This window comes from Legionella waltersii (genome assembly GCF_001468085.1).
GTDB classification, from domain to species: Bacteria; Pseudomonadota; Gammaproteobacteria; order Legionellales; family Legionellaceae; genus Legionella; species Legionella waltersii.
This window is the reverse complement of the sequence record NZ_LNZB01000048.1, coordinates 1-50,605: the sequence shown is the minus strand read 5'-3', so window position 1 is coordinate 50,605 and position 50,605 is coordinate 1. Positions and strand designations below refer to the sequence as shown.

Genomic DNA, 50,605 nt, shown 5'->3' with positions numbered 1-50,605 from the left:
CTAGGATTTGATTCAGACAGCAAAGAAGAAACCGAGCCGCGCGCGTCAGCAAGCGGAGCGATGCGGGGCGTATAGAAGAACCTAATGAAACCGCTTGAGGCAGCACCATTAGGCGAAGAACCCGACTTTGGGTATAAATACCCCATTTAAAAAATGAGTCGATCCCTCAGCCCTGACGGTCGCAGCTCAGTTGGTACGGTGCAAAACCGAACCATGACCGTTAAGGTGCGGAGCTTTTGATAAGCATTGAGTATAGGTGTACACCTCAAATCCTCCACTCCCTTACGGTCGCGGCTCAGTTGGTACGGTGCAAAACCGAACCATGACCGTTAGAGAGCGGAGCTTTTGATAAGCATTGGGTATAGGTGTACACCTCAAATCCTCCACTCCCTTACGGTCGCGGCTCAGTTGGTACGGTACAAAACCGAGCCGCGACCGTTAGGGAGCGGATAATTAGTATAGCTCTCCAAGGAATTGTGCTGGCTTCACTCGCGCTAGAACCAACTGCACTAGATCATTAATTTCATCGACACCTAGTTTATCCGCCAATTCCTGATTGTATTGTTTTATAAATCCTTCAATTGCTTCACCTAAGCGTCCTTGCGCCAATGCGGACATATCATATTCAGTGAGCAGATCTGATTGTGTCTCTAGTGTTCTAATCAAGTTGTTAACAGCAGTTAATTTTTCTTGCTTAGTAAATTGTGGAAATAGTGCAAAATGATACATGTTTCTAGCATCGTTTGAGCGTTGCTCTTTGTATTTATTTAATGCTGTAATCAATGCCTTAATTGGATCCCTTTGGTTTAGGAAATCGATGACTTGGTCTATTGATTCAAAATCTTCTGAGGAATTTAATTCTTGTTTTAAGTCCTGCCCATGATCTTTAATATAAGTTTCGATGCGGCTTCCAAGACTTCCATTTTTTAAAGTTTTTCTTACTTCTGTGCTGATCATAACATTCGAGGATTTTAAAGCATCGATGAATAGAGTTGCTGCATCAATTTTGTCTTTCTTAGTGTATTGAAATAGCGACAGCATATGATACGTCCAATCCTTTGTGTTTCGTTCAACAATGTAGTCTTTAAGTAAGCGTTCAAAACCATTGGGCTTTAATTCAACCACCTTTGTTAATTGTCCCTGCTCTTCGGAAGAGCTTAGACTTTGTTGTAATGGTTGCATTTCAACTTCAGATTTAGGTACCTTAGGTCTCTGAGCTTGAATTTCATCTGTATTTTCCTCAAGCGTAGAAGTCGTTTTACTCGCAAGTTCTTGTTTTACGTTAAGTTCACGCTCACGCGCTTCACTCTCCTTACGCAGACGCTCTTCATGCTCTTTGCGCTGACGCTCTTCATGCTCCTTGCGCTGATGCTCTTCATTCTCCTTGCGCTGACGCTCTTCATGCTCCTTGCGCTGACGCTCTTCATGCTCTTTGCGCTGACGCTCTTCATGCTCTTTGCGCTGACGCTCTTCATGCTCTTTGCGCTGACGCTCTTCATGTTCCTTGCGCTGACGCTCTTCAGTCTCTTTGCGCTGACGCTCCTGCTCCAGTTTCTGATGATCCATTTGATATTTTTGAAATTCATCAAATAAAGCAGTTAATTTCCATCTCTCATCAAAATAAGAGACAGGAAGCTGACGCTTACTTAAAAAACCATGAATTTCACCCAATTCATTCCTGAAAATCTCATTTTGAATCACTTCTGCGGGCTGCAAATGAGCAATTTTACTTAAAAACCCTTCGACTTTCGGCTCTATCTCTTCAAACGCCTTGTGTTCTCTAATCAGTTGATCACGCAGATCAAACCGATAGAAATGCTGTTTAAGATCAATTTTGGCCCTTTCCATTTTATCTTGCAGGTCCATGATCGCATCTTCGATGTCTTTCTTTTTTTCTTTTAAAATCTGTGCAAGGGCAAGAGGACAATTTTCTGACACCAGCTGATTGAGATAATGTCGTGGATCTTCTCGAAATCTTTGCTGAGCATCCACAATTAACGCCTGTAAAAGAGAAGTCTGAGCGGATTTTAAGTGTTCAAGTGTTTCCTCTCGGATTTCAGTGCCACGTCTCTCTTTTAACAAGCCAATAATCAGTTTCCAATTTTTATCAATGAGAGCCTCTTCCAACACATCGCTTATTGAATAGTGTTCAAACAGAACATTGATCATTAAGGCGTTGTCTAAATTGTCAGAAAATACTTTTAAACTAGATTTATCCAGCTTTGGCTTTTCGACCAATTGCAGCATAAATTGATTCACTTTCTCAGGGTCTTTATCATCCAAGGCTCTACGTAAGAGATTATTTCTCAATAATCCTTTCCTTTTAAGATTCTCATCGTCCAGAACCTCTTTGATGGACTGATGCAAAGAAGCAAAAGGACGATATCTTTGATCCCTCATAAACTCATAGAGTCTATGAAGCGTTTTTTTATACACGATGTCGTAGATATCGTTGGCGCCAACACTGGATTCATTAGAGATTCCAAATAAGGAATCCAACATTTTGTCCATGTCTCGTCGATCATCAAATCGAATTGGCGTTTTCAAAATCTCATTCGCAATTCTTTGTGACTGATGCTGACAAGCTGTTTTGAATAGTTGCATTGCACTCAATGATTTATAGCTCGGTTCACTTTGCAATTCTCTAAACAAATTTAAATCATCGTGCTCAAACGCATACTTCATGAACTCTTCAAAATACAGTTCATGAGTTACTGTTTTAAAGAGATAAGTAACACTAGCTGAACTCCCATCGATAAATGCTTCATGAATATTATCGACAATATGCTCATTAAAATAGGGAATAAAGTCAGGATGAACCATAATAACTTCCAATAACTGGGTATTTCCCTGCTTTATGGCCAATCTAAATAATAAATTTGGTAAAGGATAACTGTTGAGGCGAGCGCCATGTTTTATCAATAACAATATTCCTTCAACATTCCCCTCTTCTAGTGCTTGATACAAAGCTGAGCCTTGTATCTTATAGGCAGAATTTGCGTATTCGCTGAGAGTACTGATCAGATCTTCATTTCTCTTTGCTACTGCCCTTTTTAGCAACTGGATATACACATCGGGAGATAAGGACCTCCCAGTCATTAAAATCTTATTTAAAACTTTATAGTGTCCTGCTTCCTCTAGGCGAAATAAAATGTCCTTGTTTTGAAGTATGTATGGGTAAATTGAAATTAAAAACTCAACAACCTTCATATCCCCCTTTTGATTTGCTTCTACAAACAACTCAAATTGTTCGTCTGCGGTTAGAGTCACTTGAGAAGCCAATTTTGCAGCAAAATCATGTAGATTGTGGTTGCGGATGGTGTATTGAAGAAAGTGAATGAGATGTCCAATCTCAGTTCTGATTTCCTCTTTATATGCTCTATCCTCTCTGGGATTGTCTCTAGTTGTTCGAAATAGGAGCTTTTGCTCATACTCTTGTGTTAATTCAACCAATAATCTTGAAAGCGTTGGCGGTGAAAGGGCTTCGGCTAGTCGAACACAGTAAGGATAATAGGATTCTTTATCTGCTTTTATTAGTGTCATTAGGTACTGATAAACGAGAGCTTCACCACTGACCTTCTCACGAGAAATAAATTGCAGCAAATCGTTATTTTTTTCACTCAATGCATCCGTCATAGCAGAAGATTTTTGCTCCCAACTTAATGAGCCCCATGCTTTTTTTACAAACTCATACTCGCCAGAGGCAATCAGTTGCTTTATCAGATCTTTATTGTTAAAAAACTCAGTAAAATCAATGTTACTTGCCAATACAGCACGAACAACCTCTGTATTTTTGCTGTCTAAGGCTTGCTTGAGTAAATTAATCTGATAGCTCATTTCTAAACGAAACCCTTTTTTCGATAAGGAAATGACCAAATCCCTATTTCCTGTTTCGCAAGCTATTTTCAAACCCAGCTCAATTTGATCAATTTCTGCGTTTTCTGGAAAATTATCTTTGATGAGCTTATTGAGTTTAAATCGACTTAAAACATGCAATAGAGAAATTCCTTGTTCATTATGAAACAAGTCAATGTTTTCTGGTACATAAGTATTGCTATCGATTTGTTCGATGATTTCCTTCCACGGAGTTGATTTAGCCCAGGTTCTAAAGAGCTGAATGTTTCTTCGATTTAAAAGATCAGCCGTTACAGAGGAATGAATGGTGAACCCCGCTTGAAGCAACAGCTCGAAATTCATTGGAGTTACTACTTCAACAAGTTGCTTACTCAGAAGTTCTGGGGTTGTTTGCCCAAGCATTTTCCATTGCCCTAGCCAAAACTGTAAAGCACTTCGTTTATCAATTGTTGCGGCTGATAAAATCGCTTGTCTAAGTTGCTCTTTGGGTAATTTGATGTAAGTTGCAAACACTTCCATGCATTTTGAATCACCGTGCTTGGTTAGTTTTCCTAGGATTTTACCCACTTGCGTAGTCTTAAATTGTGATGAATCCACACCGTATTTTTTATACAGATTTATCACTTGTTGCAAACAATCAGAGGAACCAGAACCAGCTGCCAAGCTTAGAAAATAAGCATTGTTTCCAATGTATTTTTTAAAGGTCTCTTTTTCGTTAGGGGAGTTTTGCAGATAAGTCTTTTCATAGTCCAACAAAAAGCTTGCAAATAAAGCTGCATTGCCTGCCCAAAGAGCCCAAGCCATCATGCTCAATTTATCATTCTGAGCTTTACAATCCTTGAAATAGCTCTTTGCAAAAGGATCATTGCTTGGCATTAACATCAGATGAGCCATGTCTTTCGTAGAGATTACCTCTTTTTTAAAAAGATGTTCGATCGTATCTACGTCATTGATACAAGTAGCAAAAAATAAACTATTGTAGGTCCAATCTTTACTGACGACCCCGAGTTTATTTTCTAGTTTCTTAGGGGTATCTAACTCGTTTGCCAACAGCTGTTTTTTGTTAGGATAAGTGACCACTTGCTTATCCTCTGGATCCGCATAAACATGAATTCCAAGCCCAGTTAATTCATCCTGGGGATAGTGAAACTGCCGGTTAAGTTCATCAATCACTTCCTTTGCAGTCGCAAACGATTTTGTGTTTGCTTGTTTTGGCGATTCTGACTCAGGATCATCCTCATTGTAGTTCGGATCAAAGATTTCAAACTGATTGTTGTTGAATTCAACAGCAATGGCATGGTTATGAGAGCGAAAATAGCAAGCCCTGCCATTGTGACGAATGCCTTCAAGAATTTTTGCCCAAGAGTTCTTGGTGGTGACAAGACCAAGAGTAAACTCCTTTTTGATGGGCTTGCCTTTAATTAAAACGGAATCTTCCAAGTCCCCTTGATAAGACATCCCTCTGGAGTATTTTCTTCGATTAAACTCTATTTCTATATCGCGAATAAAATAATCTAATTCATGACCACTTCCATAATGATAGTCTTTGGGGGGATTGACCAAGAGTCTTGAAAGCATGAAAAAGTCTGATTTTCTCCCTTCCAAACAATAGCGGATGTAAACACTTGCCAAACCACCACAAACGCCTCCTTCGTTAAGTTTTAACGAAGAATCTTTTTGACTTAATAACTTGTTAACGGAGTTGATGATTTTAGTTTGTGCTGGCATAGGCAGATTCCGATACTGAATAAAAAATGAATTAAATATTAACACATCAGTCACAATATGAACAGTCGTTGATTTTTATTTTGGAGTGCGTGGAAAAGTAATATACAATCCGTGACTTTTAACTTAATCAAGACTTACGAAAAATGCCCAATCTCTTCGTTAACAATAACTGTCAATTCAGTCTTTTAGTCCATCTAAACTCCTTCATTGACATTGATTGTTGCCTAGACCTTGGGGTTTTTCGTAGATCCTATTAACTCTAGATATAGAATGAAAATTTATTTAGCAAACATTAGTTTCAAAGACTTCCCCATCGTATGGACCTATGATCCCAGCACAGATGTAGCAACTTGCGATTTAGAAATACTGGATTCTTTGGCATTGATTGAAAAAGATTACTTACAAGAAGACATTCTGGACTATCTTAAATCCAAAGAGTACCCCTTTATCACGATAACTAATAATGTGGTGAGCATTCCTAAATTAAGTCACATCCTTAATGAAAATCCCTTGCATCCCATACCTTATTTAAATAAAGAGATGCCCCAAGCACAAGAACCATCAAAACAACACTCAAGCCCAAAATCAAGCCCAGAACGCTCAAGAAAAGCCATTAAGAGATCCACAAGTACACTGTCAAGCATGAAAAATGGAGTAAAGGGAGTTTTTGGCAAAGACAGGTCCATTTCTACATCTCGGATCAAGTCCCCGACAAGCTCTCCCGTTGTGCAACGTTCCCATGACAATAACACCGAAGACGATACTGTAAAAAAACCAAAAAAAATCAAAAAGAAAAGAACCAGCACTATTCTTAGAGCCATCGCTGAAATCGAAGCAGAGCAACACAAAGAACGATACAACTACACTTCGATTGCACTTGATAAGCTCATTCTATTTGAAACGGACAATGTCCTTTGGCGAACTACACTTGCTATGCAAGGGGATTTTCTAGAAAAAGTTGAGCAAGAACAAAGAGCCTCTTCCTTTGTGTTTTTAACTGCAAATTTATTTCAAAAACAATTGCTGCTTAAAAAGAATTTAGTACTTTATCCTGCTCGAAAAGTAGTACTTGACCAACTGGGCGAAATGCTCGAGCACTTAAACGAAGTATTTCAATCCATTGCAGAGGTGCTCTCACCCTATCACAGGGCAGGATTGTATTATTATTTTCAAGAAGCGGTTGAAAGTGCTATGTCAGTTAGCCCCATTATCTCTCAAAAAACTGAATTTGAATCCCTGCCTGCAGAAGAGTTTGAATCTATTTTTAAAGGAAATGCGTTTTGGCAGCAAGCAAATCACCTAAAAGCGCTGCAGCTCAGATACCAAATTAAAACGGCAAAATTGACATGCATTGTTAAAAACTCATGGAGAGTAGACGTGGGTGTTGAATTTCCTAAAGATCATCCAATTGATTCCATGCTAAGACTGTTTCTAAGCACTAAAATTTTTGAAAAATTACTCTATAAACAACAAAGAGTGCCCAAAGAACATCAAACAATCTGTTCCCAAATCATGAGTTTCAATAATAAAGTCATAGCCTTCTGTGAAGTCAATTCAGAATACAAAACGTTATTAAAAACGCTGAAGTCTGAAAATCAAAGAGAAAAACTAACCTTTGAAGACTTTTTTCATCCTGACATGGTCATGAAAGTCAGTAGGGGCACTGAAACGATTAATCAACTCTTAAAATACCAAGCTCTAACTATTTTCAAAAATAGACTAAACGAGGAGCCAGAACTTCAAAAACAACTTCAAGCTTGCCTAAAACAAATTAACCATTCTGTTTTTTCAGTCACTCAACTTGAAGTTGAGAGTAAGCAAACCAGTGAAGTAGTCGGTCGTATGATTGCCGATGAGAGACCTTTGATCGAAGGTTACTATTCGTTAAAAAGCCTCATCGCCAATATACTCACTAACACCTTACAACAAACGACTCGTTTAGAGGCCTATCAGGTCCATTTAGAGACTGCAAGAAAAGCAACTCGTATGATCATTATTGCATTGTCTCTTTCGCCTCCGGCAATGCGTTTAAATGATAAAGTGATGTCTCAGCTTAATAAAGAGGAACTAAAAATAGCCACCTGGGTTAAAGAAATACTTGGAGAGTCCTCAAATGTTGAGTTAACCCAAGACACCATTAAAGTTCCTACAGTAGCAAGAGAGCGAGATAGTACTATTTATCTGTCTCCCCCTTGGGTTGAAAAAATCTCATCCTTGGTCAAAGAGGTCATTGAACAGAGCGACATGAAAAGAGGTCCTCAAAAAAAGAAAAATACAGACCATTTTTGCGAATATCTTGTGAAACAGGTTATCCACCTCTATCTCAGTGAGTTGAATTTACTGAAAGAACCTGAGCGCCAATATCAATTGCAATAATGATTAGGCTCTGATGCTTTAAGTTCGGAAGAAGGTTTAACAAGATTTAAAAATCTTGTAGACTCAAGGATTATAGTATTGGCAGGATAATGTGATTAAAGCCTCACGTAAAATAATAGTGTTGCTATTAGGCAACCTAATTCTACTGGTCCTAAATCCTCTTGCCCGAGCTTACCCAATTCCCGATGTTTGGGATGTGTTGCGCAGTGAATTTAAGATAAACCATGAGACCTTTCGCCCCGAAGTTCAAGAGCAAATCCGTTGGATACAAGAGCATCCAGGGTTTGTTATCAAAGTATGTGAAAGGTCTGAGCCATACATCTATCACATTGTTCGGGAACTCCAAAAACGAAAACTTCCAGGTGAGTTGGCTTTACTCCCTATGATTGAAAGTGCTTATGACCCCTTTGCTTATTCCAAGGTTGGAGCAGCTGGGCTATGGCAAATCATGCCACTGACTGGAAGTACTCTGGGTCTGAAACAAGATTGGTGGTTTGATGGAAGAAGAAGCATTAACTACTCCACGGAAGCCGCGATGGCGCACCTCACTCATTTAAATCAAGTCTTTAATGGAAATTGGGTGCTCTCTATAGCGGCATACGACGCCGGAGAAGGGGCGATTGGCAGAGCAATAAAAGCCAGTTCTGGTAGAGGAGCTAATTTTTGGAATCTAACAGTCCCTAGAGAAACACAAGCGTATGTACCCCGATTTTTAGCCTTAGCTGAAGTCATGAGTAACCCTAAAGCGTACAACATTACTCTACCTCGACAACCTTTTCGCCCTTATTTTGAGGTGGTCAATGTGGGTAGCCAAATTGACCTAAGCCATGCAGCCCGCTTAGCTGGCATCACCTACAAAGAGTTGATTCAATTAAATCCTGGTTTTAATCGCTGGGCCACTACTCCCTATGCCCCATTTCACTTGCTCATTCCCACGGCCAAAGCAGCTCGATTTTACTTCAATCTTTCTCACCTTCCTGTGGATAAACGAGTGAGTTGGATTAAACATACCGTTTTAGCCGGTGATAGTTTGAAAAGCATTGCTACTCGTTACCACACAACCACTCATTTGATCAAAGAACTCAACCAATTGTCGCAAAACTACATTCGCCCAAACCAAGTTTTATTAATTCCAGGTGCTAAAAATGCACCGGTATTACCCTTGCACGAGTTTTCAAAGGCTGAGTTTTTACAACTCACTATCATAAAGCCCAAAGAATATCGCGTTATACACATTGTTCAACCGAATGATAATTATCAGCGTATTGAAACCCTATATGGAGTAAGTAGAGACGATATCTTCTTATGGAATAAGCTCCCCAAAGGCATGCCTTTGCGAAATGGTCAACAACTAGTCATTTGGAAAAAGGCTAAGTCAGCTACAGCTTAGGATTGGTTGAGCGAGTTTGATTATCCGCTCCCTTACGGTCGCGACTGGGATTCGTGTTGTAACGGAGAAGCTTTGCCTCTGCAATGAGCGGGGACAACAATGAGCGGGGACGGACCCCACTGGGGTCCGTCCCCATTTTTTGATTTTTCGGTTTGTACAGAGCTAATCCGAGCCGCGACCGTAAGGAAGCGGATAATGAACTGGCTTAAGCCTTTAACCCATAATAATAATTCATAAACAAAGGCTGAAACCCAATCCTCTTATAGATATTCAACCCATCATCCGATGCTTCTAAGAAACAGGTTTTTACATTGAGCTCGATGGCTTTACGCAAGGCATAAACAATCATCGCTGAAGCAAAACCTCTTCTTTGGAAAGCAGGCAGGGTAGCAACATCGTCTATTCTTGCATAGGCCCCTTGCACGGTTAAGGTCATGGAAACAACCACTTCACCGTCAAGAAATCCAGAAAAATGATAAATGCCAGCGCATTTTACCATGGCCTCATGATGTCTCTGGGTATAAACAGCTGTTACCTCTGGAGTTGATTCAAAGCCGTAAATTAACGGCACACTCCAGGCCTGCAAATCATCACTCATTTCTTTGAAATGAAGCGGTGTTTCAGGAACGATTAACTCAGAAGGAATTGACTTCATACCCATACCTACTCCAATTCCACTGAGCTCATATTCCTGCTCTAGTACCTTATCTTGCTTGGAATAGCGTTGGGCATGTTCAGGTATAACCAAGGACCATGGCAATTTCCTCTGGCCAAAATAATCCTTGCATTGATTAAGTTTTATTGAGAAATCATCCTCGATTTGGTTAACAAACACAACATTAAGACCAGAGGTTAATACACCCGTTTCATAAAGCTTCATGGTGCCATAATCTATGGTATTTGAACTAACCAGAGAGAAAAAATAGTTCTCCAACTCATGAAAAAAATGAATTTGCTCTTTGATCACAATAATTGTTTGATAGTCTGTGTTTGAAATCATTATATCCTAACAAGCAAAGTAGATAATAGGGTTATTTAATTCTCATTCAAGTACTTCATCATATGTACGAATCGAACGCAAATTTGATTGGGTAACTCAATGAGTTGTTCCAATTGTTTACTATAACCTGATTTTTCATATAATTTCACCCCCGGAAGAGTCGCCATCATTTCAAATTTTGAAAATCCTTGAGTCAAAGCATGCTGTTCACAATGTTTTAACAAAGTAGATCCATGTCCTTTTCTAGCATGTTCCGGATGAACAAAAAACGCTCTAATTTTGGCCGCATCAACGTGTGGGTCCAATACACTATCCTCCTCTCTTTCTTTAAATTGATTGCCACCAAATAATGTCTCACGCTTACTCCATCCACCACAAGCAACGATAATCCTATTCTCCTCAACCACAAAATAGGTGCCATCAACAATCAACTGCGTATCTACTCCAAAGACAAACTGTACAGCACCTTGTATTTCTTCTTTGGTGTAAAAACCTTGACTCAAGTCATTTGCTGAATGGATTATTAATTGGTTTAAAGTATCCACCTCTTTCAAATTGGCCAATCTAATTTCAATCATGATGTACTCCAAGGACTATAGATGACCAATAAATTAACATGAAATCTCTATTATTAAATTTCTATTTTTTATTATTTATGTTACCTTTTTTCCAATTTTTTAACGTTTAAAAGTAATTTATGAAAAATAAATCAATAAAAACGCAACAAAATCATCCTGAATTAACAGAGGCACATTTAGACAGGACTGATCGAAAAATTCTTAATATTTTGCAACAAGACAACCAAATCACTAATCTCGCTCTAGCGAATAGGGTTGGAATCTCAGCACCTCCCTGCTTTAGGCGAGTCAAGCGACTTCGTGAGGAGGGGTACATCAGTAAAGACGTAGCCTTAGTTGATCCCTTTAAAGTAGGTCGTCCTTTGATTGTGTTTGTAAATATTACTCTTGAAAAGCAACGTGAAGATTTATTAGCCCATTTTGAACGGAAAATGGCAGATGAGCCTGAGATCATGCAGTGTTACTTTGTCTCAGGAGACACTGATTATTTACTGATAATTCATGTTGCCGACATGAATCATTACAATGAGCTTGCAAGACGCGTGTTTGCTAATGAACCGAACATCAAACAATTCCGCAGTAGCTTTTGCTTAAGTCGCACCAAATACAATACTCAGGTTGTTTTGACAGAAGAGTAGAGGCAAATGAACCCAATAAAACCACTCAATTGGAATATATTTTATACATATTGACACTTTATACTTAACCAAGTACAATGTCAGCCCATTTACTTCGCAATGTATTGGAGTTAACCATGCCATCATTTTTTAAAAAACCTAGTTCTGATAAGAATTTTTTCCAAAATTACTCGGATCATATCGATGCTCTTGAAATTAAGTTTATAAAAAAATTCAATGAGTTAAAAAAACCCAAAAATAGAGGGAAAATCTTTGATATTCTTGCTGATGAAGCTCTAGGCCGTATCAATATTTTTGAACCACTCAGAGATGGGCATGATTATTGTGATGAGTTTGTAGGAGCAACAGCACTCCCAGCTCTTGGACTAATTGCGTCACTTGCCTTTGCAGGAAAAGCACTCTTCGAAGCCGGTGAAGCGTTATTTATCAAAGTTGGGTTTAGCCAAAAAGATGGTGAAGATCACTTATCCAAAGCAGGATTCGCATTAGCCCTTTCTGCTATATCATTTGCCCTCAGCATTGCTAGCTTCATAAAATCTGCAATCAGTTTGGTGACTCGTCCAATCGCTACCCTCTTTAGTGGGTATGCACCACAGAAAGAAGATCGATTCTATAGAAATGACGGAGTAGATAGATTGATTAGTTTTGGTGAAGAAACTCTAGATGAAGCTGAGCGTGGATTGAGCAATCTTTTTAGCTTTTAATAGTTTAAGTTAAAATGCCAATATACTCTCCCTAAGGAAGCTTTTGGGCTCCCTACGGGAGAGTTTTATAAGTCAATCTTAATACTATAAAAGCTATTCGTCTAATAAATCCTCTATCTGTTTTACCAATCTCTTAGAATCAGGCGCTGTTGTTGAATAAAAATAATTAACTACATCTCCATTGCGATTGATTAAATACTTATGAAAATTCCATTTAGGTGCTGAACCGAAGCCTAATTGCTCTCTTGCCCAAAGAAAAAAGGGATGTGCATTTTTCCCAGAAACAACCTCTTTGGAGGTCATAGGAAAAGAAACCCCATAGTTCAGCTGGCAAAATTGCGCGATTTCGCTTTCCGTTCCAGGTTCTTGGCTACCAAAATCATTGGCGGGTACGCCCAAAATCACTAAACCCTTGTCTTTGTATTTGACATAAAGCTCTTCTAGTCCTTTGTATTGGGGGGTAAACCCACATTTAGAGGCAGTATTCACAACCATAAGTACCTTCCCTTTATAGGTGGATAATGGCAGTGGCTTATGGCCTACTAGAGTATGAAATGAAAATTGGTACGCACCCTTTTCAGTGTTTGATGAAGTTTGCTCTTCTGCAGCCATTGAGTTAGTCATTAGTATGCATCCTGTTAGAAACATGAGTAAACGCATTAGTTATCCTATTCCTTTGTTTTTGAAAAATGAAGGGGTTGGAGACATTTAGCTGATTTAGATTTCCGCTCCCTTACGGTCTCGGATTCACTTCTTGCAGGCTCGGGGACGGACCCCGGTGGGGTCCGTCCCCATACCTCTTTTACCTCTCCAACCAATACTTCGCAACATCAACCCGCCTAGCAATCCACACATCCTTATACTCACTCAAATAATCCAAAAATTGCTTGATAACCATGGCTTTAGCAGGCTTCCCACTCAACCTGGGATGCAAACCAATACTCATCAGAGCTAATCGTTGCTCTGCATGTAAGAATTTGAAGGTGTTAACCAATTGCTCATAAAAATCACTAGGACCAGTAAATCCAGGTGAGGTGGTGTAGCGAAAGTCATTATTATCCAAGGAGTAAGGAATAATCAAATGCTTCTTTTCTTTGTAAGGTAACTCATCGGCATAACTGTCAGAATCATAGAGAAATCCTCCAGCCTGTTCTAACAGTGATCGAGTATGCTCACTGCGACGTCCTGTATACCATCCCTGAATCTTCTTGCCTGTTAGTTTTTCGAGCGTTTCCACACAAAGATGAATGTGCTCTTTTTCAGTTTTAGCGGGAATTGTACTGTAATCCAACCAACGCCAGCCATGGCCAGCTACTTCATGATCCGATGACGCTAAATAGTCTGCCAATGCTGGATTTAAAATCAACGCTTGTCCACAAACAAAAAAAGTTAATGGAATGGAATACTGATCAAACAAACGAATTAAGCGCCAAATTCCAACCCTACTTCCGTATTCAAAAGAAGATTCGACACTAAGACTGCGTTTACCTTTTGGTTTTTTACTAAAGGGAAAATCAGTTCCATACACTTCAGCATACTCATCGCCGTTCACAGGACTTTGTTCACTACCCTCTTCGTAATTGATTACAAAATTAATGGCAATTTTGGCCTTATTCGGCCAAGAAAAAGGAGGCGTTTCTTTGCCATAACCCACCATATCGCGCATGGCTCACCCCAGTTCAAATGTAGTTATGCCATAAATCTGTTCTGTTGCTAACTTTGGCTCTCCACGCATGTACATACGTGCTGTGGCAAATACCTTTTGCATGCCCTGTTTTTTCACAAACTCTAAAGCAAACGGATTGTTTTCGGGAATATCCAGAAACACCGTGGTTCCTTCTGCTTTAATGACTAGATGCTGCCATAATTGTTCGGCAATGGTTGGGGAGTTGGCAAACAAAGGACCGACTTTAAACCCTTGATAACATTTTCGAATAACCCCATATCCTTTGAGAATGCCATTCTCCATATAAGCCAATGCCTTTGACTCTGGCTGCTTAATCCATAAGGATAGAAATTGAGATCTTGGAGCAGGAAAATGTTGGCAGTCGTAATCCAACAAATTCGTGAACGGAATTGATTGCAGTTCATGGATGCTTGAATTCTCATTAACCTTAGCTTGCGTAATGTCAATGGAATAACGGGCATTGTTGTGTGCAAACCGATAACCAATTTTTGCATAAGCATCAACCATGTTTAACACCCCATCGATACCTACATTGCGATTTCCAACATAGGCCAAACGAGCATTCGTTAATGCAATACCATAACCCTGATCTCTGTATTGGCTATCGACAATATAAAATCCACAAAAGGCAAAATGTTTGTCATATAGAACTGCTGAGCCCACGGCAATAATTTTTCCATTGAGTTTTCCAGCAAAGAAACCTTTGGGGTCCGTATTATAAAAACACTCTGCATCATAAAGCCCAGGATTCCACCCTTCATTCTTAGCCCAAAGCACGGCCAGATTGACTTCCTCTCGGGTCATGTGTTCGATGTGATATTGATCATCCATCATTAATCACCGTGATCACTCTGTCTAAATTACAGTAGAAAAGAGGTAAGCTGTCAACTTCAAGATTGGTTATTCCCTATTTTTTATGCCAAACTCAAAAGTAAGCAACTCATTCAACAAAAATAATCATGAAAAAAATAATCACTTACGCTCTTATTGCCATAGGTATTTACACGCTGGTGATGTTCGTTTTCAGCATGCTGTTTAGTCGTTCCGGACAGACCATGTATGGCGGGGCTACGCCTATTGCCGAATATAAAATGATGGATAATGCTACTGCCGTTCCAGCTGCAATGAGTGCTGAAAAGCCAGCACCAACCCAATCTGAACAAGTCATGCGTCGCATGATAATCCGCAATGCTCAGCTGAGTCTGCAAGTGAATGATATTCCCAAAGTCATGGATGCCATTATCCAACTTGCCGATAATTCTGGTGGCTATGTAGTGAGTTCAACATTCAATCAAGATACCGTGTATGGAGGTGGAAGCTCCGCTGAAGTAAAGATAAGAGTACCCGCAAAAGGATTGAACAGTGCTCTACAACGCTTAAAAGGCCTTGCAACCAAAGTGATTCAGGAGTCTATTTCGGGAGAGGACATTACCCAACAATACGTCAATCTAGAAAGTGAATTGAAAAATCTCAAAGACACAAAACTACAATTAGGAAAGATCATGCAAGGAGCGACAAAGACTCCAGATGTTCTATCCGTTTTTGAAGAATTAAGTGAAACCCAGCGAAAAATAGACGTCACTGAAGGGCAAATTAAATATTTCAAAGAATCCGTTGCGTTTTCTCTAATCACTATTGATATCAGCATGAATCCTGACATCAAAATCAACCAAGACTCACAATGGAAAATAGCCCAAGTATTTTCTGAATCCTACAAGCAGCTCATCAATTACTTAAGAGAGTTCACCTATGGCGTCATCGAATTTTCTGTGTATTTGCTCCCATTAATTCTCTTATGGGGAATCATTCTCTGCGTTGTTATTTGGATAGCAAAATCCATTTATTTCAGATTTAAATAACCCATTTCAAAGGATGCCCGTTTATCGGGCATCGCCTTGCTTGATCTGTTGCGTAACATTTAATATAGTGAAGTGACAATTTGTCGGTAAATTTCTCAATGGAATGAGGCTTTAATTTAAAAAGGAATTTAATATGACCCGATTAGAAGAATTACTCTATAACCTGACCGCAGTCATTATTCGCTACCATGACAAGCAATCAAGTAAGCCTTTGGTTGTTGAAAGCGATAAAGGTGAACTGAGAAAAAAAGTTCATGCAAGCGCAGTAGATATTATTAAAAGCACAAAAACGGACTTTAAATCACGACTTGATGACCTAATTAAAGCATCCACTGATGAATCCTCATCAACTCGTAGGCATTTTTTAAAGTACATTTTGCATGAGATTATTTTTTTAAAAGCCCAACTCGATCGGAAATCCTCTTATGAACCTGAACAATTAGATGAACTAAAAAAACAACTATCGCAACTTTTTACCGACTTTAAGAAACTGATGACAACACCAAAGTCCACTACTTGCACCGTACATCACAGTGAGCTTGCTCCTAAAGAATCTCCTGCTATAGCATTATCAGGACTTATAAATACTGGGTATACAGGAGGCGAAATTTGTAATTCAGGACTCTATTTAAATGAGGAAGTTCTTATTCCATTTAGTATTTACACCAACTCGTCACAAAAAGAAATTAATGCGGTTGCTGAACAAATCAGTACTGAACTCCAAAATGCATTGTTAGTTTCAGAGCTGACACATAAAACTCAACAGTTATGCACTACCAATAGCGAGCAGCAACAATCCCTTAAATTACTGTCGACTCAAAATCACGAGTTAGACACCAAACTCAAAGAGGCCCAAGCGAAACAAAAGGTGCTCTTGGGGACTATATTAATCGAGAAATCCAGAGCTCAAAAAAGAGAAGAAGAACTTTCTACAATTAATTTTGATCAAAAACAGGTTATTTCTGAGCTCAAACAGAAAATAGTTGACTTGTCGGAGCAAGCCTCATTAGAAGAGTTATCCGACTCGGAGAATGAAGGTTCAAAACGTACTTATGGATTTTTTGGCTCTATGATATAAGGTATTAGCAATCTGTTCAGAACTTACGAAAAATCCTAAGGTCGAGGCAATGTAAGAGTAGCAATTCGCGTAAGTTCTGATTGTATTTGTACGATGTAAAGGATGACTCTATGTTTAACTTGTTTCCAGCCTCAAAACCTAAGTACGCGACTTACGTTAAGATGTACAGCACCTTCACCCACGTGAACACTGAAAAATGCTTTGCATTTGTTTTGTTACCTTATTCCATCGACCGAAGTTTAATCCACATCGAGTCGATCCAATTCGATTTTAATCGTAGCGGAGAAATCCTTGGATTGAGTATTCATTTCTTAGGGGAAGAAGAAACCATTCATCAAAAAGCGAAAGAAACTCAGGCTAGTTTTGTCAAGCTCAAAGAAATTCATACGAAAGGGAATGATCTGTGCGTATTTGATCCGTCAACAAGTAGGCTTTCACTCTTATTTGCCCCTAGCAAAAATTCACCTCTTTATTTATTAGATATTATCAACCACATCGCGGAACAATTCTCTATGAACCCTGCTTTCGTAAAAGAAATCAAGGATCAGCTGTTAAGTCCGTTTTATTTGGCTTCTGAGCATGAACGCTTGTCAGGTAGGTCTCAAGAAAAACCATCGGAATGTGCCATCGTTTAACAGGGTTCACTTTATCTTGCTGTGGATTTCTTAATGAGCTTGTTTATTTCTTTTCGAATCCCTGGACTAGCAAATAATGGGATAAACTGGTGAAGACCGCTGATGTTTAAATAGTCTGGGGTGTAAAACAACTCAATTGGAAGGGGTGCAAAAAAATTAATTTGATCTAAATTATCAATCCCTTTGATTAGAATAATTTCAGCGATGCGGCAACAAGCATAGGTTAATACTGTATTGGGTAAGGAATTCCTATTGATGACGCATTGATAGGGAACCACGCCCAATGGGATATTGCTGTTGCTAATTGCTGTTGCAATTTCTTGAGGCAATTGCCATTCTATAGCCAATTGCCCCCCAACAATGGCCGAATGAGTCATTAAATCTTCCTGCTCTTGGTAAACACGTTCAAACAATAAGGCTCCCGCACTGAAGCTGTGTGATAATTTAGGTTGAAAGGTGATCATCGCAAGATTACCGATGTAAGAAAGCAGCGCTTGTGTTGCTAACTCCGAAGAATTTCCAAACCCTAAACTTTTTGACAACGTAAAGGCCAATGAGCTGGCTAAGAACCCACATGACCATATCTTTCCTAATGCTTCTTTAAGTTTCTTATTTCTATTGGGGATATTGGTCGTAATTGCGCATTGAAACGCGATACTTTTAATGCGATTAGCGCCTAAAAATAAAATGGCTTGATTTAATCGAGTGATTTTTTGAGTTAAATAAAATCCGCCTGAATTCACTGCTTGCAACACTTTAGCAGCAATCACAGGGTCACTTTGCACCATTTCATACAGCTCATCGGTATTATCTCCTCCAGCTAACAGCACATTTAATATTGGGTGAGGACGCGGTATTGATTTGGTTATTTTTACTATTTGATCCAAAGTCTGTTTATCAGACTCTTTTAAGGTCAAAAGACGAAATTTAGATAACTCAGGATAAATCTGCTGCTCTACGGGTTGATTGGCCGGTTCAGTTAAATGAGCAGGGGGAAGCATTTCTTTTAATGCCTCTTTTTTAACGTCAGCAATCGGCTTAATTAATCTCTTTTGAGCTGACTTTTTGGAAGAGGAAAATGTTCCCCAATAAATTATCCCTGACAATAGTAAAAAAATAATTACAGCAAAGACCATAGCTCCTCCTTGAACCCAAGGATCTTCATTCAATTGTTTTCGCTCTTTCTAAGGTCAAAAGACCCTATTTATTTCTTCAGCTTCTTTTCCATGACTTGATCAAATAGCACTTTTTTCTCATCGGGCAATTCAGCTCTTCTCAAAACCATCATCTCTTGAGGAGTCCCCTGAATACAATCGGGGGTTAACCTATCTATTATGAGTATACCATTGATATGATCAATTTCATGCTGCAATACCCTTGCATAAAATCCATCTGCTGAACTGCTGTGGTATACCCCTTCTACATCGTAATAATGGTAATCTATCTCGTTGTACCTCGGTACTTTACCCGATTTACTGTTCACTGAGTAACAGCTTTCAAAATCGTAGACCGTCTTAGCGTTAGCCTTCGGGGTATAGCTAGGATTGATGAGTACATGCATGGGATAGGAGGTCACGTTATCTCTTAATAAGCCAGCCTCTTCAGGGATATAAATTGCGATAATTTGTTTAGCCACATTGATCTGTGGTGCGGCTAAACCTACGCCGCCTAAATGCTGTAATTTAGTTTCCATGGACTGAATCAAGGCTTTATCCTCAACCGACAATGGAAATGAAACAGGCCTGGCTTTGTTTTTCAAAACACTCTGATAGTCAGTTTGCTCAATGGCAACAATTTGCAAAGTATTTGCATCAGCTGAATTCATGACTAATCCTATAAAAATAAAAGAAGGATATAGCAAATACTTCACAAAACCTAGATTGATGCTCATTTATTCACATCGCTTTATTGGAAGGAAAATTGTTCTACTTCCACTTTTTGACCTGAGACAGAATGACCAACAGTAACCTGTTTAAAGAGACTGTATTTTCTTCGACCTTCTGTAGCACTTTTATTGCCAGAGCGTACGTTGTCTAAATCGTCTAATACAGGCCCAATCTCAAAATCGAGCTTCTCATTATTCTCACTATTTTCTAAAAGCAGAGTAGCATGCCTCTTGCTAGGTTCAACGAATTCATAATAAGAAGGTAGAACATCCTTATTCCATTGCTCAAGTGCGTGTTCTTCTTTTCTTCCTCTGTGCAAAATATCTCGTGCAACTCTACGATCACGGCATTTTTCTATATCAGTATCCACAAAAACAGACACATCCATTAAAGCTCGAAGTTTCTCTGGATGAAGAACTAAAATCCCCTCTATGATAATCACCGACTTAGGATGCACGGTTATTGTCTTTTCTTTCCTCTTAGAAACGGTGAAATCGTAATCAGGCATTTCAATGCTTTTGCCCAGTTTTAATTGTTGGACATGACTTATCAGGAGCTCAAAGTCCAGAGCATCTGGGTGGTCGAAGGAGCTTACCTTCATTTTGTCCTTCCCAAGATAATAATTATCCGCAGAAAGAACAACACAATCCTGCTGATAATGCTTCTCCACTAAAGCACTGACAGTGCTTTTACCAGATCCCGAACAACCTGCAACCCCTACAACAAATGGCATTTTTTTATCCTATAAATTCACAAAAGACGCCATTTTATCAAATATTGATCTTTTGTAAATTTTTTTTATCATCAAGGCAGTACTTTCAACAATTTCTAGATGATCGAATGGGATTGGTGACAAGACTTCTAAATAACTCCCTTCAATGTCCCCGTCGCCCCAGGAATGGAAAAAAGGTGCCAGAAAGGCGGATGAGGGTTTATTGTTCGAAGTGATCTAGTTTATATGGAGCACTTGGTGCTTGAAATGCTTACGCAAAATCCCGATCTCTTGAATTGCGTCTTCTTGACTTTCATTGAGTGATATGTCAATTTTTATCCCAATTATATAAAAGATGATAAAATGTCTGAAAAAGAAGACAAACCTTCATACCTAAAAAAAGCTGGCCAATTATTCTTTGATTATTTTTTCCAATCTGACGAAAAGCTCAAAGCCTGGTTATTGCTGATAGGAACCCTCCTCTCTATTGTTGGGATGGTAGCCCTTTTCGCATTGATGCCTTGGTGCTTTTTAGGTTTTTGGGCCGCTCTTGAAACGAAGGCCCTGACCACTTTTCTTTTTTATATCAGTGCCTGTGCTTTAAATTTCGCTGCAATCGTTGGCATTAACTCTTTAAAAGACTATCTCAGCCAAACCTTAGCCCTAAAATGGCGCACATGGCTCACTATAAAATTTATTGATAAATACCTCTTTGGGGATAAAAATTATTTAGAACTGGCTCGTTTAAACCCAGAAATAGATAATCCAGCTCAAAGAATTCAAGAAAATATTAAAACCTTTGTTGATAACTTTATCTCGTTAAGTACTGATTTCATTCGCTCAACACTTAGCTTTGTCGTGTTTGTGAGCACTTTATGGATCGTAGGAGGTACTCTTTCTTTCGTCCTACTGGGTTTAAACATTGTCATACCCGGTTACCTCGTTTGGGCATCTCTTCTTTTTGCTCTAGGGGCAAGCCTCATCACGAAACTGTTAGGCACCTCTCTCAATTCATTAAATCAGAAAGAAGAATCATTAGAAGCACAATTTAGAAAAGACATTGAAATAATAAGTGCTGAATCGGAAAACATCGCTCTCGAAAAAGGCGAACCCTACCATAAAACGGTGTTAGAAAAGGACATCAATACTATTTCTGAAAACAGCCTGCAAAAAATAGGGGTTTCCCTAAAAGTAAATGGGTTTCAAAGCCTATACACTAATCTTGTCCAAATAGCGCCGTATATTTTGACCGCCCCACTCTATTTTATGGAACTCATACAGCTACCGCAAATTATGCAAATTGGCAATGCTTTTAACGAAGTTAGCAGTGCTTTAAACTGGTTTATCAATTCCTACGAATACATAAAAAAATTCCAAGCAAGCACTCTGCGCATTATGGAGCTTGAGAATGCACTTAATCCAGATAACTCTGTTCAAAAAGAGAAAGAAATTAGGGTACAAGCGAGCAATAGCAATTCAATCAAAGTAAAGGAATTGCATGTTACTTATCCTCAAAAATCAGAAAGCACCGCTTACATGGTTCGGGCCTTAAACATAGAATTTAAACCTCAAGAAAATACCTTGCTCAAAGCGCCGTCTGGCTTTGGAAAAAGCACTTTATTTAAAACGATACGAAAAACCTGGACGTATGGAAATGGACAAATTGAAATACCAGAAGGACAAAGTACTTATTTCTTACCTCAAAAGCCTTTAATTCTTCAAGACTCTTTAAAAGCAGTTCTTGCCTACCCTAACCCTGTAGATACCTATGCTGATAACGAATACAAAGAAGTCTTAGCAGCAATCGGGGGCAATATGGAGGGTTTTATCCCTGAATTAGATCATTTGGATAATTGGAGCAAACGTCTTTCCTTAGGCCAACAGCAACGTATTTCCTTTGCCAGAGCGCTATTGAAAAAACCGGATTGGTTATTTCTGGATGAAGCAACAGCCTCTTTGGATGAAGAGAGTGAATGCTATTTGTATCAACTCTTAAAAGAGAAATTACCGAATACAACGATCATCAGTATTGCTCACAGGAGTACTGTCAATAAATTCCATCAACGAATTATTCAACTTGACCAAGTTAAGCAAGAAACCTCTGTAGAATCCTCCTCTTCTGAAGAACGACTACATATGGCTTCGTCATTTTAGCAATCCCTGCTAACATCTCACTTATAGGACTTGAATAGGTAATTAGCACAAAGGAATACTAAATTGATAAATTGGATAATCTATGGAGCAAATGGATACACCGGAGAGTTGATAGCCAGATCAGCAAAAGAAAAGGGACTGGACCCCATTATTGCTGGACGCAATGGACCGGCAATACACTCTTTAGCCAAGGAGTTACAATTAAAAAGTCGAGTGTTTGATTTAAGCGATCCCCAACAACTCATGAAACACCTGTCTGATGTTAAACTGGTTCTGAACTGTGCTGGACCCTTCTCTGCCACGAGCCCATCAATCATAAAGGCTTGCCTGCAAACTAAAACTCATTACATCGACATTACCGGTGAAATTTCAGTCTTTGAATACGCCCATCAACAAAGACAGTTCGCCGAAGCAGCCAATGTAGTACTTTGTCCAGGAGTTGGGTTTGATGTAATACCAACAGACTGTTTGGCTGCACAATTAAAACAGTTACTGCCTGATGCAAATTATTTAGCTCTTGGATTTGATTCAAACTCAGCCATGTCACCCGGCACAGCAAAAACAGCTGTTGAAGGGTTAGCATTTGGAGGAAAAGTTCGCATGAATGGTCAAATAATAACTGTTCCCTTAGCCTGGAAAACTCGCCAAATTGATTTTGGTAGGGGTGAAAAATTAGCAACAACTATTCCCTGGGGAGATGTCAGTACAGCTTTCTATACAACCGCTATACCTAATATTGAAGTCTATATTCCAATGAGCCCTAAACGATTATCCCTGTTAAAAAGAGTCAATTGGCTGCGCTGGCTTTTAAAATTAGGATTCATCCAAAAATTTCTAAAATCTCAAGCAGCGGAACAAAAAGGACCTAATTCAGAAGAATTACAAAACCAGGTGACCTATGTCTGGGGGGAAGTAAAAAATGCGCGTGAAGTCAGTATAACCATGCGATTCAAAACAGCCAATGGGTATGCCCTTACTGTAGCTGGGAGCTTAGCCGTTGCTGAGTATTTACTGAATAATACCGTGGAAGGAGGTTATAAAACCCCGTCGCAACTCATGGGATCCGATTTTATCTCTAAACTTCCAGGATATGCTGAATGATTTTTTATGGGGGCAGACTTATCCCTATGGCTTGTATGCCGCGACTTGTTCGCAGCATGCAGGTGCTCTTAATCAATAACAAATTTCTTCTTACAGTTCACGCAATTGTGGATTTAGGTCCTCTACGCTAGACATAGGGTGTCTGAAGACTCTGTTTTTTGAGCATTCATTTTAACTCCAGTTAATGTTTCAATGGCTGTAATCATTGATTCAACCACCGCTTCATTAGCAATCTTGCTCTTAATACTGACCATAATCTCTTGTAGGGCTTGTTGATCATCAAGTTTTGATGCACTTAAACGGACTCGATATTCATCCGCATTATGACGAGAAGTTTGAATTCCATCTATTTTATGGAGTTCTCCTACAATCTCAATGAATTCTTTCGCAGAACTCTGATCAACAAAATAAACACCAGCTCGTAAATCCCCTAGCTTTAAACTCTTGTCTGATTCCAACGTTTTCTTAACTGTTTCTGACACAAAATGCACACTCATTGTCTTATCCCCACTTACATCATTATGTATAACAGGTGTAATTAAAGCACACTATCTGTTGAAATAATAGTTAATTTTCAATCAATTATCTCTATTAAATGACAATTATTTACTGCTCATGAAAAAAATTGTTGGTTTTTTTTACACAGTTAATAATCACTTAAGGCATGTTGTATATAATATGCTCTACGACGTCATAACTTATTGAACTGGTTTAAGAGTTTTTCAACTCGTCAGAATGAAACACGGTTTGTAATGGATGCACACATATACCAGTTTATTGAATTAATACATTTTTAAAGAGGTAATTGAAATGGGGGCATCCAAATCAATCAGAACGCGTTTTGTAGACGATCTTAGAGACTACACAAACACACTCGCTGCAGTACATTTACTTAAAGAAGCGTTAAAAGGCGGATCCATGATCACCGTTGGGGCCGCGAACGATATCGTGAGCAAAGAAAACCTTAAAGCTGACGCCAAAATAGGTAATGTGGTTAAAGCTATCTTAGCTCAAGCGGGTAAAGAAGGTGAAGCACGAAGCCTATGGGTTAAAAATGATACAGACAACAAATGGCATCTTCAAGCTGCAATCACCATCGGCGGTGCAGTATATACCGTTGATTTAGTGCAGGAAGGTATCGTTAAAGGTGAACAACTTTATACAGTCAATATTGAAAGCAAGTTGGCTAAAGACGATTCTCCAACCCCATCCAGAGGAAAGTTATTCTTTAATCCTGGTGCTAAAGCGACTGTTAAGATTAAAGCCAATAAAGATGGCGATTTGAGAGCAGTAACCCAAAAAGGATTGGAAATTAGTCACGACTCTATTGCACCCTACTCTTATCAAAACGAAATTATTGCCAAATATTGTGACAAAGTCAGTCAAGGAGCAGATACACAACTAGCCCTTGCAGGTACAGGTTCAGGTAAAAGTATTATCATGGCTGGTATCGCTCAAAGCTTGGGTAAAACGGTGATGATTGTGCCTGATGCACTTTTAGTAAGTCAGCAAACAAAAGAAGTTCTAAATCTGGTTAACAAAGGTATAGAGAATGGAGCGCCGGTTACTCCAATCAACGTATTTACTTTAGATCTCCTGGAAAAACCCGGACTTATCGATGATCCTGAAGACATGGATCAAGTTACGTCATACTTTGCAACGGTGTTAGAAGGTACTTCAAAGCCCAAAAAATTTGAGCATATGGTACTTCAGTCAACTCATCCATTATTCAAAGTGATAGCGCCTCTAATTAAAGACAACATGGTGCTAATTGATGAATCACACACCCACACCTTTGATTCAGAAAGCACAAAATTGTTACAGGGCCTTAAAGACAATAACTCTGTACTTGCTCTGACCGCAACACCAACGTCTAAACTGTATGACTTATTCCCAGGAACTCCTCTGGATGACCTGAGCTTAGGTGCAGCCATTGAACTTGGAAATGTACGTCCTATTAAAGCTGAAGTTGATTACTACGAAGCTGAAGATCTAGTGACTCAAGCAGTGGTTCGTTATTTCGATGATTACTATCTGCGTACTGGCGACAATGGTTATACTGACCCAGTTCAGTTAAAAGCAGAACTTCTTAAAAAAGTGCCTAAGCCATCGGATATGGAAGCTCAGAGCCAAGCCATTGAAATTGCTTTAGAAAGAAATAGAATGCGTTGTCCACGTAACATGGCTTTTTCTGACAATAAACAGACTCGTCAAGAACTAGCAACCATTTATCAGAAAATTTCTGAGGGTGATGCAACAACCATTAATAAATACAAGGACACTATTGCTGCAAAGAGAAAGCAATCTGAAATTGAAGCACGCGTTGCAATGACTTTGAAGTTTGTGCAAGATGTTGATGCACAAAAAACAAAAGAAGTGACAGAACTTGTTACTTTAGCAACTAAAACACCTGTTGTTGATCTACCAAGAGACATCGTAATCGAACAACAAAAAGGGGTTCAGCGTACAATAAATAGCTTAGCTCTTGCTCTTGTACTGAATGAGAAGCCTTCTTCTATAGGCGAAAAGGACAGAACAAATAAACTTCGTACATTCATTGAGAAGTGTGATGCAGAATTTCATGGCTTTAAGACAGAGGGTAAAACAGGCAAACCTGGAGAAGATGCTGTTGAAGCGAAGTTGAAGGCATGCGCAAGTTTCAATAGGGAAAAAATGAGAGAAAGTTTACTGAAAATGGAATCCCCTATTCCAGATCTTCCTGCAACGCAACAGGCGGCAATGATTAACTTAATTTTAGACCGCGCTGAAGCACTAGCTGCAAACATTACTGCAGATAGACCAATGGTAGACATTGTTATGAACCCTACACCAGTGAATTTAAAAGCACTGGAAGTGGATAGCAATTACACCAGAACAATTGATGCCAGCACTACAGATACGACTAAAAAAGGTATCGTAGCTATGTTGGACGTGGGTATCGTTTCTCAAGTGGTGTCCGATCAAACCGTTGCAACTGGTGTCAGCATTAAAGACGTTTTCAACGTGCAAATTGTAAATAACTATTCTGAAGCCGTTGAATCGGATATCAATGTCATCAATGGAACTTTATCTGGTCCTCAAGCCATGGGTCGCTGTGTGCGTCACGGAGATGGTCTTGCACGAGTTCAGCAGATTATTGATGTCAGATACAAAGGAACTGGATTGATTTTAACAGTGGATGACGCTATTGACCGCCAAAATTCAGGTGTGAAAACTAAAGCGGTTATGACTGCTAGAGATAATCTACAACTGATACAGAAGGCTACTGTTGTTCAATCCATCTATCGCGGACAAAAAACGGTTGGTATGTTTGCTAAGAATAGAGATGAGTTATCCGCATTAACTTCAGACATCCAAAAATGCAGAGTAGCTATCAGTACCAAAACAAGTATGTTACAAGATGGAAGAAATCACTTAGTGACCACAAAACAAAAACTACATAACAGTGAAGTCGAGTTAGCTTTCATCCCAGGTAATCCAAAGGGTAGAATTCCTCCTCAGTACCGAAACAAACCAGAAATGGTTAGGCATTGGACTCAGAGAAAGGTTCTTCCTGGTGTGATTGATGGAATTGTGGAGCGCAATCAACAGATTGAAGACTCGCTCCAAGATAGCGTCCAACAATTACAAAAACTAGAGAAAAGAAGAAATGTACTCTTAGCACAAATTCAGTCAGCACCATCTACAAAAGGTGCCACCGTAGTAAAGACTAAAACAGCTATGACTGTACAGGACGCAGAGATGGATTTCTCTGACCAATCGTTCCATAGAGGCTCCAAAACTCATGGCCTTTTTGCTCAGAAAAAACAAGACGTATCTGCCATAACCGTAGATATCCAAAAATGCAAAGAAGCCATAAGCACTCAAACCGATATGTTAAGAGTAGGGAGAAATCTCTTAGACTCAACAAAGCAAAAACTCCATAAAAGTGAAGTAGAGTTAGCCTTCATTCCAGGTAATCCGAACGGTAGGATTCCACCTCAGTACCGAAATCAACCAGAAATGGTTAGATATTGGACTCAAAGACAGGCACTTCCTGGGGTGATTGATGGAATTGTTGAACGGAATCAGAAGCTGGAAGACGCACTACGTGATAGTCTAAAGCAATTGCAAAAACTAGAGAAACAAAGGGATGCACTCTTAGAAAAAACTCAGTCAACACAAGCTCAACAAACTGTTGCAACGATGTAGTTTTTCTAACCGTGAAAATCATCAAACCGATAAAAGAGGCTGAATTGTTCAGCCTCTTTTTTTATGAAGATCAACCACCACAAAACCAATCCGATCCGCGACCGTGAGGGCTGAGGAATCGACTCGTTTTTAAAATGGGGCATTTATACCAATGGTAGCTAATTTACTCCCTGATCCAAACGTTTCCGACTCAGAAATTTTATTTCTTAATAATTGAATCGCTTCAGCTCGAACTAGAGGGGTTTAAGTCGTTGTGGAAGGATTGGCTTTTTTTTGTGAACTCATACTCATTATTTTTGATTGGATACAAACTTCTGAAATAAGCCATCACTATGAAAAAAAAGGACATAACCTACTGTAAATTTAAGGCTGTAATCCCAAGTTCTGACGAACCCACTTAATTCTCTCTTAAGTATTCTGCACTAATATACCCTTGCCTGAGAGTTTATCAGGCATACGCTATTGGACCCATTCAATAGCAATAACCATTGTTTAAGGAGTAAATTGAATGCGAAGACTCGTTGTAAGCAGTTTATTAGGCCTATTGTCACTAACGCTGAACGCCGCAAGCACTACTGATTATGGAGTTCACGAAGATCACCCTTATGAAATTGCTCTAACAAAACATGTGTATAAACTCTCTGAAATCTATCAAATCAAGTCACCATTACGAGAAACCTATCCAGGCTCTATCAAAAAAAGCGCCTTCCGAATCCGAACCAATTACGATCTATCCAACAAAGATGGATGGCAAGCCACAGGTATAACCCGAATCATCTCTTTAGGCAGCATTTACCCATGGGCAAAAGACATCGATATTTATGACACGCGTGGAGTTCAAATTGGTCTGATTGATGGTGAGTTAGCTACTTTAGAGTCCGCCAAATTTAGCCTTTATGAGTACGATGAAGCTGGGAAATCAAAATTCATTGGAGCAGCTTATGCCGATCCGGATTTCAAACGATTTGTCGTGTTTGAGTCAAGTGATAATCCACATCCAATTGCTGAATTATCTCGAAATACAATCGATAATACCTGGAAGGTATCAGTACACTATCCTGAAAAAATGGATGATCGCATCATCCGTATATTTGCCGGCTTTGTTGTTGATTATGAAGATAAATTTCTAGCCACCCCCGATGCTGATGAAATAGATATGGAATCAACCATCAGGTAGGTTGGCGCATTTTTCCCTAATGGCGCTGCCTTAAGCGGTGTCATTAGATTCATCTATCTGGCCCGCATCGGTCCGCTTGCTGACGCGCGCGGCTCGGTTCCTTCTTTGCTGTCTGAATCAAAGCCTAGTCACAGCAGGGAGTGAACCGAGCCGCGCGTGTCAGCAAGCGGATACGAAACTATCCACTTTCACGAATGACGCTGCATAAGGCAGCGCATTTTGCCTCAATCTACCCCTCTTCCGCCCTTCAAGCAACTTCTCCCCATTCCTGGGTTGCCTCGCTGTGCTTGCAATGACACAATAAACCGCTTCATTGATGGAAAGTAAAACGCAAATACCCATTCAGAACTCTTAAAGAAACAGGAAGACAAAGTGATGATGAGCGAATTCAGTAAATCGATAAATAACTTAACTATACCTCCATTTCTATATGGAACTGCCTGGAAAGAGGATCAAACTGAACGTGTCGTGTTACAAGCGTTGACCTCTGGATTTACTGGAATTGATACAGCCAATCAACGCAAACATTATTATGAAGAGGGAGTTGGGTTAGCGATTCAAACATTTTTAAAAACCAACCAGATATCGCGCAGCGATTTATTTCTACAAACCAAATTCACGTCCAGAAATGGACAGGATAATAGATTGCCGTACGATGAGTTTGATACCTTGACCAACCAAGTTAAGCAATCTTTTGCTAACTCTCTTAAGCATTTAAATACCGATTATATTGACTCTTATGTACTGCATGGGCCAACACTGATGCAAGGAATTACCAGCGAAGACATGGAAATCTGGCGCGCGATGGAAGAATTGGTACAGAGCAAACAAGCGAAATTCCTTGGTATTTCAAATGTGAACATAAAACAACTAGAGACTTTGTATAACCATGCTTCCATAAAACCGACATTTGTACAAAATCGCTGTTTTGCTACAACCCAATGGGATAATGACGTTCGATTGTTTTGTGAAGAATATCAACTCATTTACCAAGGTTTTTCTTTACTCACTGCCAATCATCCCTATCTTATCCGACCCTACATGCAGTCACTCGCGGCAAAATACGCGAAAACCATTCCTCAAATCACCTTTCGTTTTGCGTTGCAAATCGGTATGCTGCCATTAACAGGCACAACCAACGTAAAACACATGCAAGACGATTTAGAGGTAGGTTCTTTTGAGTTGACCCCAGATGAAATAAACCATATAGAACAAATTGCTGTTTCTTGAGGGCCTCTCCCAGCTCGAAAAACAGAGTCCGTTCGCTTTGATTTCATTTAAAGGAAGAAAATTTCAGTGTTCGAAATTCTTGAAGCCATCCTGATCGAACACTTCAAGACATTTTGGGGAATGGCTTCTTTATTGTTTACTCAATTGGAGCTACCATCATGAGTCATTATCTTTTCATGTTAAGCCTAATAGAAGACGATAATTTATTCCAAGCCATTATGCATGATGCCAATTCTGTAAATTTAAAATCGGCCATTTTTACTCGTATTGGCGCATTGTCCGATATCACAATGGGTTTTTATCATGGCAATGGATTGACAACATCCATAAATAAATATTGCGTTGATTGTTTCATGTAATAGAATGTGGCGTCTTTCACTATTCAAATACAGGAAAAACCCATGAAACTATTGAGCAAATCCTTATTTATCATGCTAAGCAGCCTTTGTCGGGCCAAGGTCCAACAAAGGCTACTTAGCTCCCTTCATATTGGTTACTTGAAGTAACATAGCCGTATGATGGTGTCCGGTATGAGCCATCATCATGGAGCCCTCAACAGTGACATTATTGGGCAGCAGCGCTTTCCATTGTTTGTATTGTTCTGGGGTAAGTATCAATTGAAAACGAGTCTGGTTTTTTTCGATTTGGGTAATCTCTTGCCCCTCATCGTTGAATCCCACACCCTGTCCACAGTAAGGTTTTTTTGTTGTGAGTATCCAGTATACTTCAGGTTCATCACCATCCTTTATGCTTTCATAGTTAGGACGACCAGGAAACGTTTCAATACTGATTTTTCCTTGTAGCTGTGTTGCTTGGCCGGCAAGAATACATCCCTCGGCTTGTGCAACAGTGCTAAAGCTAAACACACCGACTATAAAACACCATAAATACTTCATCCAAGCTCCTTTATCAGCGCAGAATTTTAATGATAGGCAATAAGGTTTTAATCACACCAAAAAACTGCAAGATATAGATAATCAAGACAATGAATACCAATGCATTTAAAAGGCTTTTAATCGCTCCAGGCATTGGAATAAAGGAATTAATTAGCCAGAGACCCACTCCAAAAACGACTATAGTGGCGATTAAATTCAGTAGTTCGTTCATACATTCCTAATCAATTCGCTCTTAAGTACTTAAATTATAGTACATGGAGACCTTACTGCTCTTTGAAACACCTGAGGTAAGCGACATCATTTGCATTTAGGACTTTCTGGAGCGTCTAAATTGTCATCTTCTCTCTGCTGATTAAATCGGCCTTTGAGGGAGATAAACGTATCCCCTGTTGCTTGATTTTTTCCAATATCTAGAAGAGCGACGATGTCTGATGCGTTAAGTTGTTTAGCCATATCCATCGCAGATTGACCTTGTGGGTTGGTCAAGTGGATATCGGCGCCTCTATCCACTAAGGCTTGAACTAGTTCAATATCTTTGTTTTGAACAGCATACATCAATGCTGTATACCCTGAACAATCAGCTTTGTTTATGTATTCTATCGATAAAGATCGTTTTAAAAGGCTTCTTGCAACATCAGGTTGCTTTTGTGCTATCGCTATTGTTAATGCAGTGAAACTTGTCGTTTCTCCAGTGGGTAGCGTAACGATACATTGAAGTGCGCATGGGTCTTTCACTAACTCTATCATTTTAGAGAGAGCAGACGTTTTTTTCGCGGAAAATAAAATTGAAAAAACATCGTTTAACTCGGTTGCCTTGTATTGATCTAAAATTCCTTTATCCATTAGATCGATTAATAGTTCATCATCGACGAACTCTAAAATGTCAACCAATTTATCGATTCGAATTGGGGCTAGTTTGGCTCCATTGTCTAAAAGTCTATTGATAAAAGCACCGTCATTGAGAGCAATAGCATAAAGTATATATTCCCCTATATAATCAAATTTTTTACCTGCTTGGATCATTGTTTCAAAAATTATCGCTGTATCTGGATGACCATGACCTAGTGCCTCAATAAATAATCGATCTAAATTCTCCCCAGTATACATCTCTGCAACATGTTGTTGTTTAAAAGCATCAAAAACGTCTATTTTATTCTGACGAACCAATTCACTGTAATTTTCTTGAGTAGTTTTTATTTGGATGGATATCAATTCAGACCTATCAAGGGCTGTCCATATCTTTGTGCCAATCTGTTCTGATGAGACGGTTTCGGTAATTTGGCCATCAATGAATAAATCATTGGCATTCATGAATATCCATTTGTCCTCACTAGGCTTGTATTGGACTGTAATAATATGTTCCCTTGAACCAATTGAAAGGACAATGTCTTCAGAACCCGTTTTTTGGATAGCCTCCTTTAAGGAGTCCATTTTATCCAGCAAGGCATCGGGCTTATAAACTCCTATCGTCTTACCAATCGAATAAAGCCCACCTTTTTTTTTAAGCTCAGTGGATTCAACTATGGTGATGACAGACTCATTATTTTCTTGAAACAGGGTGCTTTTAGCCAGTACTTCGGAAAAGCTATCTGGGTTCAGTACAAGCGCAACACCATCAAAAAATGCTTTGATGTCTGTAAGACTAACATCCTGTTTTTGACCGGGTACTCGAACGAGATTGTCTTCTATTTTCCTTTTATCAGCGACACTTAACTCATCATCACAGAAAATGTCCCACAGTTCTTCCCAATTTTGATCAATGTATCTAATCCTTTCTTCGAAGACATCGAGTTGATGAGTTAATAGCGCTTGGGTAAGCATAAAATCCAACCCGAAACAAATTCCCTCTCTACCTGTTTCGTAACCCATATCATCTATTAATTTTATGAGTAATTTATATCGCTCTCTTTGCCTGTATTTCATAAGCATTATCTTCGCTATCAGTAGAGATAGAAGTAAACCGTATCTAGATCGATGACGTGAAGTTTATACACCATCGATCTATCGTAGAAACCAACTTATTGGAGGTTCGACCTATGAGACACTGGTTTAATTAAACAATGGTATATAGTTAACTATAGATGATTACAGGCAATTTTCCATTAGGGTGTTTCCAGTCTCATGAAACACTCAAATTGCCTGGTTAAACCTTTATTTTGCAGTTGCCTAAGAATATTGTAAGTCCTAAGAACTGCTATAAGGGAATAGGATTATGCCGTTCAGCTTCAGTCTTTATTCCATTGTTTAGCTTATCAAAAGCATGTTCAATACTGTATTTTAAGAATAGGTTCGTGAAAAAACCTATTTGTCTGGGTACTTTAAGTCCAATATAAGCAATCGTTTTATTGGGGTCATTGGGATCTTCCTCGAGTAGAGCATATCGTTCTGTTGGTGATTTAATAAAGGGAAATTTTCGTTCCCATCCTAAAACCTTATTTTTTTCATCGATAACACTTATTCGCTCGTTTGACGTTGGAATCAGTTTGCCAATGAATGTGTTGGTGTGTAAATCCAATTGAATGGTTTTGTCTACCTCAAGCTCTCCCTTGACTCTAGCCCTCACGGCATGATCTGAAAGCTGCTCATAGCGCTTTACGTCTTTCTCCAAAGCCCAAACTTCTTCCGTAGTAGCATTGATCGCGACTGGTTTGGCAAAAAAATAGGTGAAATATTTGGTTTGCTTTTTGCTTTTAACCCACGATACATCTTTTCCTGAAGGGGTTGTTGTTGAATCATTGTCGTGCTCCATGCTATCTCCTTGTACTGTACGGTTAATACCGAAGAAAAAAACGTCCATGCCCTCAAAACAGCATTACAACAATTTAGCACAGGACTGATGAAAAACCCCCTATAGAACGCAAGAATAAATTTCAATGAAAGAGTTTAGAGGCACTAAACGTAAAGTACGCTCAAGATTTTTTCTGATTTTTTATTGTTCGCATAAATGTTCTATATTGTTAATAGTGCATTTAAAGAGTTTATTTCAATATGGAAGAAGAAATGGATAAAAAAAACCTTTCGATAAAAGACCGTGAGAGTCTAATCGAGCAATATCCATTGTTTAGTTTACTGAATCCGGATGAAATCCATCAACTAGCATTAATCACAGTAGAGCAATTTTACGAACCAGGAACAAGGATAGTAAAAAAGGGAGATGTCATTGATTCGGTATACTTAATCGTTTCAGGGATTGCTGCGGTTGTGGAAAACGTACAGGAGGAAAACCGTGCATTAACAATTGCCACATTGAAAGAGGGAGATGGTATTAGTTTGAATGCTACTGGATTCTTCACTGAAAACGGTATTCGAAGTGCGGATGTTATTGCAAAAACAGCCATGACCTTACTTAAAATAGATGTGTTGCATTTTAATGACTTTTTAAACCGGTCAAGACCAAATTCCTCGGTTTCATCCATGAAAAATGTCAATGAAAAATTCCTTTTAATGAACTTTATGAAGAGCATGCATTTACTTCATTGCTTAACAAACTCAGACATTAGGGAAGTGGCGCACAAAGTTCGACGTTGTACGTTTCAAACAGGAGAGATGCTTTGTCGAGAGAGAGATCCAGCTGCAGCTATTTTTTTTCTGATTTCAGGAGAGGTGTCAATCCATAGTGATGATCATTCGTCCCAAAAACAGAGTCGTACGGTGAAAGCGCCTGCTATGTTGGGAGAACCTACTTATTTGCAAGACGGAGTCTGCATGGTCTCGGTCATTGCCAATAATACTTGTGATTGTTTTATGATCACTAAAGACGAAATGCTAAAATGGATGACTTTTGATAAACAACGAAATGAGTTATTGAGATTGTCGCGAATAGAAGAGTTGGTTTATGAACCAATTTCCGATGTGGTTGAAAGCAAGACGAACGATTCAAGGAAACATTTTGTGGCCTTGTATCATAAACAGCTCAAAAAGCATGTATCCATTTCACAAGAACAGTTTAAAATTTGGAACGAGATAAATGGACAAAAAAATATTAAAACTATACAACAAAAAACGCAGTCTATCGGGCTAATGGGCATCTACAAGTTCCTTGAGAGCATGCGAGCCAAAGGGTTTGCAAAATTAGTTACCTTTGAGTTGTATCGTCCAAGGAATGAACATTCAATATTAACTAGACTTGTTCATCAACTAAAAAATCTATTCCGACAGGACTTCAGAAAAGCCCCAAGGTCGAGGCAACAATAAATGGCAATGAAGGGGGATCATAGGGATATTCTGACCAGGCTTGAATGCGATATTGGACAAGGATATTACTTTATGAAACCTGTATCGGCTCAGGTAATTCATACCCTGTTTCATGAAGGTTTGAAAACCTAACGCTTTACAAATTCATTTTTGCCTCCAGTTTTTCTTATCTTAATTGAGGAGAATCTCCATCAGTTATCACAACATCAATCCGAGCTGCGACCGTGAGGGCTGAGGAATCGACTTATTTTTAAAAAGGGGTATTTATACCCAAGGTCGGATGCTTCGCCGAATGGCGCTGCTTTAAGCGGTGTCATTAGATTCTTCTATTTGGCCCACATCGGTCCGCTTGCTGACGCGCGCGGCTCGGTTTCTTCTTTGTTGTCTGAATCAAAACCTAGTCACAGCAGGGAGTGAACCGAGCCGCGCGCGTCAGCAAGCGGATATGAAACTATCCGCTTTCACGAATGACTCTGCTTAAGGCAGCGCCATTCGGCGAAGCCCAGGACCTACGCTTACTGATAATCAGAGAAGAGATTAGTGGGAGCACTATAATAGGAGTCGATTCCTCAGCCGTGAGGGAGCGGATGCAGAAAAACAGATGATTGAGATCCAACCTCCTATCTTGCTATCACTCACCAAGATCCAATATTAGGTGCTGATGCCCAAGGCTCCTCTTTAGGCAAAGGCTCCCCTTTTTGCAACAATTCGATAGAGATATTGTCCGGGGATCTTATAAAAGCCATGTGACCATCTCTGGGAGGCCTATTAATGGTAATTCCAGCATCTTGCAAATGCTGGCAGGTTTTATAAATATGGTCTACTTGAAAAGCCAAATGCCCAAAGTTTCTGCCACCAGTGTAGCTCTCTGGATCCCAATTGTAAGTTAGCTCTATCATTGGTGCAGATGAACTTTTAACTTGGTTCATGTCTTCTGGGGCTGCCAAGAATACAAGTGTAAAACGACCTTTCTCATTTTCAGTGCGTTTGACTTCTACTAACCCCAATTTATTGCAATAAAAATCCAATGATTGTTCTAAATTTGAAACTCTAACCATGGTATGTAAATAGTTCATCAATTACCCTTAACACTGTAAAAATAATTTATTTTATAATCAGAAGCTTATCATTAAAAGCGATTATGAAAAAAGCTGTGGCTAACAAGTAGATTGGAACGTTTTCCCCAAGGGTTCAACTCTCCATTGCCTATAGTTCCATACAGGAGACACATTGGACTTGTATCTACCTGTTAAATGAGGCTAGGGGACAGACCCTGAGACTTGGGGACGGACCCCAGTGGGGTCCGTCCCCATTCCTTGCCTTGCCGACCCTGAGAAAGCGGATAATCACCACTCTCGAATGTAATTCCTATGCCATAAACACCCACTCCTCTTTTTTCGGATGACTAAATCATATATCTCTTTAGCCGTTTCTGATGGGAGAGTGGGCGCATCGTCAGAGCCCATATCCGTTTTTACCCATCCTGGATCAAAAGCTGAAACCGTTATATGAGGAAACCTTTCTGCAAGGAGCATTGTGTACATGTTAAGGCATGCTTTTGACATTTTATAATGCGGTTGAGCGGCTGAATCATTAGAACTGAAGGTTCCCCATCCTGAAGACATAGTGATGATTTGGCCGTCTTTTTTTAATTTCGGAAAACAAAGCTCAGTAAACTCTATCGTTCCGAAGACGTTGACTGAGAAGGTATGTTTTAATTGATCCATATTAATGGTTGTTTCACCCCAAGCTTCTAATAAAATCGCTGCGTTATTAATTAACAGAGTGACTTCAGGAAGTTGTTGAGCAACAAAGTGAATCTGATTTGAATCAGACAAATCCATCGCATAAACATGTAGATTCTTATGCTCTAAGGGTTTATGTCCATTGGTGGAAGTTCCAAAAACTCGCCATCCTTTTTGTAAAAATAATTTTGCAATAGCAAAACCAATACCACGACTTATCCCAGTAACAACCATCGTTTCCAAAAAGCATCTCCCGAACAAGCTCCTCAGAGTTCTAATTCATTTTAGCTCTATCTGATGACTATTTCTAAAATAGTCGATAAGAATGATGAACTCAATGATCTATCTTGCTGATACCTAAACATGGGTGAATTTACTTTCTTTATAAAGTTTTTACCCTTGGATACAGCAAACCCCATTCTTTTTTCACTCACTGTTCTGCCGAACTTTTGGCTTTTCCTGGAATAAGCCGGGTCAGGATTCAGTCACTCTTTATACCTTTTTTCTGTAATATCCATTAAGGGTTATTTATATGTCCCCTATATTCTCTCATTGAAATCGATCACAGTTTTTCATTAGACACACTATAAAATCACTTTCAACGCGCTACAAGATTTGCTAAAGACTTCCACACCACCTCATCTGGAATACTTTGTAAAAAGCTTGTATTGGTTTGCATAATAAACTCCAGGATACTCTAATGCATTAGAGCACCTTGGGAGACAGATTACCACTCAGAGGCGACAGGGAAGGAGCATCCTCTCTTTGGACCAAATGAGCATACAGAGACAATTTATGGACCTCTGATTTTTGAATGTTCTCAGAGAGAAAATAACCAAACTCTGTCAAAGCATCTCTTAACTCTTCAACTGAGGTTTTATCAACATCCACCAATTTAAAAAATGCCTTAAAAAAACCATTCAGTATTTCATTGCATTTCTCTTTTTTCAGCTGCATGGATGACGTATCTATAACCAATCCCTGTAGACCTGAGATAATTTGAGCACGCTCTGCTCGATGGTGTTGATTCCCTCTTAAATGAAACTCTTCCAAAACATCAACGATTGCACTTAAGGCTTTATCATCAAGAACAGGAACATCAATCTGAATGATTGGGTTAGGATGAAGTTCCAATTTAAGATCCACGTGGGCTATGTTTAACTCATACTTTAGTTTTTCATTCTCAGGATAACAATAAATTCCCTTCAATGTACCCTTCTCATCGTAGTAAGGTGTGCTTATAAATCGATTTGGAAAACCACCCATTTTTTACTCCCTCTCATTAAAAATCTCTGGCAACATATCTTATAATGAGCTTTAAAATCAAGATTGATCATCCTGGTAGCTTGAGTCAAAATACCCCCAGCTTGCTATTGATACTCTGATGGATAAAGTAAACATTGATACACATTTAGTCCAAAAATTGATTTCCGATCAATTCCCACACTGGAAATCACTGCCAATACATCCAGTTGCTCAAATTAGTTCATCGAGAGGGATTGCAAGGTCCTTGTTATGAGTTTATAACTGTAGCAAAACAAACGGTTACCATGCATGTTCTAAATAGGATATTACCTGGGAGTCAGCTCGTGGTAACGAAGCAGTGATTTTTTTCGTATCTGCAGTACAAAGAACCAAACAGGGACTAACAATATGTTAAAAACAAGTCAAGCAAGTGAACACTTATGTCAATCTGGTATTCGTGCTGCAAGTACAGAATGTGGAAAAATTGGCGGCATTAATTTAGGTCAGGGGATTTGTGATATACCAACACCCGAGATAATCAAGCAAGCTGCTGTAAATGCGATTGAACAGGAAAAAAACGTGTATTCTGCTTGTGAAGGAGTATTCAATTTACGTCAGGCAATTGCCAATAAAATTCAAACCTTTAATAAAATCCCAGTTCATGCAGAAACAGAAATCGTAGTCACGCATGGCTCTACTGGCGCATTTGTTTGTGCAACCATGTCTTTATTTAATCCAGGGGATGAAGTTATTTTGTTTGAACCTTTCTACGGTTACCACAAAAGTATTTTGGAGCTGTATCAAGTTAACGTTAAATCGGTACCTATTCATTTACAGGATCTCAGCTTTCAAATCGATGATCTAGAAAAAGCGATTACCCCTAAAACCCGCGCCATTATCATTTGCACCCCTTGCAATCCGTGTGGCAAAGTTTTTTCTGAACATGAATTATTGGCAATCGGAGCAATTGCAGAGCAATATGACTTGGCTGTTATCACTGATGAAATTTATGAATACATTACTTATCCTGGTTACAACCATATCTCTTTTGCTGGTTTAAAGAATTTTAAAGATCGCACTATCACGATTTCAGGATTTTCAAAGACATACAATATGACAGGATGGCGTTTAGGCTATGCCAGTGGTCCAGCACATGTCATTGCAAAAATGGCTTTGGTTCAAGATTTATTGTACGTGTGCCCATCGACACCGCTACAACATGCGGCAATCGATGCTTTCAAACTGCAGGAAAGTTATTATCAAACCATGTGTCAAAGCTATTTGGAAAAACGTGACTATACTGTTCGTGAATTACGCGAAATCGGTTTTGAAGTCACTGTACCTCAGGGGGCCTATTACATTATGGCTGATTTTTCAAGCATGGGCGTTAAAGACGATGCCATCATGACACGCATGTTACTAGAGCAAGCAAAAGTAGCCGTGGTTCCTGGGCGCTCTTTTTATGTGAATCCGGATAAAGGGCAACATGTGTTACGATTTTGTTACGCCTTGAGTAAAGAAAAAGTAGCACAGGGTTTAAAACAGATAAAGCAAGGCTTAGTTCTATGTGCTTCCTAAGACATCGATAAACAAGAGGAGCATAGCAATACACCACTAAGTAATCCATCGGATTTTAAGACACAAAAATGGGGCCTGAGCTTTGTTTTCTACTTGCTTAAGTTTTTGTAACAGTAGACTTTTAAAGCCCTTAATGTATGATGCGATTCTTTCCTGTTTCGCATTATACGATGGTACAATAATTCGATTCCTCCTTGGATGACTCTTCTCGTCTGGTTTCAGACGAACTTTGGTCACTAAAAAACCGTGCATTATACGTTACTTTATTGGGCAACAGCTCTAAAATCTGCTGTTGAAACTGAGGCTGATGACTCAAATAGTCCATCACCGTCTTACCTTCTTCATCTTGTTGCGTGAAAATAATCTCAAGAGTTTCTTTGGGCAATCTTTTAAAGGCTATGAGCAATGGAGGAATAGACTTAGGCTGATATTTCATGGCTAACATCAGTACGTTACCCCCCAAATTGTCCGTCTGTTTAAAAATGATTTCTTGAGTTTCTTTGGGCAATGTTTCAATGAATTTCAATAAAGCATCAACGGCTTTAGGCTGAAATAGGACTGCTATCATCAGCGAGTTATAAGGCCCAGCGTCTATTTGTTTGCAAAAAATGTTCTGGGGGACCAGAAGTAATGATTCTATAACATCAAGGAAGTGAGAAATAATGAAGTTGGGATTGCACATGGCTGCTATCATCAGATTATTAAGTCCCAAGCAAGTTGTCTCTTTGAAAATATCCTCTTGCGAACTTTGGGGGAATTTGTCTATGACAGTCAATAAGCCAGAAATGGCGTCAGGTTGGTGAAGTGCTGCGAGCATTAATGCGTTGTATCCCTCTTTTTTCTGTTTAAACATCCTTTCAATCCAGTCGGAAGGCAATCGCCTGAAAACTGATTTCAAGAAAAGTGGACACTCTATGATCAGCCTATGCCAATGAGGTTGGCCATAAAATCGGTCTCTGCACAATTCATTCAGAAAAATCCTCTCCAATGCTTGCTCGATGATACCCTCGTCATGGGTGGATAGCGCCCAGTTAAAAATCGCTTGTCCGTCATTCGCAGCATCACGCTTTTGAAGCTGTTTCAATATCGCTTTCCCCAAAGCCTGTCGTTGTTCTGGACTAAAATATCCTTGTCGAAGAATGTATTGGGTTAGCACAGCCAGAGGCTTTTGGGGCATCAGGTGTCTTAGCAGCAGGCCATACCATTGAATGGGGAAATTGAGGAACAAAAGGGCCAGTTCACTATCAGATCTAGGGCAAATGCCTTGAAGGGCTTGATTAAGCAACTGTTCTGGGAGATCTAGCAGTGTGCAATCTTCTTTTCCTGTAGGTATTGCTTCTGAATTCTTGTTGTATTTATCGTGCAGTTTCTTTAACTCAATGGGACTAATGGCGATAGGCTTAGTCCACAAGGGATTTGTTTTTTGAGCCTCCAGTATCTTGTTTAAATGTCCTGCCGCTGTTTCAACGCAGGTACCTTTGATAAGTTGTGTCTTAATCACTTCGTCAAGACTATAAGTGTTTCCTGCGCTTTCTCTTAAATCTTGTTGCACCTTTTCAGGAAGGCCCTCTAGGTACTCGATAAATCGTTGAACAGCAAGGGTTGCTGTAGCATTGGCATACTCACGTCCCGTCATATGCTCACCGCCTACAAGCAAACCTTGGATCAGTTGTTCTACAGCACGCTTAGGGGTAATGCCATTGTTATCATAATAATCCAGGTCTTCTTGCAAGCCTCGAAAGAACTCATTGTGCACAAACAATGACTGTACTAACTGATCAAGACTTACTAACGGATTCGCTGAGGACGTTGAGGCGTCCAATAAGCTTTTGCGCAAGAGACTATGCGTTCCCAATGGGAAATGAATGATATCTCGCAGGTCCAAAAGACAGTCTTCTGCAATCACGTAATGCGCAAGCTCCGAGTGCACTGGCTTTTGGGTCAGACTGGCAAGCCCTTCTTCCAGCTTGATTTCGGGTTGATGTCTATTCTCCCTCATTTCTTGTTTAGTGACATAATCCGATAATGTTATCGCCACTCGATGTCGAACAGTAGGAAGCAGAATCGACAACATCTCTTGCATCGTCGAAGGGGCAAAACATACTTTGGCTATCTGCCAATACAAACGATTGGTTACACTCAGGGGCTCTTGATGAAATCCAAGACTGTAGGTGTCATCCTCTGCTCGATCTCGGCAACGTTTTAGGAATTTTTTGGCAAAATGCTCTGGTGCTTCTAGAAGCTTTGTTAGATACTCCACCTCGCCTTGCAACTCCAGCTCAAGTATTCGCTGTTTCAGGCTGGCGCAATCATACGGCGGAATACGCTCCTCTTTCAACAATGACGAAGCCTCTTGCAATAGCTTGGTTATCTGGTCTTTTTTCTCCTTTCCAATACTTTCGGTATCCGGCAGCCAAAAGGACTCTAATTGCATAACAACATAGGCCTCTTGCAGTATTTTTGTCACCAGGTTTTTAATGGTTTCGAACATGTTCATTACTCTTTCTTACGCGCCCATGCAGACACTGTCATTAAGTGAAGAAGAGTAGTCATCCAGAGCGTCAAGAAGGATCTCCTGACTCTTGCGAGATCCTGCGTCGCCAGCTCCTCTCGATGACGAGAAATATCCTCAATTTAATGGCAGTAGCTCCTGCAAAGACCACTTTGTTACCAAACACCCTTTAGTGCTTGCTTAGGTCATGCCCACATGAAACAGCATCTTCTAGAGTTAGAACCATAGGCGCGTCATCTACAACTGACCACCACGCCCTGGAGGAACTCTAGGTTATAGTTTATGTCGCATGGATTATTTTGCGATTAGCTAAACGTCTAGAGTAAAAAAGAGGACGGGATGATTTTATGACTCGGATAACGAGTTTGAGGGTAAAAAGAACTGGATAAATGGATTGGTTTTGCAGTCTTCATCGAATCATCGGGTTGGGTTAAAAATCAACAATATTTTATCATGAAAAATGGGCAAAAACAAAGACCATGTGAATACATTTTAATCATTAAGTAATACTATCTCTTCGTGCGTAATCCGCTCCCCTGCCACAGGACTTAGGCAAAAAACCCAATCTCCTGATTAAACACATTTTTTGCCTCGCCTTCGGGTTTTGTGTAAGTCCCACACTATAGGAAAATCCTCGTGAGGTCTCTATGGCCCTGGATGGATAAGTCTGTATCACTTGGAATTCGTTGATGAGATAGAGTTTTTTTTGGAAAAAACCATTCCTCAAGGCTCAAAGGAGCCAATTGTTGCAGTGAAGTGCAGCGTTGGTTGGCTATGGGTAATGTGCTGTCTTTTCCCCTTGTTGCATCGATAACAATGGTTTGTTTATCGGTCAAAAACCGTTGCAAAGTTCTGATAAATGAGTGGCGTTGACTCTCTGTGCTCATCCAATCCCCGATATTGCTAACGTAAACGGTATCAATTTGTATCGAGTTATCGATTAATAATTTACATATTGCCGAGAATGTATCACTCGCACAGATATTTTCCGTGATTAGAGCTATTTTATCTCCTAATGCAAGACCTCTTATGTGCGCATAGCGCTCAGGGGTATAAAGCCAACTGGTTTCTCTTTTAAGCTCTATAGCAATCTCTTCTGCAACAAAAACATGATCAAAATAAAGGGACTCTTCACTTACGTTTAAAGAAAATTTGATACTTTTAGGGCGAATTTGACCTAAATAACTCGGCCTATCTGCATTTGTTCTCGATCCGTAGTATTCATGCTTTTTAATAAATTCAGTGATGGCTGCAATAAATTCAAAACGATCACTGTATCGTCGCAAGTACTTTAAAACATAGTGCAAAAATAATGCATTTTCAGGATTCATATCCGCAATAAAGGCACGAGTTGAGTGCCGTTGCGCCATAATATCAAAATTGTGCCATCCTGAAAAACCGATATGAAATGGCTCGTGTATACGAGGATATTCTTCTAAGGCTTTCGCGGTAATTCTTACCCCTGTTTCATTCGTATTGATGTAGATTCCAGCTTGTTCAGACAATGGAGTAACAATGCCAATGTTATCAAAACGGCGGATTTTTTTTGAAAGAGTATCCTCTTTAATGCCTTTTATCGTTCCTCGAGGAACGGGTATTAAGTTATCATGATGTTGTTTTAATTGTGTATCGATTCGAGAGAATGACATTTTATGTGCTTTATGCATTTAAATTTGACCATATTTTAACCATAATCCCTTAAGGGAGTATTAAATGAGCCTGTCAAAGGCTTGTTAATCCATGCAGTAGAAGTCAACATGCGTTTTAACGTTTAGTGAGCAAAAGCTTGGCGTGGCCATGATCAGATATCAGTTCACAAGATCCTGGACCAAGAGTTGAAGAGTGAGCCCCTGAAAAACCAGATCATTACTGTGCGAGCCGGTGGCGTTGTCAAAAAGCTGATATTGATTGAACCAGTCTGACACTTCATAACCCGCTTTAAGAGAAAAGCGCTCATGGGTGAGGCGTAAACCGATAAAGCCTTGCACTTCTAAAGCCCCCAAATTGCGATTGGCTATATCGACCGAACTGATAAGGGATGAGTTGCTTTGCGTCATGGTGTCGTTAATCGACCAAGTTCCCCACATCAATGCCGTCGAAAAATCAGCGACTAACTGGGTGTTTAATCGATGTCCTTGATAAATGGGCAAACTACTTCCAACTCCAATCTTCGGGCCAATGCCCAAGAAATCATTTTTAACTCGTTCTATCACCAAAATGGTCCCTTGATATTGAGTACTAATGGATTGGTCTATTCTTGCGGCTTTAATGCCAATGTACGGATTCAATACCCATTTTTTGTCAATCGGAATTGTTCTGATCAGGTCTGCATCGATGGAATCGAAATCGATATTAAAACGCACTTGTCCGGATTGATAAAAGTCTTCTGCAAACTTACTGGGCATATAAGCCGAGATAACATTTCCATTAACCGCGTCCGTAGCACGCGCATTTAACCAAGTGTAGAAGACCCTACCAGTGAACGTTTCCTTTTCAAACTGAGCCCCTAGACGAAAACCGGGGGCAAAATCAAAATCGATGGTTTTATAGGTGATGAGCTGATTGGGTAAGCTTTTGTTATTGGTTACAGCCCAATCAATGGTCTCAGACGGTTGCCAATATAAAAACTCCAGGTCAAAATCCACGGCATTGGCTAATGATGAAAACAGAAGACCACCCGCCATTATAAGTCGATTGAAATACCGCATGTTATTCCCTGTAATGTTAGATCACCACGTACCGGAAGCTGCTCATAAAGTGGCAATCGCAATTGATTCGCCCAAAATTGCATTTCATAACCGGCTTTCATCGCAACAAAGGTTCTTGATTTGAAGCTCCATTCCAATCCCATAAACGCTCTTAACATGAAGGCACCCAGCATGGAGTTCGGAGTGTCGGAGATAATGGTGGTTCCTGGAATAATTAGAAGCGCGGCAGGCCTAGAAAAAGTGTCTTTAATCGTCCAATGCCCCCAAAGCAATGCACTGGAGAGAGAGGCGTTTATCTTAACTCTGGTGTAGATATCCCATACACTATCAACTCCAAAGCTCGGACCAATGCCATAAAAATGATGCATAACATCCTCTGTCGCCGTGTAAAAATCAATTCCAGCAAGTTGTGCTTGCCAATTGGAATGAATGCTTTGATTGATGGTTCCCCCTTTTAGTCCTATAAATGGACGGATGCTCAAGGTGTCAAGAGGATGAAGCGTGCTGCCCACTTCAGCATCGATCATGTTCAAGCGAATTTTCCATTGCATTTGCGCTTGATTAAACACAAGTGGGTTAACCAAGGACACTAATCCATTAAAAAATGTTGGAATAAGAATATGATTTGGCGGTGCGATCACCGATTCGTTCGCTTTAGACGCATAGGTCGTTCCATAGAGCTTTAAATCGATTAAATCGGTGGCCATGTAATCTACACCAAATCGTAACCCAGGACTCCATTTAAAAGTTACATTGGGAATGGGGTAGGTATAACCAGGCGGATTCGCTACTGGTTGCACCGTTACCCAAAGAGAACTGGTTTGTTGTGAGGGTTGCCAATACAGTAGATCTTCAAAAAGAGTCACTTTTCCGATTGCCATCACGCTGCATACATACAGATTTAAAACAAACCCAATCGCTATTCTTGTTTTCATGATTGCCTTTTATCAACAGTGAATAGAAGCATTCAATACTGCACCTTGGATAAACAGAGAATTATTCATTCGGCCCATGTCAAAATTGTAATACCTCAACTGGTTAAACCAGGCTTGACCTTCATACCCTAGCTGGATAGTAAGGAGGGGAACCTGAAAGGCTTTAGACCACTCAATGCCAATGTACCCTTTCACCATAGTAGCCGCCGTTGTTAGTCGTTCATTGACGATAGTAATGGAAACTGGCGTATTGTTCTGATAAAGATCGTTCATGGTAAAATCGCCCCATAAAAAGGCTCCTGAAAAACGGCCAATAAGCGCAAGTTCTTGATGGGCCTTTATCAATAAAGGCCATTTGGAATCGATTCCAGCGGCAGGACCTATCCCACGAAAATCATTCTTGATGTTTTCTGTTGCTGAGGAGAACGTTTGGATCGGTAGTTTTGTTTGGTTGTTAAAAGGAGTATTCCAAATAGAGATAATCGATTGGTCCATTTCAGCCGTCTTAAGTCCAATAAAGGGTCTTAAATGAACTGCCTCATTTGCTTTGATCAACGCGCCAAGCTCTATGTCTAAACTTTGATGTTGAATGTTCCATCTCAAGCTTGCACTATGGTAGTAAGGACCAGAAAGGCCTGCACCAAGCAGATTATCTGCAAAAAAATTACCAAGAAATGAAGAGTGAATCTCGCCAGTATCCGTGCTAGCCGCTTGAGTCGCTTGAGTTTTATACCAAGTGTAGTTTAGGCTCAAGTCCCAAAGCTGTCCCTCACCTCCATAGCCTATACCTAACCTAAAACCAGGACTCCACTTAAAAGGGGCATTTAAGAACTGTACTGTTTGTTGTGGACCAGTAGGACCAAGAACTTGTCCCCAATTCTCCCCCCCCTGTTCACGCACTTGCCAATAGAGCAGCTCTGAAAAAAATGAAAAGGAGTTTGGCGTGTATTGAAATGCATTTAAGTGATTACACAGCAAAAACAACGAAATATAAAGTCCCTTTTTCAACAAAAACCCATGCTTAAAAAAAATTGAATCTTATCGATTAAGTGGATTTATATCAAGGGCAAAACAAACAGGACTTACGAAAATTCACGGGTCGAGGCAAAGAGTAATTCAATTGCATGGGTTTGGGTCTTATCCATTATTCATGGTATAATAAGGTCGATTTTCAACCCAAGCCGATGATTTGATGAAGACTGCAAGGCCAATCCATTTATCCAGTTCTTTTTACCCCCAAACTCGTTATCCAAGTCATAAAATCATACCGTCCTCTTTTTTACTCCAGACGTTTAGCTCATCGCTCACTAATCCATGCGACATGAACTAAAACCTAGATCTCGTACCAAAGCGTTATAGTGAGTTGTAGATGACGCACCTATGGTTCTAACTTTAGAGGATGCTGTTCGATGTGGGCATGACCTAAGCAAGCACTAAACAGTGTTAGGAGATCCTTCGCTACGCTCTGGATGATTCATTGTCTTAAGCTAATGGCAATGTTCGTAGGGGCGACCAATAAAGAGTAATGAACATGCTAGAAACCATTAAAAACCTGATGATAAAAATACTGCAAGAGGCTTCTGTTGTTATGCCATTAGAGTCCTTTTGGCCACAGAATACCACAAGTATTGGAAAGGAGAAAAAAGACCAGATCACCAAGCTATTGCAAGAGGCTTCGTCATTGTTGAAAGAGGAGTGTATTGCGCCGCATGATTACGCCAGCGTGAAGCAGCGAATGCTTGAGCTGGAATTGCAAGGCGAGCTGGAGTATCTAACAAAGCTTCTAGAAGAACCAGAGCATTTTGCCGAAGAATTCCTAAAAAGTTGCCAAGATCGAGCAAAGGATGACACCCACAGTCTTGGATTTCATCAAGAGCCCCTGAGTGCAACCAATAGCCTGTATTGGCAAATAGCTGAGCTGTGTTTTGCCCCTTCGACGATGCAAGAAATGTTGTCGATTCTGCTTCCTACTGTTCGCTATCGGGTGGCGATAAGATTATCGGATTATGTCACCAAACAGGAAATGAGGGAGAATAGACATCAACCCGAAATCAAGCTGGAAGAAGGGCTTGCCAGTCTGACGCAAAAGCCAGTGCACTCGGAGCTTGCGCATTACGTGATTGCGGAAGGCTGTCTTTTGGACGTTCGGGATGTCATTCATTTCCCATTGGGAACGCATAGTCTCTTGCGCAAAAGCTTATTGGACGGCTCACCGTCCTCAGCAAATCCCTTAGTAAGGCTTGATAAGTTAGTGCAGCCATTGTTGGAGCACAATGAGTTCTTTCGGGGCTTGAAATACGATTTAGACTGTTACGAACACAAAGGCATTATCCCTATGAGGGCTTTAGAACAACTGATTCAAGGTTTGCTTCTAGGCAGTACACACATGACTAGAAGTGAGTATGCCAATGCTACAGCAACCCTTGCTGTTCAACGTTTTATCGAGTACCTAGAGGGTCTGCCTGAAAAGGTGCAACAAGATTTAAGAAAAAGCAAAGGAGACTTTTACAGTCTTGATGATGTGATTAAGCGTGAACTAGTCAAAGACAGCTGCGTTGAAACAGCGGCAGGACATTTAAACAAGATACTGAAGGCTCAAAAAACAAATCCCTTGTGGACTAAGCCTGCGGCCATCAGCCCCATAGACTTAAAGAAACTGCACGATAAATACAACAAGCATTCAGAAGAGAAACCTACTGAAAAAGAAGAGTGTAAGCTGCTTTCTCTCCCAGAACAGTTGCTTAATCAAGCCCTTCAAGGCATTGCGCCTAAAAACTACTCGGAACTTGTCTTTTTGTTCCTCAACTTCCCCACCCAATGGTATGGCCTGCTGCTAACCCACCTGATGCCCCAAAAGCCGCAGAATGTGCTTACCCAAGCTATTCGACAAGGATATTTTAGTCCAGAACAACAACAGGCCTTGGTCAAAGCGATATTGAAACAGCTTCAGAAGCGTGATGCTGCGAATGACGGACAAGCGATTTTTAACTGGGCGCAATCCACCCATGACGAGGGTATCATCGAGCAAGCATTGGAGATAATTTTTCTGAATGAATTGTGCAGAGACCAATTTTATGACCAACCTCTATGGCATAGGCTGATAAAAGACCACCCACTTTTGTTGCCATCGGTTTTCAAGCGATTGCCTTCCAACTTGCTTGAAAGGATGTTTAAACAGAAAAAAGAGGGGTACAACGCATTAATGCTCGCAGTACTTCACCAACCTGACGCTATTTCAGACTTACTTACAGTCATTGAAAAATTCCCCCAAAGAACGCAAGAGGAGATTTTCACGCAGACAGATGATTTTGGAAATAACGCGCTGATGCTAGCAATTCCTGCGCACCCTGAGGCCATTCATCGCTTCATTAAACTCATTAAAAAACTACCCCAAGTAACGCAAACGGTCATTTTCAAACAGGTCAACGATTTGAGTGTTAATGCACTGATGCTAGCCGCAAAATACCGTCCAAACTCTATTCTTCTCTTCATTGCAGTCATTAAAAAATTACCTCAAGAAACGCAGGATATTATTTCCAAACAAACAGACATTGATGATAATAACTCGCTGATGGTCGCAATCAGACATCAGCCCAGCGCCATACCTGATTTGCTTGAATTGATAGGCAAATTGTCTCCAGAAACAAAGGAGACGGTGTTCAAGCAGACAAATAACAGAAGAAACGTACTGATGTTAGCAGCCCTATCTCAGCCCAGCTTTATTTCTCAATTCCTTGAGGTTATAAAAACAGTGCCTCTAGAAACCCAGAACCTTATTTTCACGCAACAAGATGAGGAAGGTAAGACAGTGATGGACTATTTGAGTCATCAGCCCCAGTTTCAACAGAGGATTTTAAAGCTGTTCCCCAATAAAGTAACCTATAATGCAAGGTTTTTTAGTGACCAAGGTTCGTCTGAAACCAGAGGGAAAGAGTCATCCAAGGAGGTATCGAATCATTGTACCATCGTATAATGGCTTGTTTTTAGTACCTAATCCTCGTTGCCTGGGCGATTTGCTAATCATTTTTTGCAACTGGACCACTATTATCGATGTTTTCTTTTCCCTGACGAAACTCCCTGAAATCGGATGCTCGCTTTTTTTTGATTTTTTCAAAAAAGCGAGCACGATGTTTAGCCAATGCTTCCTCATGGGATATCCCAAACCGTTTGATAGCGGAGCGTTCAGGCATAAGGCTCTCATCCACGGGATTATTGGATTGACGAATGATTTGCATCGTAGCCCACACTGGCTTGGGATCGGAGAGCCCAATGCTCCACAACCTTCCATTATTGTCAGCAGGAGTTAAATTACCTCCATAGAATTTAATTGGGCCATCATAAAGTATCATTCCATGTTGAAAAAAAATGGACATTTGCTCGTTCTTCTTTTGACTACCACAACAATAGAGATGAATTGCAGATATTTGTGCTGAAACATAGGCTAAATCATGATTAAATCGATCGGCCAGGGTAGACATATCAATAAAATCGGCATTAGAAAAATCGGCCTTATTACCAAGCAACATAAAATTCTCATCCTTTGAAGCTCCATGCGCACAAATATAAATTTCTAATTTTTCAGTGATAACATCAAAATTAACTTCATCCTCAAAATACATAATAAACAGAGGCTCATCCCTGTTTTGAAGATGGTTTTTTTTCCATAGCTCAACCAGAGAAGATAAGTCACCTGATTTATCACGAGAAAAGGGTACGTATAAAATGATCATATTAGTGGCACGACGATTAGATTTTCATAGTTTGCCCAGAAATACGCAATGCACTTTGAACAGCCTCAACAAGGTAAGTATCC

Annotated in this window: 39 protein-coding genes; 16 read left to right on the top strand and 23 right to left on the bottom strand. The window is 39.8% G+C overall.

The genetic code is table 11. The annotated features are described in order from the left end of the window. Window positions 1–453 precede the first annotated feature (453 nt). A complete protein-coding gene (locus Lwal_RS09765) occupies window positions 454–5,583 on the bottom strand; it encodes a hypothetical protein (protein WP_058480618.1) in 5,130 nt (1,709 codons plus the stop codon). Window positions 5,584–5,853: 270 nt separating this feature from the next. Here Lwal_RS09765 and Lwal_RS09760 point away from each other — a divergent pair, with 270 nt between their 5' ends. Beyond that, a complete protein-coding gene (locus tag Lwal_RS09760; protein WP_058480617.1) occupies window positions 5,854–7,959 on the top strand; it encodes a hypothetical protein in 2,106 nt (701 codons plus the stop codon). A 91-nt stretch (window positions 7,960–8,050) separates the two neighbouring features. Continuing rightward, window positions 8,051–9,349, top strand: a complete 1,299-nt coding sequence (locus tag Lwal_RS09755) for a transglycosylase SLT domain-containing protein (RefSeq protein WP_058480616.1) — start codon at window positions 8,051–8,053, stop codon at window positions 9,347–9,349. A 205-nt stretch (window positions 9,350–9,554) separates the two neighbouring features. Here the strand turns inward: Lwal_RS09755 and Lwal_RS09750 are convergent, their stop codons facing one another. Further along, window positions 9,555–10,349 carry a GNAT family N-acetyltransferase gene (locus tag Lwal_RS09750; protein ID WP_058480615.1) on the bottom strand — a complete coding sequence of 265 codons (795 nt, stop codon included), beginning with the start codon at window positions 10,347–10,349 and terminating at the stop codon, window positions 9,555–9,557. Window positions 10,350–10,384: 35 nt separating this feature from the next. After that, complete coding sequence (locus Lwal_RS09745) at window positions 10,385–10,927, bottom strand: GNAT family N-acetyltransferase (RefSeq protein WP_058480614.1); 543 nt, start codon at window positions 10,925–10,927, stop codon at window positions 10,385–10,387. 119 nt (window positions 10,928–11,046) lie between these two features. Between Lwal_RS09745 and Lwal_RS09740 the strand changes: the two genes are divergently transcribed. Together Lwal_RS09740 and Lwal_RS09735 are read left to right on the top strand one after the other, a co-directional pair. Beyond that, window positions 11,047–11,565 carry an Lrp/AsnC family transcriptional regulator gene (locus Lwal_RS09740; protein ID WP_058480613.1) on the top strand — a complete coding sequence of 173 codons (519 nt, stop codon included), beginning with the start codon at window positions 11,047–11,049 and terminating at the stop codon, window positions 11,563–11,565. A gap of 116 nt (window positions 11,566–11,681) precedes the next feature. Then, window positions 11,682–12,269: a hypothetical protein gene (locus Lwal_RS09735; protein WP_058480612.1), complete on the top strand. Its 588-nt coding sequence runs from the start codon at window positions 11,682–11,684 to the stop codon at window positions 12,267–12,269. A 93-nt stretch (window positions 12,270–12,362) separates the two neighbouring features. Here the strand turns inward: Lwal_RS09735 and Lwal_RS09730 are convergent, their stop codons facing one another. From Lwal_RS09730 to Lwal_RS09720, 3 genes are all read right to left on the bottom strand, one after another. Next, window positions 12,363–12,893 (bottom strand): glutathione peroxidase, encoded by a 531-nt coding sequence (locus tag Lwal_RS09730; RefSeq protein ID WP_058480611.1) that lies wholly within the window; start codon window positions 12,891–12,893, stop codon window positions 12,363–12,365. 178 nt (window positions 12,894–13,071) lie between these two features. After that, window positions 13,072–13,935, bottom strand: coding sequence for a polysaccharide deacetylase family protein (locus tag Lwal_RS09725; RefSeq protein WP_058480610.1), 864 nt, complete (start codon window positions 13,933–13,935; stop codon window positions 13,072–13,074). A gap of 3 nt (window positions 13,936–13,938) precedes the next feature. After that, window positions 13,939–14,787: a GNAT family N-acetyltransferase gene (locus Lwal_RS09720; protein WP_058480609.1), complete on the bottom strand. Its 849-nt coding sequence runs from the start codon at window positions 14,785–14,787 to the stop codon at window positions 13,939–13,941. A gap of 128 nt (window positions 14,788–14,915) precedes the next feature. Here Lwal_RS09720 and Lwal_RS09715 point away from each other — a divergent pair, with 128 nt between their 5' ends. From Lwal_RS09715 to Lwal_RS09705, 3 genes are all read left to right on the top strand, one after another. Further along, window positions 14,916–15,815, top strand: a complete 900-nt coding sequence (locus tag Lwal_RS09715) for a DUF4349 domain-containing protein (RefSeq protein ID WP_058480608.1) — start codon at window positions 14,916–14,918, stop codon at window positions 15,813–15,815. A gap of 133 nt (window positions 15,816–15,948) precedes the next feature. Beyond that, complete coding sequence (locus Lwal_RS09710; protein WP_058480607.1) at window positions 15,949–16,893, top strand: hypothetical protein; 945 nt, start codon at window positions 15,949–15,951, stop codon at window positions 16,891–16,893. A 110-nt stretch (window positions 16,894–17,003) separates the two neighbouring features. Then, on the top strand, window positions 17,004–17,528 hold the full coding sequence (locus tag Lwal_RS09705; RefSeq protein ID WP_058480606.1) for a hypothetical protein: 525 nt from the start codon (window positions 17,004–17,006) through the stop codon (window positions 17,526–17,528). A gap of 11 nt (window positions 17,529–17,539) precedes the next feature. Here Lwal_RS09705 and Lwal_RS09700 read toward each other — a convergent pair whose 3' ends face one another. The 3 genes from Lwal_RS09700 to udk all read right to left on the bottom strand — a co-directional run bounded on the left by Lwal_RS09700 (window position 17,540) and on the right by udk (window position 20,147). Further along, complete coding sequence (locus Lwal_RS09700; RefSeq protein WP_058480605.1) at window positions 17,540–18,697, bottom strand: HDOD domain-containing protein; 1,158 nt, start codon at window positions 18,695–18,697, stop codon at window positions 17,540–17,542. A gap of 35 nt (window positions 18,698–18,732) precedes the next feature. After that, window positions 18,733–19,353: a peptide deformylase gene (locus Lwal_RS09695; protein WP_058480619.1), complete on the bottom strand. Its 621-nt coding sequence runs from the start codon at window positions 19,351–19,353 to the stop codon at window positions 18,733–18,735. An 80-nt stretch (window positions 19,354–19,433) separates the two neighbouring features. Beyond that, the gene (udk, locus tag Lwal_RS09690; protein WP_058480604.1) at window positions 19,434–20,147 is read right to left on the bottom strand and encodes a uridine kinase; all 714 of its coding nucleotides are present in this window, start codon (window positions 20,145–20,147) and stop codon (window positions 19,434–19,436) included. A gap of 342 nt (window positions 20,148–20,489) precedes the next feature. Here udk and Lwal_RS09685 point away from each other — a divergent pair, with 342 nt between their 5' ends. Next, window positions 20,490–22,280 (top strand): ABC transporter ATP-binding protein/permease, encoded by a 1,791-nt coding sequence (locus Lwal_RS09685; RefSeq protein WP_058480603.1) that lies wholly within the window; start codon window positions 20,490–20,492, stop codon window positions 22,278–22,280. 63 nt (window positions 22,281–22,343) lie between these two features. Further along, a complete protein-coding gene (locus Lwal_RS09680) occupies window positions 22,344–23,381 on the top strand; it encodes a saccharopine dehydrogenase family protein (RefSeq protein WP_058480602.1) in 1,038 nt (345 codons plus the stop codon). Between the two features lie 122 nt (window positions 23,382–23,503). On the opposite strand, the gene Lwal_RS09675 is transcribed toward Lwal_RS09680, so the two are convergent. Then, complete coding sequence (locus Lwal_RS09675; RefSeq protein ID WP_058480601.1) at window positions 23,504–23,878, bottom strand: hypothetical protein; 375 nt, start codon at window positions 23,876–23,878, stop codon at window positions 23,504–23,506. 313 nt (window positions 23,879–24,191) lie between these two features. On the opposite strand from Lwal_RS09675, the gene Lwal_RS09670 reads away from it, so the two are divergent. The 4 genes from Lwal_RS09670 (at window position 24,192) to Lwal_RS09650 (ending at window position 30,338) form a co-directional block, all read left to right on the top strand. Further along, complete coding sequence (locus Lwal_RS09670; RefSeq protein ID WP_058480600.1) at window positions 24,192–27,572, top strand: DEAD/DEAH box helicase family protein; 3,381 nt, start codon at window positions 24,192–24,194, stop codon at window positions 27,570–27,572. Window positions 27,573–28,080: 508 nt separating this feature from the next. Continuing rightward, window positions 28,081–28,749 (top strand): hypothetical protein, encoded by a 669-nt coding sequence (locus Lwal_RS09665; protein ID WP_058480599.1) that lies wholly within the window; start codon window positions 28,081–28,083, stop codon window positions 28,747–28,749. A gap of 375 nt (window positions 28,750–29,124) precedes the next feature. Then, on the top strand, window positions 29,125–29,979 hold the full coding sequence (locus tag Lwal_RS09655) for an aldo/keto reductase family protein (protein WP_058480597.1): 855 nt from the start codon (window positions 29,125–29,127) through the stop codon (window positions 29,977–29,979). A gap of 158 nt (window positions 29,980–30,137) precedes the next feature. Beyond that, on the top strand, window positions 30,138–30,338 hold the full coding sequence (locus tag Lwal_RS09650) for a PPC domain-containing DNA-binding protein (protein WP_058480596.1): 201 nt from the start codon (window positions 30,138–30,140) through the stop codon (window positions 30,336–30,338). Window positions 30,339–30,449: 111 nt separating this feature from the next. On the opposite strand, the gene Lwal_RS09645 is transcribed toward Lwal_RS09650, so the two are convergent. The 4 genes from Lwal_RS09645 to Lwal_RS09630 form a co-directional block, all read right to left on the bottom strand. Further along, window positions 30,450–30,875, bottom strand: a complete 426-nt coding sequence (locus tag Lwal_RS09645; protein ID WP_058480595.1) for a DUF4431 domain-containing protein — start codon at window positions 30,873–30,875, stop codon at window positions 30,450–30,452. 13 nt (window positions 30,876–30,888) lie between these two features. Further along, a complete protein-coding gene (locus Lwal_RS09640; protein WP_058480594.1) occupies window positions 30,889–31,086 on the bottom strand; it encodes a Thivi_2564 family membrane protein in 198 nt (65 codons plus the stop codon). Between the two features lie 86 nt (window positions 31,087–31,172). Next, complete coding sequence (locus Lwal_RS09635) at window positions 31,173–32,798, bottom strand: ankyrin repeat domain-containing protein (protein ID WP_058480593.1); 1,626 nt, start codon at window positions 32,796–32,798, stop codon at window positions 31,173–31,175. A 271-nt stretch (window positions 32,799–33,069) separates the two neighbouring features. Next, window positions 33,070–33,624, bottom strand: a complete 555-nt coding sequence (locus Lwal_RS09630) for an SRPBCC family protein (protein WP_058480592.1) — start codon at window positions 33,622–33,624, stop codon at window positions 33,070–33,072. Window positions 33,625–33,875: 251 nt separating this feature from the next. Here Lwal_RS09630 and Lwal_RS09625 point away from each other — a divergent pair, with 251 nt between their 5' ends. Then, window positions 33,876–35,069, top strand: a complete 1,194-nt coding sequence (locus Lwal_RS09625) for a cyclic nucleotide-binding domain-containing protein (protein WP_162264102.1) — start codon at window positions 33,876–33,878, stop codon at window positions 35,067–35,069. 635 nt (window positions 35,070–35,704) lie between these two features. Here the strand turns inward: Lwal_RS09625 and Lwal_RS09620 are convergent. The 3 genes from Lwal_RS09620 to Lwal_RS09610 form a co-directional block, all read right to left on the bottom strand. Beyond that, window positions 35,705–36,145 (bottom strand): VOC family protein, encoded by a 441-nt coding sequence (locus Lwal_RS09620; protein ID WP_058480590.1) that lies wholly within the window; start codon window positions 36,143–36,145, stop codon window positions 35,705–35,707. A gap of 270 nt (window positions 36,146–36,415) precedes the next feature. Next, complete coding sequence (locus tag Lwal_RS09615) at window positions 36,416–37,048, bottom strand: SDR family NAD(P)-dependent oxidoreductase (protein WP_095197594.1); 633 nt, start codon at window positions 37,046–37,048, stop codon at window positions 36,416–36,418. A 471-nt stretch (window positions 37,049–37,519) separates the two neighbouring features. After that, entirely contained in the window at window positions 37,520–38,080 is a 561-nt protein-coding gene (locus tag Lwal_RS09610; protein WP_058480588.1) for a hypothetical protein, read from the bottom strand. 387 nt (window positions 38,081–38,467) lie between these two features. On the opposite strand from Lwal_RS09610, the gene Lwal_RS09605 reads away from it, so the two are divergent. Then, entirely contained in the window at window positions 38,468–39,637 is a 1,170-nt protein-coding gene (locus Lwal_RS09605) for a pyridoxal phosphate-dependent aminotransferase (RefSeq protein WP_058480587.1), read from the top strand. A gap of 163 nt (window positions 39,638–39,800) precedes the next feature. Here Lwal_RS09605 and Lwal_RS09600 read toward each other — a convergent pair whose 3' ends face one another. The 5 genes from Lwal_RS09600 to Lwal_RS09580 form a co-directional block, all read right to left on the bottom strand. Then, the gene (locus tag Lwal_RS09600; RefSeq protein ID WP_058480586.1) at window positions 39,801–42,128 is read right to left on the bottom strand and encodes a hypothetical protein; all 2,328 of its coding nucleotides are present in this window, start codon (window positions 42,126–42,128) and stop codon (window positions 39,801–39,803) included. Window positions 42,129–42,769: 641 nt separating this feature from the next. Continuing rightward, window positions 42,770–43,816 carry an LIC_10091 family protein gene (locus Lwal_RS09595; RefSeq protein ID WP_058480585.1) on the bottom strand — a complete coding sequence of 349 codons (1,047 nt, stop codon included), beginning with the start codon at window positions 43,814–43,816 and terminating at the stop codon, window positions 42,770–42,772. Between the two features lie 141 nt (window positions 43,817–43,957). Continuing rightward, window positions 43,958–44,857 (bottom strand): Lpg1974 family pore-forming outer membrane protein, encoded by a 900-nt coding sequence (locus tag Lwal_RS09590; protein WP_133141242.1) that lies wholly within the window; start codon window positions 44,855–44,857, stop codon window positions 43,958–43,960. After that, entirely contained in the window at window positions 44,833–45,792 is a 960-nt protein-coding gene (locus Lwal_RS09585; RefSeq protein ID WP_058480583.1) for an Lpg1974 family pore-forming outer membrane protein, read from the bottom strand. Before Lwal_RS09585 ends, Lwal_RS09590 begins: the two co-directional genes overlap by 25 nt. Window positions 45,793–45,804: 12 nt before the next feature. Continuing rightward, on the bottom strand, window positions 45,805–46,800 hold the full coding sequence (locus Lwal_RS09580) for an Lpg1974 family pore-forming outer membrane protein (RefSeq protein WP_058480582.1): 996 nt from the start codon (window positions 46,798–46,800) through the stop codon (window positions 45,805–45,807). Window positions 46,801–47,323: 523 nt separating this feature from the next. Here Lwal_RS09580 and Lwal_RS09575 point away from each other — a divergent pair. Further along, complete coding sequence (locus tag Lwal_RS09575) at window positions 47,324–49,765, top strand: hypothetical protein (protein ID WP_058480581.1); 2,442 nt, start codon at window positions 47,324–47,326, stop codon at window positions 49,763–49,765. Window positions 49,766–49,808: 43 nt separating this feature from the next. Here the strand turns inward: Lwal_RS09575 and Lwal_RS09570 are convergent, their stop codons facing one another. Then, window positions 49,809–50,522, bottom strand: a complete 714-nt coding sequence (locus Lwal_RS09570) for a hypothetical protein (RefSeq protein WP_058480580.1) — start codon at window positions 50,520–50,522, stop codon at window positions 49,809–49,811. Window positions 50,523–50,605: the final 83 nt, after the last annotated feature.

Coding starts and splice junctions, on each gene's coding strand:
- Lwal_RS09765 (WP_058480618.1), bottom strand. CDS start 5,583: ATGCCAGCACAAACTAAAATCATCAACTCCGTTAACAAGTTATTAAGT.
- Lwal_RS09760 (WP_058480617.1), top strand. CDS start 5,854: ATGAAAATTTATTTAGCAAACATTAGTTTCAAAGACTTCCCCATCGTA.
- Lwal_RS09750 (WP_058480615.1), bottom strand. CDS start 10,349: ATGATTTCAAACACAGACTATCAAACAATTATTGTGATCAAAGAGCAA.
- Lwal_RS09745 (WP_058480614.1), bottom strand. CDS start 10,927: ATGATTGAAATTAGATTGGCCAATTTGAAAGAGGTGGATACTTTAAAC.
- Lwal_RS09740 (WP_058480613.1), top strand. CDS start 11,047: ATGAAAAATAAATCAATAAAAACGCAACAAAATCATCCTGAATTAACA.
- Lwal_RS09735 (WP_058480612.1), top strand. CDS start 11,682: ATGCCATCATTTTTTAAAAAACCTAGTTCTGATAAGAATTTTTTCCAA.
- Lwal_RS09730 (WP_058480611.1), bottom strand. CDS start 12,893: ATGACTAACTCAATGGCTGCAGAAGAGCAAACTTCATCAAACACTGAA.
- Lwal_RS09725 (WP_058480610.1), bottom strand. CDS start 13,935: ATGCGCGATATGGTGGGTTATGGCAAAGAAACGCCTCCTTTTTCTTGG.
- Lwal_RS09720 (WP_058480609.1), bottom strand. CDS start 14,787: ATGGATGATCAATATCACATCGAACACATGACCCGAGAGGAAGTCAAT.
- Lwal_RS09715 (WP_058480608.1), top strand. CDS start 14,916: ATGAAAAAAATAATCACTTACGCTCTTATTGCCATAGGTATTTACACG.
- Lwal_RS09710 (WP_058480607.1), top strand. CDS start 15,949: ATGACCCGATTAGAAGAATTACTCTATAACCTGACCGCAGTCATTATT.
- Lwal_RS09705 (WP_058480606.1), top strand. CDS start 17,004: ATGTTTAACTTGTTTCCAGCCTCAAAACCTAAGTACGCGACTTACGTT.
- Lwal_RS09695 (WP_058480619.1), bottom strand. CDS start 19,353: ATGAATTCAGCTGATGCAAATACTTTGCAAATTGTTGCCATTGAGCAA.
- udk (WP_058480604.1), bottom strand. CDS start 20,147: ATGCCATTTGTTGTAGGGGTTGCAGGTTGTTCGGGATCTGGTAAAAGC.
- Lwal_RS09685 (WP_058480603.1), top strand. CDS start 20,490: ATGTCTGAAAAAGAAGACAAACCTTCATACCTAAAAAAAGCTGGCCAA.
- Lwal_RS09675 (WP_058480601.1), bottom strand. CDS start 23,878: ATGAGTGTGCATTTTGTGTCAGAAACAGTTAAGAAAACGTTGGAATCA.
- Lwal_RS09670 (WP_058480600.1), top strand. CDS start 24,192: ATGGGGGCATCCAAATCAATCAGAACGCGTTTTGTAGACGATCTTAGA.
- Lwal_RS09665 (WP_058480599.1), top strand. CDS start 28,081: ATGCGAAGACTCGTTGTAAGCAGTTTATTAGGCCTATTGTCACTAACG.
- Lwal_RS09655 (WP_058480597.1), top strand. CDS start 29,125: ATGATGAGCGAATTCAGTAAATCGATAAATAACTTAACTATACCTCCA.
- Lwal_RS09650 (WP_058480596.1), top strand. CDS start 30,138: ATGAGTCATTATCTTTTCATGTTAAGCCTAATAGAAGACGATAATTTA.
- Lwal_RS09645 (WP_058480595.1), bottom strand. CDS start 30,875: ATGAAGTATTTATGGTGTTTTATAGTCGGTGTGTTTAGCTTTAGCACT.
- Lwal_RS09640 (WP_058480594.1), bottom strand. CDS start 31,086: ATGAACGAACTACTGAATTTAATCGCCACTATAGTCGTTTTTGGAGTG.
- Lwal_RS09635 (WP_058480593.1), bottom strand. CDS start 32,798: ATGAAATACAGGCAAAGAGAGCGATATAAATTACTCATAAAATTAATA.
- Lwal_RS09630 (WP_058480592.1), bottom strand. CDS start 33,624: ATGGAGCACGACAATGATTCAACAACAACCCCTTCAGGAAAAGATGTA.
- Lwal_RS09625 (WP_162264102.1), top strand. CDS start 33,876: ATGGATAAAAAAAACCTTTCGATAAAAGACCGTGAGAGTCTAATCGAG.
- Lwal_RS09620 (WP_058480590.1), bottom strand. CDS start 36,145: ATGAACTATTTACATACCATGGTTAGAGTTTCAAATTTAGAACAATCA.
- Lwal_RS09615 (WP_095197594.1), bottom strand. CDS start 37,048: ATGGTTGTTACTGGGATAAGTCGTGGTATTGGTTTTGCTATTGCAAAA.
- Lwal_RS09610 (WP_058480588.1), bottom strand. CDS start 38,080: ATGGGTGGTTTTCCAAATCGATTTATAAGCACACCTTACTACGATGAG.
- Lwal_RS09605 (WP_058480587.1), top strand. CDS start 38,468: ATGTTAAAAACAAGTCAAGCAAGTGAACACTTATGTCAATCTGGTATT.
- Lwal_RS09600 (WP_058480586.1), bottom strand. CDS start 42,128: ATGTTCGAAACCATTAAAAACCTGGTGACAAAAATACTGCAAGAGGCC.
- Lwal_RS09595 (WP_058480585.1), bottom strand. CDS start 43,816: ATGCATAAAGCACATAAAATGTCATTCTCTCGAATCGATACACAATTA.
- Lwal_RS09590 (WP_133141242.1), bottom strand. CDS start 44,857: ATGCGGTATTTCAATCGACTTATAATGGCGGGTGGTCTTCTGTTTTCA.
- Lwal_RS09585 (WP_058480583.1), bottom strand. CDS start 45,792: ATGAAAACAAGAATAGCGATTGGGTTTGTTTTAAATCTGTATGTATGC.
- Lwal_RS09575 (WP_058480581.1), top strand. CDS start 47,324: ATGCTAGAAACCATTAAAAACCTGATGATAAAAATACTGCAAGAGGCT.
- Lwal_RS09570 (WP_058480580.1), bottom strand. CDS start 50,522: ATGATCATTTTATACGTACCCTTTTCTCGTGATAAATCAGGTGACTTA.